Source organism: Salinivibrio sp. VGrn1 (assembly GCF_009377995.1).
Lineage (GTDB): Bacteria > Pseudomonadota > Gammaproteobacteria > Enterobacterales > Vibrionaceae > Salinivibrio > Salinivibrio siamensis.
In genome coordinates this window covers 1-57,671 of the sequence record NZ_SATA01000009.1, presented here as the reverse complement: position 1 = coordinate 57,671, position 57,671 = coordinate 1, and the positions used below count along the sequence as shown (strand labels likewise).

At 48.3% G+C, this 57,671-nt stretch carries 51 protein-coding genes and 1 rRNA gene (1 of these 52 running past the window's edge); 26 read left to right on the top strand and 26 right to left on the bottom strand.

The window, feature by feature from the left end; all coding sequences use genetic code 11:
* Positions 1-389 carry the end of an NADP(H)-dependent aldo-keto reductase gene (locus EHW56_RS12890; protein ID WP_152799912.1) on the top strand. The gene continues 646 nt to the left of window position 1, outside the view, so only the last 389 of its 1,035 coding nucleotides appear in the window; its start codon lies beyond the left edge, outside the window; its stop codon occupies positions 387-389.
* Between the two features lie 90 nt (positions 390-479).
* Here the strand turns inward: EHW56_RS12890 and EHW56_RS12885 are convergent, their stop codons facing one another.
* The 5 genes from EHW56_RS12885 to EHW56_RS12865 all read right to left on the bottom strand — a co-directional run bounded on the left by EHW56_RS12885 (position 480) and on the right by EHW56_RS12865 (position 5,992).
* Positions 480-710, bottom strand: coding sequence for a hypothetical protein (locus EHW56_RS12885; protein WP_077578297.1), 231 nt, complete (start codon positions 708-710; stop codon positions 480-482).
* Positions 711-1,123: 413 nt separating this feature from the next.
* The gene (locus EHW56_RS12880) at positions 1,124-2,056 is read right to left on the bottom strand and encodes a GNAT family N-acetyltransferase (protein ID WP_152799914.1); all 933 of its coding nucleotides are present in this window, start codon (positions 2,054-2,056) and stop codon (positions 1,124-1,126) included.
* Between the two features lie 110 nt (positions 2,057-2,166).
* Complete coding sequence (locus EHW56_RS12875; RefSeq protein WP_152799916.1) at positions 2,167-3,099, bottom strand: EAL domain-containing protein; 933 nt, start codon at positions 3,097-3,099, stop codon at positions 2,167-2,169.
* A 404-nt stretch (positions 3,100-3,503) separates the two neighbouring features.
* Positions 3,504-5,399: a methyl-accepting chemotaxis protein gene (locus tag EHW56_RS12870; RefSeq protein ID WP_152799918.1), complete on the bottom strand. Its 1,896-nt coding sequence runs from the start codon at positions 5,397-5,399 to the stop codon at positions 3,504-3,506.
* 32 nt (positions 5,400-5,431) lie between these two features.
* The gene (locus EHW56_RS12865) at positions 5,432-5,992 is read right to left on the bottom strand and encodes an outer membrane beta-barrel protein (protein WP_152799920.1); all 561 of its coding nucleotides are present in this window, start codon (positions 5,990-5,992) and stop codon (positions 5,432-5,434) included.
* A gap of 603 nt (positions 5,993-6,595) precedes the next feature.
* Here EHW56_RS12865 and EHW56_RS12860 point away from each other — a divergent pair.
* Complete coding sequence (locus EHW56_RS12860; RefSeq protein WP_152799922.1) at positions 6,596-7,567, top strand: nitroreductase; 972 nt, start codon at positions 6,596-6,598, stop codon at positions 7,565-7,567.
* 230 nt (positions 7,568-7,797) lie between these two features.
* On the opposite strand, the gene EHW56_RS12855 is transcribed toward EHW56_RS12860, so the two are convergent.
* The 5 genes from EHW56_RS12855 to EHW56_RS12835 form a co-directional block, all read right to left on the bottom strand.
* Complete coding sequence (locus tag EHW56_RS12855) at positions 7,798-9,894, bottom strand: methyl-accepting chemotaxis protein (protein ID WP_152799924.1); 2,097 nt, start codon at positions 9,892-9,894, stop codon at positions 7,798-7,800.
* Positions 9,887-10,531 (bottom strand): hypothetical protein, encoded by a 645-nt coding sequence (locus EHW56_RS12850; RefSeq protein ID WP_152799926.1) that lies wholly within the window; start codon positions 10,529-10,531, stop codon positions 9,887-9,889. The genes EHW56_RS12855 and EHW56_RS12850 overlap by 8 nt, the downstream gene beginning before the upstream one ends.
* A gap of 169 nt (positions 10,532-10,700) precedes the next feature.
* On the bottom strand, positions 10,701-12,218 hold the full coding sequence (locus tag EHW56_RS12845) for a helix-turn-helix transcriptional regulator (RefSeq protein WP_152799928.1): 1,518 nt from the start codon (positions 12,216-12,218) through the stop codon (positions 10,701-10,703).
* A gap of 222 nt (positions 12,219-12,440) precedes the next feature.
* On the bottom strand, positions 12,441-13,997 hold the full coding sequence (locus EHW56_RS12840; RefSeq protein ID WP_152799930.1) for an alpha-glucoside-specific PTS transporter subunit IIBC: 1,557 nt from the start codon (positions 13,995-13,997) through the stop codon (positions 12,441-12,443).
* Positions 13,998-14,048: 51 nt separating this feature from the next.
* On the bottom strand, positions 14,049-15,377 hold the full coding sequence (locus EHW56_RS12835; protein ID WP_227486550.1) for a 6-phospho-alpha-glucosidase: 1,329 nt from the start codon (positions 15,375-15,377) through the stop codon (positions 14,049-14,051).
* Positions 15,378-15,545: 168 nt separating this feature from the next.
* Here EHW56_RS12835 and EHW56_RS12830 point away from each other — a divergent pair, with 168 nt between their 5' ends.
* Both EHW56_RS12830 and EHW56_RS12825 read left to right on the top strand, forming a co-directional pair.
* A complete protein-coding gene (locus EHW56_RS12830; protein ID WP_046075084.1) occupies positions 15,546-16,265 on the top strand; it encodes a GntR family transcriptional regulator in 720 nt (239 codons plus the stop codon).
* 83 nt (positions 16,266-16,348) lie between these two features.
* The gene (locus tag EHW56_RS12825) at positions 16,349-16,780 is read left to right on the top strand and encodes a PACE efflux transporter (RefSeq protein WP_077639111.1); all 432 of its coding nucleotides are present in this window, start codon (positions 16,349-16,351) and stop codon (positions 16,778-16,780) included.
* 34 nt (positions 16,781-16,814) lie between these two features.
* Here EHW56_RS12825 and EHW56_RS12820 read toward each other — a convergent pair whose 3' ends face one another.
* The 5 genes from EHW56_RS12820 to xerD form a co-directional block, all read right to left on the bottom strand.
* A complete protein-coding gene (locus EHW56_RS12820) occupies positions 16,815-18,152 on the bottom strand; it encodes a sigma-54 dependent transcriptional regulator (RefSeq protein ID WP_046075082.1) in 1,338 nt (445 codons plus the stop codon).
* A 235-nt stretch (positions 18,153-18,387) separates the two neighbouring features.
* The gene (gene lysS, locus EHW56_RS12815) at positions 18,388-19,896 is read right to left on the bottom strand and encodes a lysine--tRNA ligase (RefSeq protein ID WP_046075081.1); all 1,509 of its coding nucleotides are present in this window, start codon (positions 19,894-19,896) and stop codon (positions 18,388-18,390) included.
* A gap of 26 nt (positions 19,897-19,922) precedes the next feature.
* Positions 19,923-21,021, bottom strand: a protein-coding gene (prfB, locus tag EHW56_RS12810; RefSeq protein WP_101494515.1) for a peptide chain release factor 2 whose coding sequence is annotated in 2 segments (ribosomal slippage) — positions 19,923-20,945 and positions 20,947-21,021 — 1,098 coding nt in all. Because the reading frame shifts where the segments join, the coding sequence is not laid out codon by codon here.
* 94 nt (positions 21,022-21,115) lie between these two features.
* Complete coding sequence (gene recJ, locus EHW56_RS12805) at positions 21,116-22,846, bottom strand: single-stranded-DNA-specific exonuclease RecJ (RefSeq protein WP_152799932.1); 1,731 nt, start codon at positions 22,844-22,846, stop codon at positions 21,116-21,118.
* A 21-nt stretch (positions 22,847-22,867) separates the two neighbouring features.
* A complete protein-coding gene (gene xerD, locus EHW56_RS12800) occupies positions 22,868-23,758 on the bottom strand; it encodes a site-specific tyrosine recombinase XerD (protein WP_077459008.1) in 891 nt (296 codons plus the stop codon).
* 149 nt (positions 23,759-23,907) lie between these two features.
* Between xerD and fldB the strand changes: the two genes are divergently transcribed.
* On the top strand, positions 23,908-24,426 hold the full coding sequence (gene fldB / locus EHW56_RS12795; protein WP_152799934.1) for a flavodoxin FldB: 519 nt from the start codon (positions 23,908-23,910) through the stop codon (positions 24,424-24,426).
* Positions 24,427-24,571: 145 nt separating this feature from the next.
* Here fldB and EHW56_RS12790 read toward each other — a convergent pair whose 3' ends face one another.
* The gene (locus tag EHW56_RS12790; RefSeq protein ID WP_152799936.1) at positions 24,572-26,008 is read right to left on the bottom strand and encodes an IS1182 family transposase; all 1,437 of its coding nucleotides are present in this window, start codon (positions 26,006-26,008) and stop codon (positions 24,572-24,574) included.
* 129 nt (positions 26,009-26,137) lie between these two features.
* A complete protein-coding gene (brnQ, locus tag EHW56_RS12785; RefSeq protein ID WP_172970046.1) occupies positions 26,138-27,445 on the bottom strand; it encodes a branched-chain amino acid transport system II carrier protein in 1,308 nt (435 codons plus the stop codon).
* 307 nt (positions 27,446-27,752) lie between these two features.
* On the opposite strand from brnQ, the gene EHW56_RS12780 reads away from it, so the two are divergent.
* The 3 genes from EHW56_RS12780 to EHW56_RS12770 all read left to right on the top strand — a co-directional run bounded on the left by EHW56_RS12780 (position 27,753) and on the right by EHW56_RS12770 (position 31,569).
* Positions 27,753-28,457 carry a tRNA1(Val) (adenine(37)-N6)-methyltransferase gene (locus EHW56_RS12780; protein ID WP_172970047.1) on the top strand — a complete coding sequence of 235 codons (705 nt, stop codon included), beginning with the start codon at positions 27,753-27,755 and terminating at the stop codon, positions 28,455-28,457.
* Between the two features lie 103 nt (positions 28,458-28,560).
* Positions 28,561-29,784 carry an ATP-dependent RNA helicase SrmB gene (gene srmB / locus EHW56_RS12775; RefSeq protein WP_172970048.1) on the top strand — a complete coding sequence of 408 codons (1,224 nt, stop codon included), beginning with the start codon at positions 28,561-28,563 and terminating at the stop codon, positions 29,782-29,784.
* A gap of 237 nt (positions 29,785-30,021) precedes the next feature.
* Positions 30,022-31,569 carry a sodium:alanine symporter family protein gene (locus EHW56_RS12770; RefSeq protein ID WP_077459005.1) on the top strand — a complete coding sequence of 516 codons (1,548 nt, stop codon included), beginning with the start codon at positions 30,022-30,024 and terminating at the stop codon, positions 31,567-31,569.
* Positions 31,570-31,643: 74 nt separating this feature from the next.
* Here EHW56_RS12770 and EHW56_RS12765 read toward each other — a convergent pair whose 3' ends face one another.
* Both EHW56_RS12765 and EHW56_RS12760 read right to left on the bottom strand, forming a co-directional pair.
* Complete coding sequence (locus tag EHW56_RS12765) at positions 31,644-32,342, bottom strand: oxidative stress defense protein (RefSeq protein WP_152799942.1); 699 nt, start codon at positions 32,340-32,342, stop codon at positions 31,644-31,646.
* Between the two features lie 96 nt (positions 32,343-32,438).
* Positions 32,439-33,329 carry a LysR family transcriptional regulator ArgP gene (locus EHW56_RS12760; RefSeq protein ID WP_152799944.1) on the bottom strand — a complete coding sequence of 297 codons (891 nt, stop codon included), beginning with the start codon at positions 33,327-33,329 and terminating at the stop codon, positions 32,439-32,441.
* Positions 33,330-33,486: 157 nt separating this feature from the next.
* On the opposite strand from EHW56_RS12760, the gene EHW56_RS12755 reads away from it, so the two are divergent.
* Complete coding sequence (locus EHW56_RS12755) at positions 33,487-34,077, top strand: LysE/ArgO family amino acid transporter (protein ID WP_046075195.1); 591 nt, start codon at positions 33,487-33,489, stop codon at positions 34,075-34,077.
* Between the two features lie 57 nt (positions 34,078-34,134).
* On the opposite strand, the gene mscS is transcribed toward EHW56_RS12755, so the two are convergent.
* The 5 genes from mscS to EHW56_RS12730 all read right to left on the bottom strand — a co-directional run bounded on the left by mscS (position 34,135) and on the right by EHW56_RS12730 (position 40,799).
* Positions 34,135-34,992: a small-conductance mechanosensitive channel MscS gene (gene mscS / locus EHW56_RS12750; protein ID WP_152799946.1), complete on the bottom strand. Its 858-nt coding sequence runs from the start codon at positions 34,990-34,992 to the stop codon at positions 34,135-34,137.
* Between the two features lie 173 nt (positions 34,993-35,165).
* Positions 35,166-36,242 carry a class II fructose-bisphosphate aldolase gene (gene fbaA / locus EHW56_RS12745; RefSeq protein ID WP_152796390.1) on the bottom strand — a complete coding sequence of 359 codons (1,077 nt, stop codon included), beginning with the start codon at positions 36,240-36,242 and terminating at the stop codon, positions 35,166-35,168.
* Positions 36,243-36,395: 153 nt separating this feature from the next.
* Positions 36,396-37,562 (bottom strand): phosphoglycerate kinase, encoded by a 1,167-nt coding sequence (locus EHW56_RS12740; protein ID WP_046075071.1) that lies wholly within the window; start codon positions 37,560-37,562, stop codon positions 36,396-36,398.
* Between the two features lie 72 nt (positions 37,563-37,634).
* Positions 37,635-38,639, bottom strand: a complete 1,005-nt coding sequence (epd, locus tag EHW56_RS12735) for an erythrose-4-phosphate dehydrogenase (RefSeq protein WP_077578346.1) — start codon at positions 38,637-38,639, stop codon at positions 37,635-37,637.
* A gap of 174 nt (positions 38,640-38,813) precedes the next feature.
* Positions 38,814-40,799, bottom strand: coding sequence for a ligand-gated channel protein (locus tag EHW56_RS12730; protein WP_152799948.1), 1,986 nt, complete (start codon positions 40,797-40,799; stop codon positions 38,814-38,816).
* A gap of 173 nt (positions 40,800-40,972) precedes the next feature.
* On the opposite strand from EHW56_RS12730, the gene EHW56_RS12725 reads away from it, so the two are divergent.
* From EHW56_RS12725 to ruvX, 7 genes are all read left to right on the top strand, one after another.
* Complete coding sequence (locus EHW56_RS12725; protein WP_152799950.1) at positions 40,973-41,899, top strand: LysR family transcriptional regulator; 927 nt, start codon at positions 40,973-40,975, stop codon at positions 41,897-41,899.
* Between the two features lie 171 nt (positions 41,900-42,070).
* Positions 42,071-43,225, top strand: a complete 1,155-nt coding sequence (gene metK / locus EHW56_RS12720) for a methionine adenosyltransferase (RefSeq protein ID WP_152799952.1) — start codon at positions 42,071-42,073, stop codon at positions 43,223-43,225.
* 71 nt (positions 43,226-43,296) lie between these two features.
* On the top strand, positions 43,297-43,839 hold the full coding sequence (locus EHW56_RS12715; protein WP_077578289.1) for a SprT family zinc-dependent metalloprotease: 543 nt from the start codon (positions 43,297-43,299) through the stop codon (positions 43,837-43,839).
* A 98-nt stretch (positions 43,840-43,937) separates the two neighbouring features.
* Positions 43,938-44,669: a 16S rRNA (uracil(1498)-N(3))-methyltransferase gene (rsmE, locus tag EHW56_RS15350; protein WP_046075067.1), complete on the top strand. Its 732-nt coding sequence runs from the start codon at positions 43,938-43,940 to the stop codon at positions 44,667-44,669.
* A gap of 18 nt (positions 44,670-44,687) precedes the next feature.
* Positions 44,688-45,632 carry a glutathione synthase gene (gshB, locus tag EHW56_RS15345; protein WP_046075066.1) on the top strand — a complete coding sequence of 315 codons (945 nt, stop codon included), beginning with the start codon at positions 44,688-44,690 and terminating at the stop codon, positions 45,630-45,632.
* 87 nt (positions 45,633-45,719) lie between these two features.
* On the top strand, positions 45,720-46,286 hold the full coding sequence (locus EHW56_RS12705; protein WP_046075065.1) for a YqgE/AlgH family protein: 567 nt from the start codon (positions 45,720-45,722) through the stop codon (positions 46,284-46,286).
* Complete coding sequence (gene ruvX / locus EHW56_RS12700; RefSeq protein WP_046075064.1) at positions 46,283-46,711, top strand: Holliday junction resolvase RuvX; 429 nt, start codon at positions 46,283-46,285, stop codon at positions 46,709-46,711. The genes EHW56_RS12705 and ruvX overlap by 4 nt, the downstream gene beginning before the upstream one ends.
* Here the strand turns inward: ruvX and EHW56_RS12695 are convergent.
* On the bottom strand, positions 46,696-47,724 hold the full coding sequence (locus EHW56_RS12695) for a type IV pilus twitching motility protein PilT (protein ID WP_152799954.1): 1,029 nt from the start codon (positions 47,722-47,724) through the stop codon (positions 46,696-46,698). The two genes, ruvX and EHW56_RS12695, sit on opposite strands and share 16 nt — an antisense overlap.
* 23 nt (positions 47,725-47,747) lie before the next feature.
* Between EHW56_RS12695 and EHW56_RS12690 the strand changes: the two genes are divergently transcribed.
* The 10 genes from EHW56_RS12690 (at position 47,748) to EHW56_RS12645 (ending at position 57,334) form a co-directional block, all read left to right on the top strand.
* Complete coding sequence (locus EHW56_RS12690; RefSeq protein ID WP_077578287.1) at positions 47,748-48,449, top strand: YggS family pyridoxal phosphate-dependent enzyme; 702 nt, start codon at positions 47,748-47,750, stop codon at positions 48,447-48,449.
* 53 nt (positions 48,450-48,502) lie between these two features.
* On the top strand, positions 48,503-49,321 hold the full coding sequence (gene proC / locus EHW56_RS12685; protein ID WP_046075061.1) for a pyrroline-5-carboxylate reductase: 819 nt from the start codon (positions 48,503-48,505) through the stop codon (positions 49,319-49,321).
* A 16-nt stretch (positions 49,322-49,337) separates the two neighbouring features.
* Positions 49,338-49,892, top strand: coding sequence for a YggT family protein (locus EHW56_RS12680; RefSeq protein WP_046075060.1), 555 nt, complete (start codon positions 49,338-49,340; stop codon positions 49,890-49,892).
* A gap of 154 nt (positions 49,893-50,046) precedes the next feature.
* Positions 50,047-50,487, top strand: a complete 441-nt coding sequence (locus EHW56_RS12675; RefSeq protein WP_152799956.1) for a DUF4426 domain-containing protein — start codon at positions 50,047-50,049, stop codon at positions 50,485-50,487.
* A 28-nt stretch (positions 50,488-50,515) separates the two neighbouring features.
* The gene (locus EHW56_RS12670) at positions 50,516-51,112 is read left to right on the top strand and encodes an XTP/dITP diphosphatase (protein ID WP_046075058.1); all 597 of its coding nucleotides are present in this window, start codon (positions 50,516-50,518) and stop codon (positions 51,110-51,112) included.
* A gap of 3 nt (positions 51,113-51,115) precedes the next feature.
* Positions 51,116-52,267 (top strand): radical SAM family heme chaperone HemW, encoded by a 1,152-nt coding sequence (gene hemW / locus EHW56_RS12665; protein WP_152799958.1) that lies wholly within the window; start codon positions 51,116-51,118, stop codon positions 52,265-52,267.
* A gap of 124 nt (positions 52,268-52,391) precedes the next feature.
* A complete protein-coding gene (locus tag EHW56_RS12660; protein ID WP_046075056.1) occupies positions 52,392-53,477 on the top strand; it encodes an AI-2E family transporter in 1,086 nt (361 codons plus the stop codon).
* Between the two features lie 110 nt (positions 53,478-53,587).
* On the top strand, positions 53,588-54,613 hold the full coding sequence (gene rsmC / locus EHW56_RS12655; RefSeq protein WP_152799960.1) for a 16S rRNA (guanine(1207)-N(2))-methyltransferase RsmC: 1,026 nt from the start codon (positions 53,588-53,590) through the stop codon (positions 54,611-54,613).
* Positions 54,614-54,827: 214 nt separating this feature from the next.
* Complete coding sequence (locus EHW56_RS12650) at positions 54,828-56,372, top strand: HAMP domain-containing protein (protein ID WP_172970049.1); 1,545 nt, start codon at positions 54,828-54,830, stop codon at positions 56,370-56,372.
* Positions 56,373-56,431: 59 nt separating this feature from the next.
* On the top strand, positions 56,432-57,334 hold the full coding sequence (locus tag EHW56_RS12645) for a LysR substrate-binding domain-containing protein (RefSeq protein WP_152799964.1): 903 nt from the start codon (positions 56,432-56,434) through the stop codon (positions 57,332-57,334).
* Between the two features lie 212 nt (positions 57,335-57,546).
* Here EHW56_RS12645 and rrf read toward each other — a convergent pair.
* Positions 57,547-57,662 (bottom strand): 5S ribosomal RNA (gene rrf, locus EHW56_RS12640).
* Positions 57,663-57,671 lie beyond the last annotated feature (9 nt).

Here is a 57,671-nt window from a genome sequence, read left to right as displayed (position 1 = left end):
GCCTGTCGGAAATCAGTCATCATGAAGGGGTCGAGTTGCTTGCGTACTCGCCGCTCGCGTTTGGCGCGTTGAGCGGAAAATATTTGCAAGGCGCACGCCCGAAAGGGGCCCGTTGTACACTGCACCAACGCTTCGCGCGCTACTTTACCGAGTCAGGGCAAAAGGCCACGCAAGAATACGTCGATCTTGCCCAACGCCATGGCCTCGATCCTGCAAAAATGGCACTCGCGTTTGTGAATAGTCGTCCTTTTGTCGCTTCTAACATCATCGGTGCCACGACGCTAAAACAGCTCGAGAGTAATCTCGATAGCTTGGATCTGACGCTGAGTGACGATGTGCTTGCCGGTATTGATGAGATTGCTAACCGCTATCCCAACCCCTGCCCTTAGATCGCAAACGGCAGCCAAGTTGGCTGCCGCGCAGTGTATTATTCGAGGATGGGGCGGCGTATCAACCGATACGCCGCTTCCTGGGGCCCATTATAACCACCGCCATCGTCGTCGCCATGTCACAAGATAACGTTTAGCCGCAAATTGTGTGCTAACGGGCAAAGCATCTTGTTTGTCAGGCGCAATACCAATATCACGTTGTAGGTGACGATTTAACGCCACATCTGTGTAGCGGTAACGGTGTGTGCTCGCGCGACGCTGACGAATCATATCCAAACGCACCAGCGCTTGGGCTAAGGGTAATAAAGATAGTTGAGTCATGATGGCTCTCCTTTTCGGTTACAGGAGGCCACAGGCATAAAGCGAAGTGGGACTGCAAACTGGCCGCGTTATACCTGCGACCAGTTACAGTTGGACGCAGAGTCAGATGCGTGAGCGGGTATCCTGAGCCAAGTGGTTGGCACAGTGACGCGCAGAGGCAACGATGACATCGAGTTTTTTCATCGGAAAATCAGTCATGGCATTAACCTCCTTGAGCATGTGAATCTGCGTGAATGGAGCTAATAGTATTCAATAACTTATAATTAATATCAATAAGTTATATAAATATTGTTCAAATAAAGCGCAACACTCTGTCTAGCAATAAAGACATGGGGGATTGTGCTGTTAAATCTCTCACGGTTTGATAGTCCGTAGATATTTGTACCACGGCTGGCGAGATGTATGAAAAACCTTTAAACCAGGTTGCTTTGCGAGTAATGATTTAACGTCCTAAAATGCGAAAACCCAGCTTGGCAATAGAAATACTTGAGTCCATCACCATAGGCTCCCACATATACATCCCTGAATCCTTGACACTTCAGTGCAGTCATAACAAAACGCAGAAAAATCGTGCCAACGCCTTGACCTTGATATTGAGGGGCAACTGCAAACGGTTCTAGATACACACTATTATCGGCATGATTTTGCCATCCAGTGCACGCGGCAATCACTGTGTTTGGATAAAGTGGATCGACTAAACAGAAATCTAAATCCTGGCGATAATTAGGTGCGTTTTCCGTTATTTTGTAACTTGATAATAAATCATAATGCGAGCGATCCTGAAACGCCGAAGCGACACATTCCATCCGGCTTTCATACAAGTTGGGGTCGACGAGGGTTCTAAGTCGATAATGACTGGTAGCCAAAGACTGCGTATATTGATTTAAGTCACCGACAAGCAAATACTCCTGTCCGGTATCCTTATCGAAGCCATACTCTTTAAGCAACATTATTAGCATGTTATCTTCTTGATCCGCCCAACATGTCATCTTTTTACGTCCATCTTCTAGGCAATAATTTGTCTCCATTGCCCATTCCAGCATTTGCTTCAATAAAGCAGATCGATACTCTGAAGATGTAAAGAAAAAGCTGTTGAAATCGGCAGCCTCAGAGAGAGTCACACCGACCAGCTTGCCATCATCATCTCGCCACAACGACACATGGTCTTCCCAGTCAGTAATCCCTCTTTTTTCGAACAATGGTTTGACCAAATATCGTGCATATTCAAACCTGCTCGGATGCCAACAGGCATCTACCGTTCTCTTTTTGAACAGCGAATCAAAAAATCGTTCCACTTCCTTAAAAGCATCACTATTATATTCACAAACGTTGAGTGGACTGGTCATGTTTATTTCTTTATCACCTCATATTTATAAAAATTTTCATAATCACGTAACAAAAACATAGCCCTTATAATTAAAACGTCACACTATGATTGTGAATATATAAACTACATTTATATACTTTCTGCCTTTAACCACCAATTAGGGGACTGTGGTCGATACATATAATACCCTTGTACATAGGGGATCGTTATTTCTTTCAATTTACTCACTGTCATCTCATCTTCTACCCCTTCTGCAACGATCCGTACTCCCTCTTTTCTACCATAGCCACATAGGTAGGTTAAAAAATCCATACAGGGTTGCGAGACAATGGACTCACTCACTAGCTTTTTATCTAGTTTGACCTGATAAAGAGGAAGATTAAATAAACTCGTGATTGCACTCATTCCTGCCCCAAAATCATCAATAGAAAGTTTAAATCCAAATCGATTAAGCTGTTCGAGCACTGCATTGACTTTCATCCCCCCGTCTAATGGATAAGACTCAGTGACCTCCAATACGATGCGTTCTGGGGGTAAGTGGTACATTTTGACAATATTGAGAATATCTTCGACGACATTAGGATAAGTGAGTTGTTGAACTGAGATATTAATGTTAATCATTGGTCGAGTCTCAAACAACTTATCGTAATCAGTGAGGAATTGGCAGGCTTGACTGAGCACCTCTAGACCGAGTGCATGGATATGACCCAAATGTTCAGCAATAGGGATAAACTCATCAGGAGATATTGGCCCCATGATAGGATGCGTCCACCTGGCGAGGGCTTCAAAACTAAATATTTCTCCGCTTTTTACCTCAAAGATCGGCTGTAAAGCTATATGGATACCGCATTCCTTAATTGCGTTTATGAGCGAGTCTGTGATCTCAAAATGCCGTTGTTCTCCGCTACATAACCGTTTATCAATGGTCATATCAAAACCAATCATATTTTTTAAAGACTGTTCATAACTCGCCTTTTTCACTTTTAGCCCAACTTGTCGACAACAAGGGATGCATTGAGGCTTATAGGCCTCCTTGGAAATACCACTATAAGCCTCCAGCATATTTCTCCCCTAAAAAAAAATTATAAATAGCTAGAATAATAATCTCGCTACCAGTTTTCGAAAAAATAACCCGCAACAATAGCCTAGTATGCACATGGATGAGAGCTAAAGTAGAGCTTCAACAAGGCCGCTTCCATATCAAAGCTTTTACTTCGGCACCCATGAATAAAGCCTCGCATATCCTGACGTATCGGCTTATATTTTGGGCTATCTAACATACGTTTATAGTAAACAAGCAACAAACGCTTCCGCTCTGGTAAAGGAACATACTTGTCTACGCTGTCAATATGGGAGTAAAGCCTTATTAAGCTATTCACAACAAGTTCAAAAAACAGCCGCTCTTTTGCGTCATTTATGGCGTCTGACATACAGTGATTGCTACCCATCAACACCAAAACCTCGATTTATACTCTGAATCGTTTAACCGTTTCATGCAGGCGTAAGTTCAGACGACCAATTTTCTCGGCTTCTTCTGTGACCACATCACTGCCTTTGTTAATCGAAGCAACAATACTCTTAATCCTATTCATATTTTCACTGATATCCGCAGACACCGCTGATTGCTCTTCTGCGGCTGTGGAGATTTGCGTACTGGCATCGTCGGTTTCTTTTGCGTACTCCGCCATCGTTCTCAAACTTGTCGCAACCTGCTCTTGACCGGAAGCCGTATCGACACACATTTCTTTTGTGCGATTAATCGCTGCAGACATTTGTTCGCTACTATCTAATAATGCAGAAAGCACCTTATCGATTTCCTTGGTACTGTCCATTGTCCGACTCGCTAGCGTCCTCACTTCATCCGCGACGACCGCGAAGCCTCGTCCCTGCTCACCGGCACGCGCCGCTTCTATTGCCGCATTAAGCGCTAACAAATTGGTTTGCTCAGCAATTTCTCCAATTACTTTTAATGCATCATTAATATTGTCACTGCTGGCGTTCATATCCCTCACCAGGGCAACAGAGGCTTCCATGTCTTCTAGTAGGCGCTCATTGAGCGACTGCGCTTTTCTCACGACTTCTTCTGATTGCGCACCAAGATTTGCAGCTTCTACAGTGATCTGTGAAGCTTTGACGGCGCTTTGCGCAACCGAGTGAGCGGTACTGTTCATCTCTTCGATGGCTGTTGCAACTTGCTCAGTTTCAACCGAGTGCTGACCAATACTCTCAGCGTTTTCTTCGGTGAGCGATTGTAACCGCTCGACATTATCAGCCAGTCCTAAAGAAACCTCGACAATATCAGCAACGGCACGATGGACTTTATCAATAAATGCATCAATACCTCGACCAATGTCACCCAAGTCATCATTGCGCTCAAGGTTAAGACGTTTAGTGAGATCGGCTTCACCACTGGAAAGATCCTCTGCCAACACACGAAGAGAGGTGATAGGACGGTACAGCTTATTGATCAACAGATAGAAAGCAGCAATCGCTGCCAGGATGCCCGCAAACACCATGAATATGGTAGTGGTGCGAGTTTTATAAATCGGTGCAAATATTTTTTCGTCTTCTAGAGCGACGCCTAAAAACCACGTTGTATCTGCAATCTCTAGCGGCAGCGAGAAAAACACTTTTTCAACTCCCCCGTAGGTATACTCTTGATACCTGGGTTGAGTACTATTGATGACAGCCTTGGCCACGCTGGAAAAGCCCGCCAGTGACGCAGCTTGCTCGCCATTAGAAATATTTGGACTTGAAGAGGCAAGAACCGTGGAGTGCCTATCCATAATCACCGCCACTGCACCATCCATGTCTTTGAACTTGTCAACAATCCTATTCATTTTTGATAAGTCAAAGTCAATGGAAAGCACATCATTTCCAATTTGAGTAGCCATCGACATCCATACTCTTTCGGCGCCTTTGTAAGCTTGCGTTGTCGCAACGCCATTTGTCGCTAAAGCCGCTTTATACCACTCTCTATTTCGTGCATCGCCTTTATATATATGCCCTGGCCAGTCATCACCCTGTTGATTCCAATATGCTTGGCCATTTCCAGAAGTGAACACCACACTGTCCGAGTTCGTAGAGGCAGCAATATGCTTGACTAGCGCTATTTTATTATCTGGAAAAGGGTTACTTTTGTAGTATTCTGAAAGATTTAATAAGACACTTTCTTTTTCATCAAAATAAGATGAAATGGTTACGGCATTCGCCTCTACATATTCCCTAACGGTTGTCTCTTTATCTTGTTTAAACGCTTCGTAGACATTGAGGTACGTCAAAAGACTGACCACACCCAATGATAAAGATACCAGCATCAACACTCCCATAAGGAGCGATTGTCTAAACCCTAGCTTCTTCATTCCCCTCTCCCACAAAACTGACTATTTAGCCATTAGAAGTTATACAAAAAACCAATAGAAAACAGGTAGTTATCATAAATTTCTTGTCTAGAGCCTACTATATATACGTCATCATCCGAAGACTCATAACCGAGACGAGAAATCATATGAATATTTTCGCTTAGCGGTCGCGTAACAATTCCGCCAAGCTCATATCCCCATTCGTGTCCAAAATCTTTTGGATCATCATTATCATCTATATCGAACTCATAATGCTTATAAGTGAGTCCCCCATATAACCCTGCCTGGATAAAATCATAATTACGCATTATTTTTAAACCGAGGGAATAGCCTGTTTTATCGATACCGTTTAATGGTAGATGGCTTTTATGCTCTATAGCATCATAGCTCCACCCGGCATAGACAGATGCTCCATCTAACAGTTGATAGTAATAGGTAAACTGAGCGCCATTCGCACGTCCATCTATTATTTCTCCACTGTCATAAAGAGAGTGTCTGTACTCAACTGATATTGAATTATTCGTGTTAGAGTAAGCAGAAAATGAAGTGAGCAAGGCCAGCAGTAATAATGAGTAAAAAGCGGAGGTGTTCATTATGAAAACCAAGTAAGTAGAACATACTCAGAGACTACCGCTCGGCACTATATGGGTAAATAGTACTCTGGTACGAAATGTTTAAAAACCAATATGAACATCACAACCTATTAAAAACAGCGCTTTCATTAAAAAATGGTAGTCGAGATTGAACGAAAAACGATGCCGATATCTGGGTAAGATTAACGTCATTCCGAGATGATTGAACAGGAACAGATTAACTGAGAAGTGGTCCAATTGACAAAAATAATTTTATTCCGAATATAGTCAACAACCAGAAAGTATAAAGTACCGATAGTAGTTAGCAGAAGGCCAGTTCACTACTTGCATGTAAGCCAATATTCTTTCATAAACCGTGTAAGTTAAAGAAATATTCTCTTGACTTTATAGCTATACAAGCCAAGATTAAATTTTGACTGTAATTCTATATCATGTACGAGAGCGACTACGAGTAGGACTCAGCTTTTGTAATATTCACCATACCTACGTTTTGTGTGCAGATAACAGCAATTTGGTCGGTAACAGATACATATGACGGTTTAGGATAGCCAGGTATATTTACCAATCATTCCGTTGCATCTTTCTAGAGTAAGAGAGGAGATCATGATGAATTCAGATAAAGCGCTTATCACCGAGCAACAGATAAAGTTATTGTTAAGCTATGCGGTACTTGCTCCTTCGAGTCACAATACTCAGCCATGGCGATTTGAGATAACCGATGGCACAGTTTTCATGTTTGCCGACGAGACACGCGCACTTGCAATAAGCGATCCGAACAGTAGAGAACTATATATAAGCTGCGGTTGTGCTTTGATGAATTTGCGTGCAGCGGCTGCTCACGAAGGATTTAGTATTTCTATCAATGTAGAACCTGCCTCTGGTGACGACGCGCTGCTAGCTGTGATTTCATTTAATAAACAACATTCTTCATCTTTGAAAGACGCAGAACTATTTAAGTCGATTGAGTCTCGTCGAACCTATCGCAAAAACTTTGCATCAAAAGATATTCCGAATGAGATATTAGATTCATTGCGTATGACTGCGTCGAAGGAAGATACTTGGCTCGAATTCATAACACTGGAAGAGAGTCGTCGGATAGTAGCCGAACTGATTTCAGAGGGGGACTCTATTCAGTGGTCAAACCCCAACTGGCGAAAAGAACTGGCCTCATGGATACTACCTCGTCACCAAGGGGGCGGTCTTACCATGCATCCTTTCTTAGTGCCCGTCGCTCGAGCTATTGTGCGCACTTTAGATATGGGTATGGGAATTGCGGCAAAAAATAAGCAACTAACTGCAAAATCTCCCGCCCTTGCTGTCCTTGGTACGGCTAATGACAATGTCACGGATTGGCTGAAAACTGGCCAATCGCTGGAAAAGGTTTTGCTGTCTGCACACTCAAAGGGACTACAAGCAGCTTACTTCAATCAACCTATTCAGGTTGCATCGTTACGCCCCAAACTTCAAAGTCTATTGAAAAAAACTGGGGTTCCGCAAGTTGTAATCAGCTTAGGATTTCCGAAAGATCAAATTGGCGCGTCACCACGCCGCCGCCTTGATGAGGTCATTAAATGAGAGTTAAGCCGCTCTCTGTCTAGAAACACTAAATAAGCAAGAACGCCGCTTTATTTTTAATACCGCTGATTTCCTTCGATCTCAAACAGGAGCAAGTAAATCCCGTTGCCTGTCAAACTAGCAGGATAGCCAAAAATCATATTCACCCACACTAATAAACCGATAAAATGCAACCTATATGTAACTGAAACCTTTATATAGCATATAATCTTTGTTCATTAACCGAAAAATCAAACGGAAAAGCGTTGAGTTTGATCGTTCAAGCTTTGAGCCGATCGCGCCACTTCTTGACTCGCTGCTGATAGTTCTTGCGCACTTTCAGACGTCTCTGAGGAAGTAACGCTGATATGTACGATGCGATTACTAATATCCTCACTGACCTGCCTCTGCTGCTCGGCACTTGTCGCTATTTGTGTCATCATCCCATCAATTTTCTCTACTGCATCGTTAATTACTTGAAAAGTACTTGCTGTTTGTTCAGATAAGAGATTAGCATCTTTGGCTTGTTCTACACTCTTTTGCATATTTTCAGTTGATTCCCGAGCCGCACCTTTTACAGACAGGATAACTCGCTGAATATCTGCTGTGGATTGTTTTGTTTTGTCAGCTAACTGTCTAACCTCATCAGCTACAACCGCAAAGCCTTTTCCACTACTTCCCGCTCTTGCTGCTTCGATTGCTGCATTGAGAGCCAGTAAATTAGTTTGATCAGCGATCGTATGTATAAACTCTAATACTTCATCTATGTGTTGAATTTCATTTAAAAGTCTAGTCATATGATCAGAAGTTAGCGATAATTCATTCATCAACTTACTATTTGAATCAACACTCATCTCGAGCAGCGATTTACCATCAACACTTTTCTTATAAGCTTCTTTGGCTATCAGTGAAACTGACTCAGTTTTCATCGCAACGTCAGCAATCGTATTCGACATTTCACTCGTCGACGCTACTATTACTTCAATATCTTCTTTCTGACTAATCACTGAAGATGTAGTTTGCTCAGAAGCGACTGATGATTGCTCAGCCGTCGAGGCCAACTCTTGGCTCGATGCCAGAATGCTTCCTATAAAATCTTTAAGGTTTTCCGTCATGACATACAGAGACGAATATATACTACCTGTAGAAGGTGAGTGTTGGAACTTAGAGGTAAGATCGCCTCTTGAAATCCGATAAGCCAAATCCATCATCTCTTTTGGCTCCCCACCAAGCGGCCTTATAATTAACTTAGTAACGAGGAAAGAAATGACAACTGTGACAACCAACGTTAGGGTAAAACCAACAGTTAACCAAGATACTAATTCGTCAATAGCAGTAAAGGCTTCAACAACATCAATTTCTGCTATCACTGCCCAATTCATATCATAAAAATCAAAGGGCGAATACGATGAAAGAACCGCATTACCATTGTAGTCAATTATTTCTTTCGTTCCAGTTTCTCCACTCAACGCTGCTTTAACAGCGCTTGTTTGTACACCATTTTTCTCAACGCTTCCTCCAAAAGAGGCAGAAACAGAGTGCTCTTTAGGATCTAAGAAAGAATCAGATCGCATTCTAAAGTCATCACCTACTAGATAGGTTTCACCGGTTTCTCCCATTCCTTCTCGTTGATTCATCATTGAATTAATCGAATCAAGTGACAATTGCAGTGCAACAAAGAAAACCGGCTTCCCTTTTCCACTCAAAACAGGTATAGCCATAAATGCAGCAGGTTCATTCGATGAAGGAGCGTATGGCTCGAAGTCAATGACGCCAAAATTCAGAGTTTGTGATATTTTTGCAATTAATTTACCTAAGTTTGATTCTGCGTACTTTCCATATAGCATATTGGTTTTATAATCTAACTCTTTAGCAACAGTATAAAAAACCTCACCATCTAGACTAATTAAAAAAATGTCATGGTATCCATATTCATCAAGGAAATTTTTATAATAAGAGGATTGTTCACTCCCAGATGGAACTAAAGATTCATTTAGGGGGCATTCAGTAACTAACGTCCAGCTAACCCCATGAGACACAAAAATCGATTCAGTATCGACTAAATAAGTCCCCCCCCTTCTTTTTACCATTAACGGCTCATCTGAATTCACTATCTCTGCCGAAAAAGAGGAATCTTCATCACCTATTATCTTATTGTCCTCTCTCACTAGATAGCTAACAAAACCCTGCTCTCCACCACCATTAATGGATGTGAATTCATTTATTTTTTCTAAGGGCAATTGAATTGCAACACACCCTACAACCTCTCCCCTAAAGCCTGACACTTTACGTAAAAAGAAAGCTGCGTACTCTTTTGTGGCAGGATAATAATCTAGATCACTAAACACATTTGATTTTACTTTTTTTTGCTCTTATAAATGCTTTATGCAAGGATGTATTCATCATATCTGAACTCATTAAGTCCAAGCCTAACTCATTACCTTGTAAAGCAGAGAAAGTCACTTTTCCACTGGGAGAAATTAGATAAACGTTGTGCCAGTCAAATAGATCTTTAAACTCATTTATTGATGATGAATATTTCTCACGATTATTTTTCCAAGATTCACCCTTTGAAAATTTTCCTTTTTCCACCCCATTGCTAAATGCTTTCAGAGCTTTTGACGTCTCATCCATCCTAGAAAAAAGAGTGACTTCCTTATCGACATTTTCAAGGAAAAACTCTATATCCCTTGACTTCAACCTGCTAAACCTATCTAATTTAATAGTCGCACTCTGATAAAAAACACTTAGAGTCTTAGAAAGAAGACGAGTATCAGCCTCTCTCTCAATAAAATAGTTCTCAACCTCTTTTTCCTTTATAGATCGACTTACATTGAGCTGATTATAAGCTGAGTCTTCAAGTGCCGATTTGGATATTGAAATAGAAATTAACGATATTAAAACGAGTGGCAGGACACCGATAACGACTAGTAATCCTCTGATAAAACTGCTAAATTTAAATCGACAGAGCCACTCATTGAACATACATCCACCTTGCTGCAATCATCCTATTAGTATTATAATTTTAAATACTACATTTCATTTACACTATGACTAGATCCTTACACTAATAGATTAGCTTAAGATGGCATATTCTAATATGGTACTCTGGTACGAATTGGAAGAAAAAAAACCAATTCAATTTATAAAAAAATCATAACAAGTCATAGCGTCCCTTAACACCGAGTTTTTTATATATATTGTTCGCATGAGACTTAACCGTATTGATTGATATATTTAGTGCGCTAGCAAGATCTTTGTAAGTGTAACCCAGTTTAAGAAGCTCCACGATTTCTCTTTCTTTTTTTGATAAAGCATGACAGCTTGCCCCCTCACTTTGTAAATGTCTGGCTGGTATATTTCGCTTCAAACGGACAAAAAGGATAGGAGGCTTGAAGTGACAAGGCCTATTTTTTAAGTAATTTCTAATTTGCTCTTGATAAAAGCACTTAACAAAAGACGCCTTTACCATACACGGTAACCTGACACGCTCATCGCGACATCTCGCTAACTCATACAACGAGTAGAAATCAGGGGTGTTCCAAGCTTCTGATACCTGGTTATACTCGTAAACCGAGATGAGTTTTCTCTCAAACGCAACAAAGCTCTTAAAGGAGAACCGCTCTCTTGATACCTCGATTAGCATATTGCAGTACAAAGAGTATATCTGATAAAAACAGTTATCAGCAGATGATAAATAATCACGCTTAAAGCGAGTTATATATTTATCTATGGTGTGTAAACCTTTCCCTGCCCAAATTGAAGAAATGATAATAGCTACCGTTGTCATGTACTGCATTTTATGCGTTCGGTAAGGCAATAGTGAATATAAGTCATATCGGCCTAATGCGGTCTCATAACGATCACTCATGGCAGCACTCAGTATATTGAGAAAATAGCCATAATATAGGCTAATCCAACGCTTTTTTCTTTGGCATAAAGGAAGGAGACTTTTAAGCAGATATTGGCAATCGTCAAATCGGCCTAAAAGAAATAATTCTTGGGCAGTTGATGTGAGTAAGTCAACTGCTTCTTCGTCATCAATGTCAATTTTATCAAGCTGATACTTCTCAAAAAACAAATCAGCACTGAGTGTTTCACCGTACTCTAGCCGACGCACGATATGATACAAGACTATTTCACCATAGCTACTGGAGTCTGGGTTATGATTACCGAAAAAAACGTTATAACATAGCTTAGCTTGTTCAAACTTCCCAAACACAAGATATATTTTAATCGCTTTGACGAGCACTCTCTTTTCTAAATTGAAACCTTGCCGCATCAGCCTGCTCACTAAGAACAGTGGCGTTTCAATTAAGTTAAGATCAATCATCACCTGTAAGATCACACTCACGTAATGATTCACATTACTCTCATGCTTCAGTAAGGTTTCATATAATCGATTTACTCCTTCTTTAGGTAACACACTTAAAAACCTGAAGACTCTATCATCATTATCGATGATCGATAGAATTGTTTGCCAGTCAAGATCCGATAGTTCTCTCCCTAAATAACAGTACTCATGTCCATTTTCTCTAATGATATCCTTTTCATTAGATAATTTTTCTTTGACAACATCCCTATAAGGGAAAGCGCAACGATCTAAAACGTCGTAAGTAATAACCCTACTCAACTTAAAGGCTAGTAACAGCTCTTCTTCAATTTCAGACATTACATACTCTCAATGATTATTCGATGGTCACACTGAGTATCGCCTTAAATTGGGCAACAACTTACTCAGACTCACACGACTTTTCGTAGCCAACGAACATTACCATTAGTAACACTTTAATCAATAGTACCTAAGTACTATTAACTTCTGGCTTATATTAACCTCAATGCATAAGAGCGGTACCCAGTACCGCTCTTCATTCCTTGTCTTGAGGCGCAAAACCTACGCTCGTGTCAATTGCGTCATTTCTTCGCGAACCTGCGGTACGGTTAAGCCGACAATAATTTGAAAACTATCACCATTACGCACCATGTTTACTGCACCATGCTCCTGGAAATATTGCGTTTCCGCTACTTTTTCAGGCTCATGTACCTTGATACGTAACCGCGTGGCACAATTGGTGAGCAGGGCTATGTTATCTTTACCACCTAACCCTTCAATAAACGCGCTCGCTTGTCCGCCGTCAATCACACCGCTCGATGAATCACCCTGTTGCGCGCCCTTATAGTCGGCTTTGGTATAAAGCTTCGCCTCTGCGCTGCCTCGACCAGGGGTGGGAATATCAAACTTCAAAATCAACGCGCGGAATACCACAAAGTAGATGGCGGTAAAACTCAGACCGATAAGCACTTGTGCTATATATGTGGTGCCATGCAAGCTGCCTAGTGGTAGCCAATTTTGAAAAATAAAGTCGATAAGTCCGGTTTGAAAGTTACCTGAGACACCAAACCAATAGGCAATGGTTGCCATGGTAGCTGCCAGTACCGCGTGGAGTGCAAACAATGCCGGCGCGATGAACAGGAAGGTAAACTCAATCGGCTCAGTGATCCCAGTAAGAATGGCCGTCAATGCCGCACCGAGTACTAAACCGAGCACCATCTTCTTGTTTTCTGGTTTTGCAGTTGCGTAAAGGGCCATGGCAATCCCCGTACAGCCAAAGACTTTACCCATCCCAGTCAACATCAAGCCACCTTGTGGGAATTGCTCAGTTAAAGGCGCAGGGTTGCTGGCAAAGTTTTGGATATTTTGAATCCAATGCGCCACCGTGCCGCCATCCACCGCTACAGGTCCATAGAATACGGGACCGTAGACAAAGTGATGCAGCCCCGTTGGGATCATAATTCGCTCAAGGAAAGTGAACATCCATACCCCGAACGATCCAGCACCGACTAAAAAGGTTTGTAGATTATTAATGCCGTGCTGAATACTTGGCCAAGTAAAACAGGTGATAATCGCCATGAGTACCATGATGGGGAAACTCACAATAACCACCAAAGGTGTGCCACCAAATACCGCCGCCCAGTTTGGCAGTTTTTTGTCGAAGAAGCGGTTGTGAACCCAAACGGAGAGGCTAGCAATTACGATGGCGCCCAATAGGTTAGTATCCAAAGTAAGTATACCGCCCACATCAGTAAGCCCACGCTCACCCTCCACATAGTTCACCCCAAGCTCAGGTCCCCAGAACTGTAAAATGCCACCAATCACATAATTAAAGGTGATGTATGACACCAGTGTGGCAAGCACTGCGCGCCCAGATGCAGATTTTGCTAGTGCTATCGGTAACCCTACCGCAAACACCAAGGCCATATTTTTAAACACCGCCAACGAGGCTTGGAGAAGGATCGTTGACACTTTTACCCATGCACTGCCTTCCACTGCCCAAGGAAATAGATCTTGGTTGAGCAGCATCACCGATAAGCCTAATAACATACCGGCTGCAGGAAAGAGGAGCACAGGGACAAACATTGCTGCGCCAAAGCGCTGGATCATATCTTTCATGATGATCGCTCCCAGATGTTGGCCCCAGATGGTCTCTGGGGCATCGTATTATTAATGAAATTGAGGTAGATAGTCGCCGTTCACACGTAAGAGCTCATCGACGATTTGCTGCGCTTTTGGCACATCCACAACGGTGCGATTAAGCGTGAGCGCGTTGACCAGTGTTTGTCGATCCCCGCTAAACCATGCATCCACGACCAGCTTTTCGTAGCCGAGTTGGCCTTCGATCAGTGCTTTTTGGAATGTAGGGATGGTTCCGACCGCAAAGCGTTTCGGGCCGTCATTGGTTAACGCGGCCGGAACTTCAACCATGGCATCATTCTGAATATTTGGGATCGCGCCATCATTCGGTACGATAACCAGATAGGTCTCACCACGGTTATAGGCCAAGGAGGCCGCTACACGCACCATATAGCGTCCATGGATATCTGCATGAAGATGCTCATTCGCGGTAGTGCCCGCGGCAATGATGCGCTCATTCAGGCTAAACACTCGCTTTTCTCGACCATTGATCACTTGGCGCGCACGCGTATTAGCAATATCTTCTTTTTCCACCATTTTTTCTGGATATAAGTAGTATTGCAGGTAAGTATTGGGTAAATACTGCGGATTGTCTTTTAGCATGGTTTGCATGTTCTTGAACGTTGCTTGCCATGAAGGGTCATCAGCAATTTCTGGATCAACGGCACTGATCCCCTCTTCCAAAATGATGCGTTTAATCTCATCGGTCAGGTCGACACCTTCTCGGTTTCGTACCTTGGTAAACCATCCAAAGTGATTCAGCCCAAAGTATTCCGGCACCAAGTCCCAGATTTCGCAGCCGAGTAATTGCGCATAACTCACCATAATGGCAGCGGGCATGTCGCAGATGTTTAGAATGCGGTTGTCATGAGGAAACTCTCGCTGTAAGGCTTCAGCGACAATGGCTGCAGGATTGGTATAGTTTAAAATCCAAGCATCCGGAGCAAAGTGACGGATGTCATTCACGAGAGTGATCATGTCACCAATCGAGCGTAGTCCATACGCCATGCCGCCCGCGCCGCACGTTTCTTGTCCCACACAACCGTAAAACAATGGGATCTGCTCATCACGCTCACGCATCGGTAACCCACCCGTGCGGATCTGAATAAAGAAGAAATCGGCATCTGAAAATGCGGTTTCTTTATCCGTGGTATAAACGAACTCCTCGACCTCAGGATAGGCCTCGCGCAGTAAGATTTCTGTTGCTTTGGCGTTTGAAGCTTGTCTTTGTTCATCAATGTCGTAGAAGGTGATTTTGCTTAGCGGAAATGCTTCTTTTTCAGCAATCAAGCTATTGATCATCCCCAATGTATAGGTGCTTCCACCCCCGACGATAGTGAGCTTTTGTGGTTTCATCATCGTGTCTCCTCTTAATATGTATCTTTAATGTATTACATAAGTAATACTTTAAGAATACACAAAAGAGCATTTATTGATCTAAAGCACAATGAAAATCTATTTATGTACTTCAAATGTATTATCGATCACAGTTTGTTATGATGGGGAATGCAGCCAAAAGGAGCCGACATGTTGAAACCTCGCTACATGCAAATAGCCGATTTACTCACTGAGCAGATTAAAGATGGCACCCTGACACCAGGCGCGATGATGCCGACTGAGGCCACGCTACAGGCTACCTATGACGTCAGCCGCGTCACGATACGTAAGGCGATGAAGGTGTTGGTTGATAATGATCTCCTCTACCGTGTCCGAGGTAGCGGCAGTTATGTAAAAGCACCTAAAGCACAGCACAACGCCTTTCAACTGATGGGCTTTATCGAAGAAGTCTCAGCGCAAGGCAAAACACCCAGCTCAAAAGTGATCGCATTTGAAACGTCACCTTGCAGCCACACCATTGCCAGCAAGTTAAACGTGGAGGAAGGGACGTTGATTTATGAAATACAACGTCTTCGTTTGATTGATGGCGAGCCAGAAATCCTTGAGTGCACGTACCTGCCAGTGGCCATGTTTACCGATCTCAGTATCGAAGTGATGCAAACATCAAAGTACGACTATATCGAGCGACATAAGGGGATGCAGATCGCGAAAAGTCGCCAATGTGTCTGGCCAGATAGCACGTCAACCTCACTCGCCGCCCTCCTCAACACCCGTGAAAATTCACCCATATTGCGGGTCGAATCAGTCAGCGAGCTTGTCGACGGGACACCGTTTGAATATACAGTGAACTACTTTCGCTTATACCAGTACAGCTTTGAATTCATCGCTCACCGCCAAACACCACCATGATCCATTTCCTAGAGACGTCTCGGTTGCGTTGTTGAGTATGAGGTGTAGTCTGACCGGGTTACCTTACTTCGACGGAATATCTGATGAGAACAAAAGCAGATAGATGGCGCCATGCTATCGGTTTTGAATTAACGGGCTTGATCTTAGTGGTGTTAGGGCTCAATTGGATCCTTGGCGCAGGCATCGGTCATCTTGGGATCATGGGGGCGATTTTTTCTGTGCTTGCCACCCTTTGGAATTATGTCTACAACATTGGCTTTGATAAAGCGATGCTGGCTTGGCGGGGCTCAGTGCTCAAAACCTTACCGCTGCGTCTGCTGCATGCGGTGATCTTTGAAGCCGGTCTGCTGGTCGCAACCATCCCCTTTATCATGTGGTGGCTGTCGATGAGCTTTTGGCAAGCACTCAGTATGGATATTGGGCTCGTGGTATTTTATCTGGTATATGCGTTTGTTTATAACTGGCTGTACGACTATCTGTTTCCGATCCCAAATACGCAATCCCAGCAGGGCTGAGTCTGCCAGCCCTGAGCGTCACTCGTACAAAGATTTACTGACGGAAGGTACGCGGCGAGGGGATCAAGTTGTGTTTGTTCAATAGCCGATACATGGTCGCACGTGACACACCGAGCTCTTTGGCCGCGGCCGATACTTGTCCCTTATTTTCTTCAAGGACGGCGATCAGCGCGTCTCGTTCAGACTCTTCACGGATTTTACGTAAGCTTTGTTTATAATCCCCCTGACGGGGCAGATCTAAGTGCTCCGCTTCAATCACCAGATGATCGGCCAACAATACTGCCCGTTTCACCTGATTAATGAGCTCGCGCACATTACCTGGCCACGAGTAACTGCTTAACACACGCTTGGCCTCATCGGAAAAGGTCCTCGCCTGTGTGTTGTATTGACGTGCAAACTTAAGCAAAAAATATTCTGCCAAATCAGGCACATCTGGCTGACGGTCTTTTAATGAAGGCATATTAATGCGCAGTACGTTTAACCGGTAATACAGATCCTCACGAAAAAGCCCCTCAGCCACGCGTTTTTCCAAATCCATGTGGGTCGAGGCAATCACACGCACATCCAGGTCATGCTCATATTTATCATGACTGATATCCAAGGTGCCCTCTTGCAATAAGTGCAATAAGTGCCCTTGTAGATGCAGCGGCAGATCACCAATTTCATCAAAAAAGAGAGTACCTTTATGGCATTGACGAATTTTGCCATGCGAGTGCTCGTCTCCCAATAACGCCTGCTGCATTTGTTCATCCGCAAGCGCTGAGCATTTAATCGACTCAAATCGCGCCTTCGCACGGGTTGATGCATGATGAACCGCTTGCGCTACCAACTCCTTACCTGTGCCGCTCTCACCGGCTATCAATACAGACACGTCGGTTGGCGCAACACGCCTGACCTGGTCACGCAACTTTTTCATCGCGGGGCTGGCGCCTTCCAAACCCATATCGCTATGATCGCCAAGTTGCGGCCATACTTGTCGCTCAAGGCGCAACATGCCCAATTGGTGACCAATGGTACTCATCAATTGCGAGTTCGGGACAGGCGAGGTGAAGTAATCAATACAAAAGCTGACAATAAACTGACAGATCGCTTCGTTATTAAGTTGGTTTTCTCTTACTAAGGCTAACCAGCGCACCTGTTTGTTGCGATTAACCAGTGACGCCACCCCATTGAGGCTGAAGTCATCATGACTTAAATCGACAATACCTATACAGGGGCCGATATCTTGTAGCAATGACTGCGCGGCTCGCAAATCATAACAGCGATGACAATGCCAACCAGCTTGCTCAAGGGTCGCTAACCAAGGCTCATATGTCCCGCCAACAACGACGAGTGAGCTCAAGGTTTTGTCATTCCCCGAATCGAATCCCATAACACCTGCCTTACATCCAGTCTGTCTTTTTTGCCAGCGAATCAAGCCCCTATTATAAAGAAGGGCAAGTTCTAATCTGTCTCAATAAAGAGACATACGATGGGTTGTAATACGGATAATTGTAGCCAAATATCTGAAAAAGCCAGATAAAATATCGCAGGTTTATGAAAAGACAATGACGCAAGGCGCAAAAAAAGCGGCTCAATGAGCCGCTTGTTCTGTGGTCTGTCCAGTGTTAACTGCCTTGCTGTGGGCGCATGGCTGGGAACAAAATCACATCGCGAATCGTATGCGTGTTGGTGAATAACATCACCAATCGGTCAATACCAATTCCTTGTCCCGCCGTCGGTGGCAAACCATGCTCGAGTGCGTTGATATAATCCGCATCGTAGTACATAGCCTCATCATCACCGGCATCTTTGGCATCGACCTGAGCTTTGAAACGTTCATCTTGGTCTTCTGCGTCGTTAAGCTCCGAGAAGCCATTTGCCACTTCACGCCCACCGACGAAGAATTCAAAACGGTCGGTCACAAACGGGTTATCATCATTGCGACGCGCCAGCGGTGAAATATCGGCCGGATATTCGGTGATAAAGGTTGGCTGAATCAACTGTGGTTCAGCCGTCTCACCAAAGATCTCTTCCAGCAACTGCCCAGTCGTCCAGAATGACTCAACACTGATCTTGAGTGATTTCGCTATCGAGGCAAGGTGGTCACGATCTTGTACCGTCTCATACGTCAGCGCCTGAATATCAGCATGATCAGGGTTATATTGCTTGATAGCATCGAGCATGGTCATTCGCGGATAAGGCCCCGCGAAATTAATTTCATGCTCACCATAAGGCAACACAGACTGCCCCATCACGTCCAGCGCGACGCGAGAGAGCATGTCTTCCGTAAGATCCATCAGATCATTGTAATCGGCATACGCCATATAGAATTCCATCATCGTGAATTCTGGATTATGACGCGGTGAGAGCCCTTCATTACGGAAGTTACGGTTCACTTCAAACACACGCTCAAAGCCGCCGACAACCAAACGCTTTAAGTAAAGCTCTGGCGCCACACGTAAGTACATGTCGATATCAAGCGCATTATGGTGGGTGGTAAACGGACGCGCGGTCGCACCGCCTGGGATGACGTGCATCATCGGCGTTTCCACTTCCATAAAGTGTTTTTCCACCATGTAATTACGGATGGCGGTGACCACATTAGAGCGTACCTGGAAGGCGTGACGCGACTCTTCGTTGACAATCAGATCGACATAACGCTGACGATAGCGCAGCTCTTGGTCGGCCAGCCCATGAAATTTTTCCGGTAGCGGACGTAGGGCTTTCGTCAGCAGCTGGTAGCGCTCCATGTTGACATACAGATCGCCTTTTCCAGATTTATGTAGCGCACCGTGCACACCAATGATGTCACCGATATCTAAACCTTGGTACTCGGCTTTCAACGCCTTTTGCACGTCTTTTGACGCATAGGCTTGAATACGGCCCGAAACATCTTGCACCACCATAAATGGGCCACGTTTAGCCATGATGCGGCCCGCGATGGTCACTTTATGGTCAAGTGTTTCAAGTTCCGCTTTTTCTTTCTCGCCAAATTCAGCTTGCAAGTCAGCCGCTAGATGCTCACGACGGAAATCATTAGGATGGCCGTTTGCCTTGCAGTTTTCACGAATGTGAGTGAGCTTGGCGCGACGCTCGGCAATCAGCTTATTTTCATCTGGTAACTGGTCAGTCATAGAAAACCCTTTACATTAATTCGTCATTACAGGCCAGATTTGAGGCTGGCTTCAATAAATTTGTCCAAGTCGCCGTCGAGAACGGCCTGCGTGTTGCGGTTTTCAATACCGGTACGCAAGTCTTTGATGCGCGAATCATCTAATACGTAGGAGCGGATCTGACTGCCCCAACCGATATCTGATTTGGCGTCTTCGTTGGCTTGTTTTTCCGCGTTTTGCTTTTGTAGTTCAAGCTCAAACAACTTCGCACGCAGCTGTTTCATCGCTTGATCTTTGTTTTTATGCTGTGAGCGATCGTTTTGGCACTGCACCACGGTGTTGGTCGGCACGTGGGTGATCCGAACCGCTGACTCGGTGGTGTTAACGTGCTGCCCACCCGCGCCAGAGGCACGGTACACATCAATCCGCAAATCTGATGGATTAATATCGATATCAATGTTGTCATCGATTTCCGGATACACAAACGCCGAGGCAAACGAGGTATGGCGACGGCCCCCCGAGTCGAAAGGCGATTTACGCACAAGACGATGAACGCCCGTTTCAGTACGTAACCAGCCGTAGGCGTATTCACCGGTGATGCGTACTGTGGCAGACTTTAATCCAGCCACATCCCCTTCAGAGACTTCAATCACATCGGCTTTAAAGCCTTTCGCATCCGCCCAGCGCAAGTACATGCGGAGCATCATGTTGGTCCAATCTTGCGCTTCGGTACCGCCTGACCCAGCTTGCAGGTCAATATAGCAATCAGACGCATCGTGCTCACCAGAAAACATGCGGCGGAATTCTAGCTTGGTTAGCTTGGCTTCAAGCTCCACCAGCTCCGGTTCCACTTCGTCGAAGGTTTCTTGATCGTCTTCTTCGACCGCAAGCATCAACAATTCGTTGACGTCTTCGCCGCCTTGAGTCAGTTGATCAATGGTTTCCACCACCGCTTCTAGTGAGGCGCGCTCTTTCCCTAGCGCTTGCGCACGTTGCGGCTCATTCCACACGTCCGGTTGTTCTAACTCGGCATTAACTTCTTCTAGACGCTCTTTCTTGGCATCATAGTCAAAGATACCCCCGAAGGACATCGGTACGTTCGGCGATATCGGCGAGGCGATTTTTGATTGGATTAATCTCAAACATGGTCAAGCATCTTCATTGTTAGCGGAAATTTAACCGCCGAATTTTAGCGAATTGTCGCGCCAATAAACAGGGCGTGATGGAAAAAGCCGCACATTTAAGCGGCTTCAAGGTGAGAGATGATCAACTGAGCGCTACGGTTTCCGCGAAACTCATTTATATCGAGGCGGTAAACGAGCCGTAGCGTCTTGGTGCTGGGATCCGGCCAGCGACGCAAATCAACATTAAAGGCAATGGCGTCAATCATGGTGCCACCGCCCTCGGGCTCGACCATCAATTTTAAGTGTTTTCCGCCCACCAGTTTTTGCTGCAGCACCTTAAAAATGCCATCGAACTGCGGCTCTGGGAAGCCTTGCCCCCAAGGGCCGCCTGCTTGAATGATTTCTGCTGTCTCTAACCCCAGTTCGTGACTTTGTAAGGGACCATCACTTAACAAGACACCTTTTAAGTCGTCCTCACTGATCTGCTCACGTACTTGGCTATCAAACTGCTTGGCGAACGTATCAAACTGTGCTTCGTCGATGGTCAATCCGGCCGCCATGGCATGGCCGCCAAACTTTTTAATTAATCCAGGGTTTAAGGTATCAATCCGATCCAATGTATCGCGCATATGCAAACCAGGAATCGAACGCGCTGAGCCTTTTATCAGTCCATCACCACCATCGGCAAACGCAATCACAGGGCGGTGAAATTGATCTTTTAAGCGCGAGGCGAGGATCCCTATCACTCCCTGGTGCCAATCTCGCTGAAAAAGTGCCAGCCCCACCGGCAACTCACGCTCAGACTGCTCGGCAATCAAGCGCTCACACCAAGCCACGGCTTCTTGCTTCATTCCTTGCTCAATGTCTTTGCGGGTTTGATTGAGCGCATCCAACTCAGACGCCATGCGTCTGGCAGCATGAATGTTGTCGCATAGCAACAACTCAACCCCAAATGCCATGTCATCCAAACGCCCCGCGGCATTGATCCTCGGCCCCAATGCAAACCCGAAATCACTAGCGACAAGCGTGGCCATGTTGCGATTGGCAACCTCGATCAACGCTTGGATCCCTGGGCGGCAACGTCCGGCGCGGATCCGCTGTAAGCCCTGGTGAACCAGGATACGGTTGTTACTGTCCAAGGCCACCACATCGGCGACCGTGCCCAGCGCCACCAAATCCAGCAAGTCGGCTAAGTTAGGGACGGTCAGTCCCTGCTGCTCAAACCACCCTTGGTGACGTAAATGCGCGCGCAGCGCCAGCATCAAATAAAAAGCAACCCCGACACCGGCAAGTGCCTTCGACGGAAAACCACAGTCATCAAGGTTAGGATTCACCATGGCATCGGCATTGGGCAATGTTTCTCCTGGGAGGTGGTGGTCAGTCACCACCACTTGCATGCCTAACGCTTTGGCGCGCGCCACACCCGTCAGCGATGACACCCCGTTGTCCACGGTCATGATAAGCTCTGCTCCCCGCTCAGCGGCTTGATCGACCACCTCTGGGCTTAAGCCGTACCCATCGTCAAAGCGGTTTGGCACCAAGTAATCGACGCGGGTGGCGCCCATCATGCGTAAGGCTTTGACGGAGAGTGCTGACGATGTCGCGCCATCGGCGTCGAAGTCACCCACAATCAAGATCGATTGATGAGCCTTTAGCGCCTCAGCCAGCAAGCTCACTGCGGTGTCGATCCCCGTTAACGCTTGATATTGATGCAATCCAGCCACACTTCGATTGAGCTCGCTGTCTGCTTGTAAGCCGCGGTTGGCGTATAAACGCTGCAGTAACGGCGGAATCGCATCGCTGAATGCCGGCGTAACCGACGGCGTACGTCTTTTTATTTCTATCATGAAGTTGTCACCAGTTCTCGATTAGCCGCGTGGGTGATGAGTTTGATGCAGCTGTTTTAAACGTTCAGTCGCCACATGGGTATAGATTTGGGTCGTCGATAGGTCACTGTGTCCGAGTAACATCTGCACCACGCGTAAATCGGCCCCATGATTGAGCAAGTGGGTCGCAAACGCATGACGTAAAACATGGGGCGAGAGATCCTCTGTCTCAATCCCCGCCAGTTGCGCATAGTACTTGATGCGATGCCAAAAGGTTTGCCGTGTCATTTGACGGGCGCGTTTGCTTGGGAAAAACACATCGGTACTGGTTTCACCCAGCAATACCGGGCGACTATACGCCAAATAGTGCTCCAGCCAATCCACGGCCGACTCTCCCATCGGGACCAAGCGTTCTTTGTCACCTTTACCGGACACCCGCACCACACCTTGGCGCAAGCTCACATTCTCCATCGTCAGCCCGATAAGCTCTGTCACACGCAAACCCGTCGCATATAACAGCTCCAACATGGCTTTATCTCTAAGCTCAAGGGGGTCGTCGGTATTCGGTGCCATTAATAGTGCATCGATTTGCTCTTCCGTCAGATCTTTCGGCAGCCGCTTGGGCTGCTTCGGACTGATTAGGGTGGCACTGGGATCGTCGGGACGCAACTTCTGTCGATACAAGTATTGGAATAGGCGACGTAACGCCGACACCATACGGCTGCGAGTGCTAGACTGGTAGCCCTGCTCATGTAGCCAGTATTGGTAATCTTGTAAGTCTTGCTTGCTCACCGCCACCAACGCGCGGGTGTCGAGCCAATGGCACAGCTTCAATAAATCTGTGCGATACGAATTCAACGTGTTTTCGGAAAGCCCACGCTCCATCCACATTGCATCCAAAAACTGCTCGATGCGTTCAATGTTATTCGTCACCTTCAACCCACTTGGTTATTAATCGAAAAAACCCGCCCATCATCTGGGTAACGGTCAGCGGCTATTATACAAAATGTCACCGTCAGTTGCTGGATCATATTGCCGGTGAGCAGGTAAACTGCGCCCATTACACACAAACGAGTCGCGCTATGAAAATCGGTCTTTTTTATGGTTCTACCACCTGCTATACCGAAATGGCCGCGGAGAAAATCCGTGACTTTATCGGTGATGATTTGGTCGAGCTACATAATGTCAAAGAAACACCGCTAGCCAAAATGGCAGATTACGACTTGCTGCTACTTGGGATCTCAACGTGGGATTTTGGTGAGCTACAAGAAGATTGGGAAGCGGTTTGGCAAGACATTGATAGTCTCCAACTAAACGGCAAAGTCATAGCCCTGTTTGGCTTGGGCGACCAAGAAGGATACGCCGAATGGTATTTGGATGCCATGGGCATGCTCCACCAGCAACTACAAGGCTGTGGCGCACAGTTTATTGGTTACTGGTCCACCGAAGGTTATCGTTTTGACGCGTCAAAGGCCGTGACCGTGGATGGCAAACACTTTGTCGGTCTCGCGCTCGATGAAGACTCAGAATACGAACTCAGTGACGAGCGGATTCAAAACTGGTGCGAGCAAGTGCTACTCGAGTATCAAGCCTTACTTTGAGCCTATCCCGGCTCGCGCTTGCCAATTAATGAGACAAAAAAACCGCGCCTCTCAGCGCGGTTTTTCAGATTGCTGACGAACCCCGCCTTTTTAGGCGGGGTTCTTTTTTACAAGCGGCCGTAGGCCGCGATCGCGATATTTTTTGTTAGAGAGTGGTCGCTACCGACCAACGCCCAAATTGGCGGATAGAAGCCAGTATTTGCCTTATACCCGCCATGTTAAAGCCACATTTTCTTAGATAGCTCACCACTAACGCTATCTTCTTGATGTTTTGAGCAGCCGCCGCCAGCCAGCATTGCATTTGCACATTTGCAAGCCCTCGGAAGCGTGCGTAGCGATGTCCATGATGCTGCTTAGCGTCGGCGAAGCTTCGCTCCACAGTCTCACTTCGTCGCTTGTATATCTTTTTGCCATAACGAGACAGTCGCATTTCATTGGCACGCTCTACGGCATCAGTGTAAAGATGACGCGTGATGACCTTTTGCATAGTCTTACTTTGCGTACAGTCGTTTCTAACCGGACAGAACGCACACTGCTTTGGGTCTGAGTGATAAGTACGATAGCCGGCTCTTGTGGTTGTTTTATAGATAAGCGTTTGCCCTTTGGGGCAGCGATATGTGTCGGTTTTCTTATCGTATGTGAAGTGTTTTTTCTTGAACGTATTCTTCGTTCGAGAAGGGCGACGATAGCCGAATACGCCAAGAATGCTGCGACGCTCTAAGGATTCGGCAACCGGTGCCGTGAAGTAGCCAGCATCGATGCCCACGGCGATAGGATTGAGGTTAAATTGCGCGAGTGTGTGGTCAAGGCGACGGATATACGGTTGTGAGTCGTTGACATTCCCTGGGGTTGTATACGTATCAACGATGATACCGTGCTTGCCATCAACGGTCCTATGGTCAAGATAGAAGAAGCCTTGGGGCTTATTATCTCTGGTCATAAAACCACTTTCAGGGTCAGTCGTACTCACTTTTGTGTTTTTGACGTCCGTCTTTAATGGCGCGTCCTTGAACGGCTTTTTTCCTTCTGCTTTGCGGTCACTGACGATGTCTTCATCCAACATCTCTAGGTAAGCGCCGGCGCTCACCGGGCGCAGTTTATTCACATGCTTATTTTTGTTCGCACTGGCTTTAAGGTGCGTGCTGTCGGTATACAACTCTTGCCCTGCGACTAAGCCCTTCTCCATGGCTTGAACCACAACATGGTTGAATATGCGTTCGAAGACATCCGTGCCATTAAAGCGACGAATACGATTTTGGCTCAGCGTAGACGCATGGATGACCTTCTCTGTCAGCGACATACGCAAGAACCAACGATAAGCAACGTTGACTTCAATTTCCTTAACAAGCTGACGCTCGCTTTTGATGCCGAAGATATAGCCAAGCAGGATAATTTTAAATAAGCGAACGGGGTCAATCGGTGGGCGGCCATTGTCTTTGCAATAAAGGTGGGCGACTTCATCTCGAATAAACTCGAAGTCGATGGCACGGTCGATTTTACGAACAAGATGGTCTTTGGGAACAAGTTGTTCCATCGTCACCATTTCAAGTTCATATTGGTGTGGAGAAGGTTCTTGAAGCATACCGGAGCATCCCTATTGCGACACTCCTATTAGATCAAAGGTCTAGCTCGAAAGCTAGACCTTTGTCAGCAGTCTGAAAAACCGCGCCTCTCAGCGCGGTTTTTGTTCGCTATCATGCAGCGGTCGATATCACGATGCGTCTGCTAACGCATTCGCCCGTGATCCAACAAACTTTGCCACGCCCATAGCCACCAATGTAGGTAGCAGCCAGGCCATACCGACATCGAATAGCGGTAGGAAGCTAAAGCCGCTCATGTCAGCGCCCATGACTTTTGCCGCATCGAGCAAGCTAAAGAGCAATGCCACGCCCAACACAAGGCGATAACCCACAGCCGGATTTGGCAACCAGCGACGAATAAACGTCAAACCAATAAGCGCAATCGCGACAGGATAAAGGGCAAACAGCACAGGGACAGAAATCGCAATCAGCTGCTTGAGACCCACATTGGCCACCACCGCACAGACAGTAGCCACGACGACCACCCAACGACGGTACGTCCATGATGTGAGCGAACTAAAGTAATCAGCACACGCACTCACCAACCCAATCACGGTCGTCAAACACGCTAAACCGATAATCGCCGCCAGGATCATTTGCCCAACCGGGCCAAACAGTGCATCCACGTAGGCGGCCATGATTTCGCCACCATTTTGCGTTCCCTGCGCCACCGCACTAGCCGTTGAGCCCAAGTAGAACAGCGACACGTACACAAACGCCAGTCCAGCGGCGGCAATAATACCGGCACAAATCAGGTACATGCAGGTCGCTTTGTTGTCTTCGATACCTTTTTTACGGATCACATCGACAATCAACATGCCGAACATTAACGCCGCAAAGGTATCCATGGTGTTGTAACCTTCCAAAAAGCCAGTCGTCAGTGCGTTTTCAACATAGTTACCTTGCGCGGCCACCACTTCGCCTTGTGGGTTAACAATCACCGCGATAGCCAAAATCGCGAGCGCCGCGAAAAGCAAAGGTGTCAAGAATTTACCGATGGTATCAATCAGCTTGCCTTGAGAAAGAGAGAAAAACATCGCGACGGCAAAAAAGACCACAGAGAAAGCGCCCAGTTCTAGCTGCCCAGGAGCTGATAAAAAAGGTTTAAATCCAATCTCATAGGCGACAAGTCCGGCACGAGGCGCAGCAAAGGCGGGGCCAATAATGATAAAAATCAGCACGGCCATTAGTGTGGCAACACCTGTGGGTAAGTCACGCGTTAGGCCCTTCCAGCCTCCGCCTGCCACCGCAACCGCAATGATACCGATTAAAGGAAGACCGACGGCAGTGATCAAAAATCCGATCATTGCAGCCGTAAAGTGATCACCGGCCAACATGCCAGCTTGTGGGGGAAAGATTATATTTCCTGCGCCTAAGAAAAAGGCAAAGGTCATAAAACCTAACGCTAAAATATCTACTAATTTTAAACGCTTAGTCACGATGTATACCTACAGCTTAAGAGGGTGTTTGCAATCAATAATGTTTCACCCATCTGAAACGCTCAATTATAATATTTTGTTTCAGACGATGGGCAGAACGCAGAATAATGAAGAAGTTCATAGCCACAGTAAAGGCATTGACAAAAAACCTTGTGATCTTCTGCGTTAGCAATAACAATCAGCTCAATAAACTAGCTATTATGTTATCTGTGGTATTTTTTAACAAACAAACTCGATAACATCATGGTTACACAAAAGCAAAAAATGCTACCCCTTGATGCCGCTAAGTTGTCAGAGTGCAGGACAAATGAGCCAGTTTCGCTTTAAACAATTTGTTATCGACCACGGTGACTGTGGCATGAAAGTCAGTACGGATGGTGTACTACTGGGCGCGTGGTCTCAGCCTGGGACGGCGAGTAATAGCTTGGATATCGGAACGGGAACCGGTTTATTGGCATTGATGTTGGCACAACGTTTTCCATCCTTGTCGCTGACCGCGGTTGAGTATGATACGGCCGCGTTTCGCTGCGCCGAGCTAAATGTAAAACACTCATGCTTTGCTCGGCAAATCCAAGTACACCACGCTGATATCAACGCTTTTGAGCGCACGGAACAATGGCAACACATTGTTTGTAATCCCCCATACTTTACCAGTGGCGCCCCGTCCAGCAATCAACAGCGCGCGGTCGCTAGGCATGCAAATACCCTGAGCCATCCCGCACTTATCGCGTGCTTGCAAGGGTTACTTACCCCGACGGGGTGTGCCGATCTTATTTTGCCCAGCAAAGAGGCAGACGCGTTTATTCATTCTGCTCAGGGACAAGGCCTGTTCTTACGCCGGCAGCTATCCGTGCGCCCGACGCCGGATAAATCGCCTTCGCGCTTATTATTCACACTCTCGCCAACGACGGACGTAGTCAGATCTGATACGATCGCGGTGCGCGAGAGAGATGGCGCTTATACGCAGGCATTCGCGGATCTGACACGCGCGTTTTACCTCAAACTCTCGTAATCCAAACCGAGCAGCGTCTCGCTATCATTGGCCTTGGGCGCGCTGCCCATTTACACTATTTGCGTCTATAATACCGCGCTTAACTATCCTTGGAGAATTACCTGTGCGAAGCTTTGCCGAACTCGAGCTGGATCCAGAACTGCTCAGTGCACTTGACGATATGGGCTATCAGCGCCCTACGCTGATCCAATCTGAGGTTATCCCCCACGGTATGGATGGACGTGACATCCTTGCCTCCGCCCCAACGGGAACCGGCAAAACGGCGGCTTTTTTGCTGCCCATGTTGCAGCACTTACTCGACTTCCCGCGGCAAAAGCCCGGGCCAGGACGCGTACTGGTTCTCACCCCCACGCGTGAATTAGCCATTCAGGTGGCTGATGAAGCGCGCGCATTAGCGAAAAATACCAGTCTTAAGATCTTCACCATCACCGGGGGCATTTCATACCAAGAGCACGCCGAGCAGTTGGGTAAAACACAGGATATTGTGGTGGCAACGCCTGGCCGTTTGATGGAGTACATTGAAGCCGAACGGTTCGATTGTCGCGCCGTTGAATGCCTGATCTTAGATGAGGCAGACCGGATGCTGGATATGGGGTTTGCGAATGCCGTCAATCGACTCTCTGATGAGTGCCAGCGCCGCCGTCAGACCATGCTCTTCTCCGCCACATTAGAAGGCCGCGGGGTAGCAGGCTTTACCGATAATTTGTTGGACAACCCTGAGTTGGTTGATGTCACACCACCACGCCGCGAGCGTAAAAAAATCATCCAGTGGTACCATCGCTGCGATGATCTTGACCATAAACGCGCCTTATTAAAGGCGATTGTCAGCGAACAGGCTGAACGAGCGATTGTGTTTATTAAAACACGTGAGCGCTTGGCGGAGCTTCGTGATTATATGCAGTCACAACAACTGGATTGCGCCTGGATCCAAGGTGAAATGCAACAAGCGAAGCGTAACAATGCGATCAACCGGTTTAGTGAAGGAAAAGTCAGTGTACTGCTGGCCACTGATGTTGCGGCACGCGGCATTGATGTCCCAGATATCACCCATGTGATCAACTATGATCTCCCACGCACGGCTGACGTCTATTTACACCGTATTGGTCGCACGGCTCGTGCGGGCAAAAAAGGCTCTGCCATTTCACTGGTCGAAGCCCATGATCAACCAATGATGGATAGGATCATGCGCTATATGGATGAAGAGATTAAAGAGCGAACCATTGCTAGCTTGAAGCCAAAACATAAAAAAGCAGAGCATAAGAAGAAAAAAAAGAAGCAAAGCGTTAAAAACTCGAGCAAAGTCAAAAAGCCCAAAAAACGCAAATAGAACTAGACATCTATCAGCCTCACTGACTGGCTGATATATAAGGAATTACTCAAGGAGGCCCGAAAAGGCCTCCTTTTTTTCGCTATCGACGTCCATTTTGTTGAGCACAAAACGATCAGATTCACACATCGCGCAATGCAATGACACAAAATATTAACAATTGCGCTGCAAATCAGTTTAAGATGCTAATCGCGATAACAACAAAACATGATGCAAACACAGTAGAAGGAACTCACTATGCAATCGTTTGTCGATTTCTTAAATAGCATCATATGGAGCCCGGTTCTGATTTACACCTGTTTGGGTGCGGGACTGTTCTATTCCATACTGACGCGCTTTGTTCAAATCCGTCACTTCACCGAAATGTGGCGACTCCTCTTTTCAGGGAAAAGCTCAACCAAAGGGATTTCTTCTTTCCAAGCCTTAGCAGTCTCACTCTCCGGCCGTGTCGGTACGGGTAATATTGCCGGCGTCGCCGCCGCTATCGGGTTTGGTGGCCCAGGCGCGGTCTTCTGGATGTGGGTCGTTGCTTTTCTCGGGGCGGCAACCGCCTATACCGAGTCAACATTGGCACAGATTTATAAAGAAGAAGACAATGGTGAGTTCCGTGGTGGCCCAGCTTACTACATCGAAAAAGCGATGGGACAAAAATGGTATGCCATCCTCTTCGCTCTCGCGACCTTACTCGCCTGTGGTGTCATGCTACCTGGCGTGCAATCTAACGCCATCGGTAATGCCGTTGAAACCGCATTTGGCTCTGGCGCCATGGTTGATACCGCCATGTTTGGTGCGCTTGAAGTCTCGAAAGTGATTACCGGTGCCTTTATCTCTATCGTGCTCGGATTCATCATTTTCGGTGGTGTTAAACGTATTGCCCACTTTACGCAGATCGTCGTGCCTTTCATGGCGCTGGCGTACATCATTATTGCGTTTGTCATCATCCTATTGAACATCAGTGAAATTCCCGCCGTGGTTTCTATGATCATCGGCGATGCCTTCACACCGATGGCAGGTGCGGGTGCAGCCATTGGTTGGGGGGTTAAACGTGGTGTTTACTCCAACGAAGCGGGTCAAGGTACAGGTCCACACGCGGCGGCGGCTGCCAACGTGGATCACCCGGCTCAGCAAGGCCTAGTTCAATCCTTCTCGGTTTACATCGATACCTTGCTAGTTTGCTCGGCAACCGCGTTTATGATCATCATCACCGGTGCTTACAACGTCCATGGTCCAGGTGAAGCCTATATCGTGCAAAACTTGGCGTCTTCGGTCGCGGCAAACAGCCCTGAGTTTACTCAGCTGGCGATTGAAGCGGCGATGCCTGGCTTAGGTAAACCCTTTATCGCCTTTGCACTCTTCTTCTTCGCCTTTACCACCATTTTGGCCTACTACTACATTGCCGAAACCAACATTGCTTACCTGCGTCGCACTATCAAGGTGCCAGGTATGATGTTTGCGCTGAAAGTGGTGCTGATGTCCGCCGTGTTCTACGGCTGTGTGCGGAGTGCGAACTTGGCATGGGCGTTTGGCGATGCCGGTGTGGGTTTGATGGCATGGTTAAACATTGTTGGCATCATCATCATCTTCTTTATGTCTAAGCCAGCCCTTAAGGCGCTGAAAGATTATGAAGAGCAACAGGCCAGAGGGGTAGAAACCTACACCTTTGATCCGGTTAAGCTTGGCATCAAAAATGCCGATTACTGGGAACAACGTCTGGCGCGCCGTAATGGCAAGCAAGAAAGTGAAACCACCGATGCCGATGGCAAACCTATCAATCCAACGGCATAAGATTCAAACAGCGAATCAATGGTAAAAAAGGGCGCATCAGCGCCCTTTTTTGATCGTGTTAGCCAACGACGCTCCTAGTCATCAAGGCGGAAAATAATATCGACTTGATCACGCACCTGCATGGTTGCATCTTGGTAGCTCGCCGCGACATCCGCGCTGCCGCTGCGCAGTTCGGCATTCATCATCACAGGACGTGGGTTGCTGGATCGATAGCGAATTTGCCAGACGCCATCAACACGCATATCCAGGCTTTTCGCGAGCGCCTCGGCTTTCTCTTTGGCGTCTTGTACCGCCGCCTCACGGGCCTTGTCTTTCAAGGTGGCCTGCTCACTGCTGGTGAGCTGTACATGGCGAATACGGTTGATCCCCTCGCCTAAGGCACCATCTAGCACCGCATTCAATTTATCGAGCTGATTGAGTGTCACAGTAACGTGGCGTTCCGCACGGTAGCCAATCAGCTCAGGCGCTTTGTCTTTGGCGTGTTGATAACGCGGTGACAGCTGAATATGCGCACTCTCGATTTGTTCGCGCTTTACCCCTTGTGCCGACAGCCGATTGATAAACGCCGTGACCGCTTTGTCGGATGCGGCTTTCGCAGCTTTCGCCGTTTTACGCTCAGTGACCACGCCCACTTCAATGCTCGCCATGTCTGGCGCAGCGGTCACTTCCCCGACACCGGTAATGTCCAAGTGAGGAAAATCAATATTGGCCATCGCGGCGGGTGCCATCACTAAGGCCCCCGTCAGCCATACCATTGCTTTCAATTTTTGCATAATCTCTCCTTTGAGAAGGCAAGCGATAGATAGTGAGTAACGCTAAGTCAGACGCGAAAAAACACCAAAAGCTCCCCTGCCAACGTCAATTTTGTGTCAATATTGAACCAGTGCTTGTTTCGCCGCTTGCTGACAAGCGTGGGTAATCGCCGCTAACACACCACTTTCCATCGCCCAAAAATGCCAGTACAAATGCCGTGACTCCACTTTCCCCGGCATCACATCCACCAAGCGCCCGTCCGCTAACTGCGCTGACACCATAATCCGTGGGATCAAACAATACGCCATACTTTGCGATGCCATGGCCACAAATGCCTCCGAAGAGCGGACAATATGTCGGCGCCACCCCGCTGCGGGCATGGCATAATGAGCCGCTAGAAAATCCGCATGCATATCGTCATGTGCATCAAAAATCACTGCCGGCGCCGCCATTAACGCCTCTCTATCAATCCCATCAGAAAAGTATCGCTGAGCAAACGCTGGGGTAGCCACACAACTGTAGTCCATGGTACCCAAGTAACGACAATCACAGCCATGCATCGGCGTGGAGTCAGTGCTGATCGCCGCAATCGCTTCACCGCTGCGCATTTTATTGAGCGTACGGCTTTCATCTTCAACCAATAAATTAAAGTCAATCGCTTGATGGGCGGTCAGTGGCGCGAGGGCCGAAAGTAGCCAAGTCGCTAAACTATCCGCGTTGGTGGCAATGGAGACCGGCAAGACTGACCCATCAATACCTGGTGCCAGCTCAGGCAAGGTTTCTTGCTCCAACAGTTGCACGCGTCGATAAAGACCCAGTAGACGCTGACCGATCGGCGTTGGCCGCGGAGGTTGCTCACGCACCATTACAGGCTGGGCGATTTGCCGCTCTAACTGCTTTATACGTTGAGAGACCGCAGATTGAGTAATGAACAGGGCCGCCGCCGCGCGTTCAAAACTTCCCCAAGAGATCACCGCATCTAACGCTTCTACTCCTCGATAATCCATCCTTGCGCCTCATTAGTTAAATTAATTAACCATAAATATAATTAAGTTCCTTTAATAGGCAATCCTGCTTAAAGTGAGGGTTATACCAGTAAAAAGAAGGAAGAACAGGGTGAGCAGCTTTCTCGTCGCACTTCAGGGCTTAGGATTAAGCCTAACCATGATTATTCCCATTGGCGCTCAGAATGCCTATGTGATTAACCAAGGTATCAGCCGTGAACACCATATGACCACAGCATCGATCTGCTTTATTTGCGATATTATTTTGATTTCAAGTGGTATTTTTGGCGGAGGGGCATTGTTAGCAAGCTACCCACTTCTGCTCAACACCATTACGCTCGCGGGGATCGCTTTTCTGAGTGTGTATGCATGGCAGTTTATCCAAAGCGCACGTCAGCACAGCCAAGACGTGTCAATGGCGACACCCACCATGAGTCGAGGCCGCCGCGCGGTGATCATTGGTGCCTTGGCGGTGACCTTACTCAATCCGCATGTGTATCTCGATACCGTGGTAGTGTTAGGGGCAATTGGTGGCCAATTTGCGTTCGATGAACGCGTTGCCTTTACTGTCGGCGCCCTAATGGGATCGTGCCTTTGGTTTTACGGTTTATCAGCAGGGGCCGCGCGCTTGTCGCCGTGGCTCTCCACGCCCTCTATCCGGCGACTGCTCGACCTACTCATGGCGAGTATGATGTTATTCGTGGCCGGTAAGCTCGCACTTGGCCTGTACGCACGTTTACTGGCGGGTTAAAAAAACAGGGATGCGGCCACGCTGCCGCATCCATAATGACGGTCGCCCGCCGTGAGGTTACGCTTGGCCCTCGCCGCGCTCGAAATGAACACTCATTTGCGGGAACGGAATTTCAATACCATTTTCGTCCAGTGCTTCTTTGATGGTTGGCAACAGCTCAAAGTAAACACTCCAGTAGTCTTCTGTTTTCACCCAAGGGCGCACCACAAAATTGACCGATGAGTCGGCTAACGTCATCACCGCCACATTGGGCTCAGGGTCTTTCAGAATCAAGGGGTGTTGAGTGACGATGTTGGTTAACACCGCTTTGGTTTTCTTCAAATCCGCGCTGTACGCTACGCCAATAGTCAAGTCAATGCGGCGTGTCGCGTGCTTGGAATAGTTAGTGATTGGACTACTGATCACGGACCCATTAGGAACCACCACCATTTTGTTGTCAGGGGTCGTGAGCACCGTAGAGAACACTTGAATGGACTCAACAGAGCCAGCGACTCCGGCCAATTCGACGTAATCGCCCGATTTGAACGGACGGAACATCACAATCAACACCCCGGCGGCAAAGTTTGCCAACGAGCCTTGCAAGGCAAGACCCACGGCTAAACCTGCGGCACCTAAGATGGCAATCACAGACGCCGTTTGCACACCCACGCGGCTTAATGCTGCAATTAAAACAATGACAAACAGTAAGTAACGCACCAAACCATGGATAAACTCCACCACCGCGTTATCCATGTTGCGCTTGCGCATGACACCCGCCATGGAGTTAGCTAAACCTTTAACTACAAGGTTACCAATCACCAAGATCAGTAGCGCGGAAATAATGTTCACCCCGTACTGCGTCAACAGATCTTGATTATCCATCAGCCAAGTCTGGGCCCATTTAGCGCCCTCTACCACTGTGTTTTCCTCACTCATTCAATTTCCCTTTTCAAGTTGGGATAAACGGTAACCCTATGTTAACAGCCTTTTACTGGTCGCTGTCTATCTCAATTACGCAAAATGTCTACCCAATGAGACGTGTCGCTATCACGCAGATATAAAAAAACCCGCCAAGCGGCGGGCTTTTACATTCAACACTGTTGTGACGTTTACAGGACGTCAACTGCGTTGAGGTCTTTGAAAGCTTGCTCCAAGCGCGCAACCATCGACTCTTGACCTTTACGTAGCCAAACGCGTGGGTCATAGAATTTTTTGTTTGGCTGATCATCACCTTTCGGGTTACCGATTTGGCTTTGCAGGTAGCCTTCGTTGTCTTGGTAATACTGACGAATACCATCCCATGTAGCCCACTGGGTATCGGTATCGATGTTCATTTTGATCACACCGTAACCAATGGATTCTTGAATTTGCTCTTCTGAAGAACCCGAACCACCATGGAACACGAAGTTCAGACCATTGGTCGGCAGACCAAATTTCTCTGAACAGTAAGCCTGTGATTCACGAAGAATTTCTGGCTTAAGTACCACGTTACCTGGCTTATAAACACCGTGAACGTTACCGAATGAAGCGGCAATGGTAAAACGAGGGCTTACAGCAGACAGTTTTTCGTACGCGTAAGCCACTTCTTCTGGTTTGGTGTAAAGGTCAGCCGTATCAACATCGCTGTTGTCCACGCCGTCTTCTTCACCACCAGTGATACCCAGTTCGATTTCTAGCGTCATGCCCATTTTGTCCATGCGCGCTAGGTATTCGGCACAGATTTCCATGTTCTCTTCTAGAGACTCTTCAGACAGGTCAATCATGTGAGAAGAGAAAAGCGGTTTACCGTGCTCTTTGAAGAAGGCTTCGCCAGCGTCAAGTAGACCATCAATCCAAGGCAGTAGTTTTTTCGCAGCGTGGTCAGTGTGCATGATCACCGGCACACCGTAGACTTCAGCCATGGCGTGAACGTACTTCGCACCAGCAACAGCGCCTTTAATTTGCGCTTCTTGGCCTTCTAGTTTCAGACCTTTGCCCGGGAAGAAACCCGCACCACCGTTAGAGAACTGAATAACCACTGGCGCTTTTACTTTCGCCGCGGCTTCCATCACTGCGTTGATTGAGTCAGTGTTAACCACGTTGACTGCAGGCAATGCAAACTTGTTCTCTTTGGCAACTTCAAATACTTTCTGAACGTCATCGCCAAAGATAACGCCAGGTTTTACAAAATCAAAAACTTTAGACATGGCTCTTGTCCTATTAACTCGGGTTGTCTTTGCTGAACTGAGTAAAGATGCCTGAAGCACCCTTATCAATCTGGTGCAATCGTTTACGACTCGGCCTATTGTAGTCAAACGAAAGCAAAAACGGGAGATGTCACTCCCGTTTTATTATCTGGTTTATGCGTCTTTGGCGCGTGCTTCCAGCATTTCTACCGCTGGAAGAGGCTTGCCTTCAACAAACTCTAGGAACGCGCCGCCACCGGTTGAGATGTAAGACACGTCAGCTTGGATGCCGAACTTGTCAATCGCCGCGAGGGTATCGCCGCCACCTGCAACAGAGAAGCCTTCAGACTCCGCGATCGCTTTTGAAATACCCGCGGTGCCTGCTTCGAAGTTCTTAAACTCAAACACGCCAACAGGGCCATTCCAAAGAATGGTTTTGGCATTTTTCAAAATGTCTGCCAATGCCTGGGTTGATTCAGGACCAAGGTCGAAAATCATGTCGTCGTCTTGTACATCTTCAACGCGCTTGATCTCTGCTTCCGCGTTTTCATCAAACGCTTTCGCACACGCAACGTCGGTCGCGACAGGAATATGGCACTCTTCCATTAAAGATTTCGCCGTATCCACTAAGTCCGCCTCATACAGCGACTTACCGACATTGTGGCCGTCAGCTGCGATAAAGGTGTTCGCAATACCACCGCCCACAACCAGCTGGTCAGCAACGGTTGACAGTGATTTCAGCACCGTCAGTTTGGTAGACACTTTTGACCCACCCACAATGGCAACCATTGGGCGAGCAGGGTTGTCCATCGCTTTGCCTAACGCATCCAGCTCGTTGGCCAGCAGTGGACCGGCGCAAGCTACAGGCGCATGCGTGCCCACACCATGGGTTGACGCTTGCGCACGGTGCGCGGTGCCGAATGCATCCATCACGAAGATATCACAAAGCGCTGCATACTTTTTAGAGAGCGCTTCGTCGTTCTTCTTTTCGCCTTTATTAAAGCGCACGTTCTCAAGCACCACCAGCTCACCGGCATTAAGCTCAAGACCGTCTAGATAGTCTTTAGCGAGGCTGACCTTACAATCCAGCGCATCATCAAGGTAGTTGACTACCGGCTGCAGTGAATACTGATCTTCAGGCTGACCTTCTTCAGGACGACCTAGGTGAGAGGTCACCATGACTTTTGCACCGGCTTCTAAGCAGTGCTTAATCGTAGGCAGTGATGCCAAAATACGTGCGTCAGAGGTCACTTTCCCGTCTTTTACAGGCACGTTCAGATCAGCACGGATAAACACACGCTTTCCGGCAAGATCTAAGTCGGTCATCTTAATTACAGACATATGGTCCTCGCTATAAGGTTGCAAATTGAAACTGATTTAATCAGGGCAACACCCCACCCACGCTTGCGTCTATTACGCCATGGCAAGTGTGGTATCTAACATTCGGTTGGCAAAACCCCACTCGTTATCGCACCAAACCAGCGTTTTAATCAGCTGGTGATCACTGACTCGTGTTTGCGATCCATCAACAATGGCGCTGTGTGAGTCGTGGTTAAAGTCGATCGATACCAAGGGCGCTTCGGTATAATCCAGTATACCGTCTAATGTACATCGAGATGCCGTCTGCAGAGCTTGATTTACGTCATTAACTTTCACTTTAGTACGTACAGTGACACTTAAATCCATCGCTGTCACGTTTATCGTCGGTACACGCACCGAGATCGCTTCAAATTTGTCAGAAAATTTCGGAAAAATCCTACCAATACCAACATGGAGTTTGGTATCCACCGGGATGATCGATTGGCTTGCGGTGCGCGTACGGCGCAGATCAGAGTGATACGCATCAATCACCTGCTGGTCATTCATTGAAGAGTGAATGGTAGTGATAGTGCCGGACTCAATCCCAAAGTGTTCGTCCAAGGCTTTGATCACTGGGACGATACAATTGGTGGTGCATGAGCCATTAGAGACAATACGATCATCCGCGGTTAACGCATCATGGTTGACCCCGTAAATAACGGTACGGTCAACATCTTGGCTGGCGGGATGTGAAAACAAGACTTTTTTAGCACCTGCAGCAATATGAGCCTCACCGTCTTCTCGTGTGCCAAACTTGCCCGTGCAGTCCAAGACAATATCAACATCAAGGTCACGCCAAGGTAAAAGCTGAAGTTCCGGTAAGTGAAGCAGGCGAATGCTGTCGGTGGCGACAAACAAATGTTCTTGGTTATAGGAAACCGGCCAGCCGAACCGACCATGGCTTGAGTCATATTGCAGCAGATGCGCCATCGCCTCGGGCTCTGCGAGCTCATTAATCGCGACCACTTGAATGCGATCGTGCTTGCCACTTTCATACAGGGCCCGCAATACACTGCGCCCTATACGACCAAATCCATTAATTGCGACTCTTAATGCCATGTCCATCGGTGCTCGTTTAACGATGCCCCATAGTGTATCTCAAGCACGTAAAAGACGCACGTGTTGTGTGAGCCTTCTCACGCGCCTTCGGGGATGAAGTACCGTGAAAAACGCCCGTCTGGCTATCATCCAAATACCAAGACGGGCGCGGCAGTGTTATCGCTGTATCAGCACTTAAAAGTGGATATTCATTCCCAACCAGTAACGACGCTCATCCGTGATATAACCATAATCGTCGTACTCAAGCGTGTTATCGAACAAGTTATAAATAGCACCTTGAAGCTCAATCGATTCGGTCAGTTGGTAGTTCGCCCCTGTATCCATCATGGTATACCCAGGCTCAATATTGCTGCGAGAAGAGGGACCTTTCACAGGATCCATTTCTTTGCCACGATAGGTCGCGCTGATCCAAGGGTTCAGCCTTTCCGTGGCTTGCCAATTGACTTCGCCATACGCGAGCTGCTGGGGAATTTGATTTAAAGGCTGGCCTTTATACGCCCCCGTCTTCTGCTCCGAATCGGTGTAAGTATAGCTGGCACTCACATCGAGTGTCTCCGTGACCGGCACGAATAGGCTCGCTTCAATCCCTCGAGTGACCGCTTCATCAACGTTAATCCGAATCGTGGACGGTTTAGTTTTTGTTTTTTCCTCTTCCTTGTCGTAATAGACAGTAGGTGGACAGGTTGACGCGGGACAAGTGACACGGGTTATCTTATCTTTAAAATCATTATGGAATACGGTTAGCGAACCACTGACCCCCGTATCGCCTTGGTAGTTGATACTGACTTCTGAGTTAACAGAGGTCTCGGGCTCCAGATCAGGATTACCATAGATATTCCCGCCTCGGCTAACTTGTGCCCAATTCGGGGCAATTTCGCGCAGTTGTGGCGAGCGGAACCCCGTCGCGACCCCACCCTTTACTGTCCAGCTATCGGTGAGCTGATAAACACCATACAGGCGTGGACTAGCGTGATAATCATAGTTTTCATCATGATCGACACGTAAGCCGAGGGTCAGACTAAATGGCTCAATCACACGCCACTCATCTTCGACAAATAAAGCCGCTTGTGTATTGTCAATCTCAGTTTGGCTCGACGCTTTATTAGAGGTAAAGTCCTCCAACTTCGCTTTGTTCACCGAGCCACCGACCGTCAAAGTGTGTGTTTCAAAATCACGAATGAGACGGGTTTTAAACTCGGTGTTCTTAATCGTCATTTCGCGACTTTTATTGCGGCTTTGCTCGTACTGTAAGTGTGAATCTGACCAGCCCCACGTCCAATGCCCTTCATGCCCAAGGGCGATTGATTGCCGCCGATATTCATTGTTACTGTTTTCACATTGGTTGCCTCGACACTGGCTATCATCCGTGGGAACGGTTTTGCCTATGTGGCCATTTCGCTCTTGCGAACTCGCGCCCAAGTCCAAGGTCCACTGTTGAAAATCGCTGGCACCGTAAGTCAACGAGGTAGAAAGACTACGTAAAGATTTGTCCTCGTAACCGAAAGTAATCTCGTCTTCTTGGCGTTGAACGTTTTGGCCTGATACCGTCATCCCTAGCTTATCGCTTAACGCGCCAGACAAGTAAAAATTGGCGCTTTGTTCATCGCCTGATGCGCGTTTTTCTTGTAATAACGTGCTCAACTGCACGTTGCCATGCCATTCATGTTGTTCACGACGAGTAATAATATTAATCACCCCACCGATGGCATCAGAGCCATACAAGGTCGACATCGGCCCCCGAATCACTTCAATACGCTCAATCGCTTGTAGCGGAGGTAACCAACCTTGCTCAATGCCAGGCCCGTCACTGTTCGGGCGTGTTTCGCGACTGGTGGTACGTTTTCCATCCACCAGCATCAGGGTATATTTTGAGCCCATTCCGCGAATACTGATATCCGTGGTGTCACCGCCTCCGGTCACAACCACGCCAGGAATACGCTTTAATGCATCCGTAACATCGCGATAATAACGATCTTCAAGTTGGTCACGGCTAATCACGCTAATACTTGCTGGTGCCTTTGCGGTGGCTTGTTCAAACCCTGACGCTGTGATCACCATAGTTTCGGTATTTTGATCACCCGCTTCTGCCGCATGAATAGCACTCACAGGCATACCGGCTAATACCATCCCGAGAACAACGGGACGAAGACAACTGGACATAATCAACTCCATTTTGTGATAATGATTATTATTTGTTAGTTGATAATTATTCACGTTTGAGTTCGGACGCATAGGGACAAAACAGGAACACCTCGTTCCAGTAATAGAACGAGGCAGTGAGCTTCATGCCGAACCATTGATATGAATCTTCACCGAAGTGAAAAAGGACCGTTATGCAGGATTTTTCTTCGATCCGTTCGTTTGCGGCTTTGTGTCATCATCAAAGCCTTACCGCTGCCGCTAAGGCATTGGGCCAACCTAAGTCAACGGTGAGTCGTCGCTTGGCTCAACTGGAAGCCGACCTAGGCCAGCCTTTAACGCAAAGACAAGGTAATAGACTGGTCTTAACCAAAGCGGGAGAGATTTTTTCTCACTACTGCCAACAAATGCTCGATTTAGCAGAGGAAAGTGAAGAAGCGATCCAGGGGTTAAATAATCATCTTCAAGGGGCGATAGAAGTGATTTGCCACCCCGGAATGATGCGCGGTTGGGCGGCTCCATTGATCAGTCGTTTTCTCGCTGAGCATCCCAAAGTATCCATCACATTAACAAGCGAAGTCAGTGCACAACGTATTCAGTCGGCCGATCTTATCATCTGGGCAGGAGACATCATGTTACCGGTCAATTGCCGCTCATATCAGCTTGGCCATTGGCAATATGGTATTTACGCGGCACCAGGCTATGTCAGCCAATATGGCCCGTTTACGCATCCTAGCCTGCTCGATGAACACCCTTGGCTAGATGTCTTTGCCCTACGTCGACAAGGATTAACGCTTTATGACCACGACAGTACCTACCACTTAAGCGCCATGCCTAGCCGCTTTAATTGCGATATGATAGCCATTCAATTGGATGCTATCGCCGATGGGCAGGGCGTTGGATTGCTACCGATCTGGAGCGCCACAGGTTATCAACACCATCATCCTGATAGAATTATGCGCTGCTTGCCTAACTGGGCCTCAGCACCTATTCCGTTGCGTCTTAACTGCAGCGCTGGCCGTCTTCCTCTGCGTGTCGAATCACTGGTGCACTGGCTGCAAGAGGCGATTCCCTCATCATGGGGGTCAGTGAAGCCACAGCCAGTATCCCACGCGGTGTAAGCGCATCTCAGCCAATTTTGCTATACCTTAAGACACCCATATGCATCAACTGACTTGCGTTTATCACAATTACGAATAAAATAGACGTCTAGAAGTTAAAACATCTGAGATGATCGGCGAAACGATTCGCTACGTATCGTCGGTATTCTTGATAATCAATGAGAGTGTCACATGGCTAAGCACCTGTTTACCTCAGAGTCCGTCTCTGAAGGCCATCCTGATAAAATCGCCGATCAGATTTCTGATGCGGTCTTGGATGCCATTCTTGAGCAAGATCCCAAAGCACGCGTTGCCTGCGAAACCTATGTAAAGACCGGTATGGTCATGGTAGGCGGGGAAGTGACGACCTCGGCATGGGTCGATATCGAAGAGCTCACCCGTCAAACCGTGCGCGATATTGGTTACGTGCACTCGGACATGGGCTTTGATGCCAACTCTTGCGCCGTATTGAATACCATTGGTAAACAATCCCCAGACATTAACCAAGGGGTTGATCGCGCCGACCCGAAAGATCAGGGCGCTGGCGACCAAGGGATCATGTTTGGCTTTGCCACCAACGAAACCAATGTGCTGATGCCTGCCCCCATCACCTATTCACACCGTTTGGTCGAGCGTCAGGCGCAAGTACGTAAAAACGGCACGTTAGACTGGTTACGCCCAGATGCGAAAAGCCAGGTCACCTTTGCGTATGACAACGGTAAAATTGCGGGTATTGATGCCGTCGTGCTCTCAACACAGCATTGCGACAGTATTTCAACCGACGATCTGCGCGAAGCGGTGATGGAAGAAATCATCAAGCCAGTATTGCCGGCACAATGGCTGACCAAAGACACCAAGTATTTCATTAACCCAACGGGCCGTTTTGTGATTGGCGGACCGATGGGCGATTGTGGTTTAACAGGCCGTAAAATCATTGTCGACACCTATGGCGGTGCAGCCCGTCACGGTGGCGGAGCTTTCTCGGGTAAAGACCCCTCAAAAGTGGATCGCTCTGCCGCGTATGCCGCGCGTTACGTGGCCAAAAACATTGTCGCCGCAGGTCTTGCTGACCGTTGTGAAATCCAGTTGTCTTACGCGATTGGCGTTGCGGAACCCACTTCTATCATGGTGGAGACCTTCGGTACCGAAAAAGTGGCCCCAGAAGTGATCACTAAAGCGGTTCGTGAACACTTCGACTTACGCCCGTATGGTTTGCAGGAAATGCTGGATTTATTACAACCCATCTATAAGCAAACGGCTGCATATGGCCACTTTGGTCGCGACATCTTCCCCTGGGAGAAAACCGACAAAGCAGCGCTATTGCGCGACTTTGCCAAGCTCGGGTAATCTCCACGTACTCATTGCTTGTAAGGGAAGCTTCGGCTTCCCTTTTTGATCGCCACTAGGATCGCCACACTATGTCTTCTGCTTCTGACGCATTCGCCTTTGACAAGACCGCTTGGTCACCTGATGCATTACAGCAAGCGGCTAACACGCGTGTTTACCAGTGTATTGATGCGGCTAATCGTCAATTAGGTACCCAGCTACACTATCCTGCGATTGGCTTCACACTACGGGGTCAATCCGCTGGCACCGCGCACCCCACGCAATGGCGTGTTAGGTTTAACCCGATCCTTTTACAGCAAGCACCAGAGACCTTTTTCGACGAAGTGATCCCTCATGAGGTCTGTCATTTGGTTACCTTTGCGCTATACGGTCGGGTAAAACCACATGGTCCTGAGTGGCGTTCGCTAATGAACCAGGTATTTAATGCCCCTGCCAATACCACCCACCAGCTTGATATCAGTGCCGTGCAAGGCAAAACCTTCGCGTACCAGTGTGAGTGTGGCCCTGTTGCCTTATCCATTCGCCGCCACAATAAAATACAGCGCGGACAAGCCACCTATCGCTGCAACCGCTGTCAACAGCCACTAGTGAGAAACCTTGACGCCTTAGAATAATTTGTTTTTTCACCACTCGACCCCATATTAGTGACAAAGCCTATCGCCCCCGTAGCCATGTTACACTGAAGGCGAGATGACCATGGAAAACGAGCACAATGCGAATTCCTCGAATTTATCACCCAACGCCCTTGCCATCGCAAGGCGATGTGACACTGAGTGGCGAAGCTGCCAACCATCTCGGTCGCGTCCTACGTATGCAACCTGAACAACCGATTTTGCTCTTTGATGGCAGTGGTGCGCAGTTTCCCGCTATGCTGACGGAAGTCAGTAAAAAGCAGGTTGTCGCGACCATTACCGCTTGCGAATCACACAGTGTCGAGTCACCGCTTGACTTTGAACTCGGCCAAGTGATTTCACGTGGTGAGAAAATGGAGTTTACCATTCAAAAATCGGTCGAATTAGGCGTGAATACCATCACTCCCCTTTTATCGGCTCGATGCGGAGTGAAACTCAATGCTGAGCGACTCGAGAAAAAACGCCAACAATGGCAAAAAATCGCGATTGGCGCCTGTGAGCAAAGCGGCCGTAATGTGGTGCCCACCATTAACCCGGTGATCAATCTAGACACATGGTGCCAGCAGGCGTTTGATGGCTTAAAACTGAACCTTCATCCGCGTGCCCCCTACTCTATCAATACGCTACCCGACGCCCCCGACAAGCTACGCTTGCTCATTGGCCCAGAGGGCGGATTGTCTGATGACGAGATTGCAATGACACGCGAACACGGCTTTGAAGAGATCCTACTCGGCCCACGCGTGTTGCGAACAGAAACCGCGGCGCTCACCGCCATCACGGCCCTTCAAGTCCGTTTTGGCGATTTGGGTTAACCGGCAAACAGGAGAAACATGATGAAAATAGGTGTTGTGATGGACCCCATCGAGGCCATCAGTGTGAAAAAAGACTCCACGTTTGCCATGATGCTGGCAGCACAAAAACGCGGCTGGGAAGTGCATTATATCTTGATGGAAGATATGTCAATGCAGCAAGGTGAACCATACGCTCGCACCCACAGTGTGACTGTGATGGATAACCCTGACCATTGGTACCAAATCGACCAAACCCAAACCCTCGCATTGCGAGAATTTGATGCCATATTGATGCGCAAAGATCCGCCGTTTGATACGGAATACATCTACGCAACCTACATGTTAGAGCGGGCTGAGGAAGCGGGTGTATTGATTGTTAACAAGCCGCAAAGTTTGCGTGACTGCAATGAAAAGCTTTATACCGCGTGGTTCCCAGAGCATACGCCGACCACTTTGGTGACCCGTCGTGCCGACGAAATTAAAGCATTCCAAGCCGAACACGGCGATGTGATTTTAAAACCACTCGATGGCATGGGCGGCGCGTCTATCTTTCGAGTCAAACAAGGCGATCCGAACCTGTCGGTGATTATTGAAACCCTGACCGAGCATGGCCAACGTTTTTGCATGGCACAAACTTTCGTCCCTGACATCAGCAACGGTGACAAGCGCATCTTAATTGTTGATGGGGAACCGGTTCCCTACTGTTTAGCCCGTATCCCGGCCGACGGTGAAACGCGCGGTAACTTGGCTGCTGGCGGCCGTGGCGAAGCGCGTCCTTTATCAGAGACTGATTGGACAATCGCACGCGCGATCGCTCCGACATTGAAAGAGAAAGGGCTGATATTCGTAGGGCTCGACGTGATTGGCGACAAGCTAACAGAAATCAACGTCACCAGTCCGACCTGTATTCGCGAGATTGACGCCGCGTATGACATTTCAATTGGTGACATCTTGATGGAGGCGATCGCCAGACGCTGCGCCTAATTTGAGGAGGCGCAGCGCCTCCTTCATTATCTAAAACATCAATCTTCGCGCATACTCAAGGTACGCGCACCAACAGGAGACGGCGATATGGATCTGAAAAATCATTTTTTAATCGCGATGCCCAGTATGGCTGATAGCCGTTTTCAGCATGGTGTCATTTATGTCTGTGAGCATAGCCATGATGGGGCAATGGGACTGATGATTAACCACCCCATTAATTTGTCTGTCGGCAAAATGCTGGATCAAATTGACGTCGAGCGCCAGCTCCCCCTTTCAAGCACCACAGAGAGCTTGTCTCAACCTGTGTTGTTTGGTGGTCCTGTCTCCGAAGACAGAGGCTTTGTGCTGCATCCTGCAACCTGTGAGTATGGCACCAGTATTCCCCTGTCTGATCAGCTATCGGTCACGACCTCAAAAGATATTCTCTCGATTCTCGGCACCGAGCAACAGCCAGAGCAATTTCTGGTCGCGCTGGGCTATGCAGGCTGGGAGCCGGGACAGCTCGAGCAGGAACTGGCCGACAATAGCTGGCTAACACTGGAAGCCGATCCCAAGGTCATTTTTGATACCCCCGTTCACCAACGTTGGCAAAAAGCGCTCGATCAGCTCGGCATTGACGCCGCAAACCTCTCTTCACAAGTAGGACATGCATGAACGCACAAACCATTATTGGATTTGATTACGGCGTCAAAAGCATTGGCGTTGCCATCGGCCAGTCGCTAACTGGCACCGCTCGCCCTTTGTGTGCCTTAAAAGCCCGAGACGGGATCCCAAATTGGGATGACATTGAAGCCATACTCAAAGACTGGCAACCCGATTATCTGGTGGTAGGCTTACCGCTTGATTTACACGGTCAACCTTTAGAGACCATCACGCCAAGGGCAAAGAAGTTTGCCAACCGCCTGCATGGACGTTTCGGCTACCCGGTTGAGCTGCACGATGAACGCCTATCTACCCGTGAAGCGCGTGCGGATCTGTTTTCCCGCGGCGGGTATAAGGCGCTAGGAAAAGGCGCCGTCGACGCCCAATCTGCGGTGGTGATTATCGAAAGCTGGTTTGAGCGTCAATACACAGATTGAGTGGACGTTATCGCCTCCTGCGGCGCAATCACGCCTTGGTTCTCTAGCTGTGCCATCGCTTGCGCCATGGTCTGCATGCCATGCGCGGTGCCGGTTTGCATCATGGAGGTGATTTGCGCCACTCTATCCTCTCGGATCAAGTTACAAATCGCTGACGTCACCGTCATGATTTCATAAGCGGCAACACGCTGACCTTGGACACTTTTGACAAGCTGCTGAGAGATAACCGCCCGCAGTGAAGCAGACAGCATTGAACGTACCAAGGGTTTATCACTGCCCGGAAAAACGTCAATGATACGATCCACACTTTTAGCAGCGCTGACGGTATGCAAGGTCGCAAACACCAAATGCCCGGTTTCTGCCGCGGTTAATGCCAAGCTGATGGTTTCTAAATCACGTAGCTCACCCACCAATATCACATCTGGGTCTTCACGCAGCGCGGAGCGCAATGCCTGCTGAAAAGACTGAGTGTCACGCTTGACCTCTCGCTGGTTGACCAAACTTTGCTCGGACGGGTGGATAAACTCAATCGGATCTTCGATTGTCACAATATGCTTTTGCTGGTGGTGATTTATCTGCGCGATCATGGCCGCCAATGTGGTCGATTTCCCCGAGCCTGTCGGCCCAGTCACCAACACCAATCCTTGGTGTAACAAAGCCAGCTCACTGAAAAGTGGCGGCGCGGATAAATCCTCTAACCTTGGGATAGCCGTTGGCACCACACGAAAAACCGCCGCACAGCCATGTTGCTGATGGAACGCATTAACACGAAAACGCGCCACCGAGGCCAGCTCAAAGGAAAAGTCGATTTCCCATGCATTGTCAAAACTATGCTGCTGCTCAGGGCTCATCACCGCCAGTACCAATTGCCGTACAGCTTGGTGGCTAAGCGGTGGCAGACTAAGCTTGCGCATATCGCCATCTACCCGCACCATAGGCGACACCCCCGCAGAAAGATGTAGATCTGACGCGCGATGCTTTACACTAAACGCAAGTAGCTCATTAATATCCATTCATTTTCCTTGCAGAATCAGGTATGTGTCATATTAAGAACAATATTCAACAGGTCAGGGAACAGATAGACCACGCAAGCCAAAAATGCGGTCGACTCGCGGACTCAGTGCAATTAATTGCAGTCAGCAAAACCAAGCCTATCGAGGCGATCGCAGATGCCATCGCCGCGGGACAACAGGCGTTTGGGGAAAACTACGTGCAAGAAGGGGTAGAAAAAATTGACTACTTTGCCCAGCATCACCCCGAAGCACGCATTGAATGGCACTTTATTGGCCCCATTCAGTCCAACAAAACACGGTTGATTGCAGAGCACTTTGACTGGGTGCATTCTGTCGATCGGTTGAAGATTGCTAAACGCCTGAGCGAGCAACGTCCGGCACATTTACCGCCGCTCAATGTCTTGGTACAAGTAAACACCAGTGGCGAGGCATCAAAGTCGGGGTTAACCGTGGATAACGCCATCGCCCTCATTGAAGATATCCGAGCCCTACCCGGCCTGAATATCAGAGGATTAATGTCTATTCCACAGCCTGAGACGGACTATCAGCGACAATGCGCCGCATTTGAACCTTTATCAAATGCGTTTCATGCCCTCCGTGAGCAGACAGAGAGTATCGATACCTTGTCGATGGGCATGAGTGGTGACATGGAAGCGGCGATTGCGTGTGGTAGCACCATGGTACGTGTCGGCACCGCGATTTTTGGCGCGCGAGACAGCCGCTAACGAAGCGGTCGTAATAAACCAATACAATGACGAGAACAACAGGAACGCTTTTCATGGAACATCGCTCCCTTACCTTTATTGGCGCCGGTAATATGGCGCGATCCATCATTGCTGGCCTTGTGAGTGCAGGCTACCCCACCTCTGCGATAACGGCCTCATCACCCAGCGCCCACCCTGGCGATGTGCTGAGTACGGATTATGGCATCCAAACCACCCGTGATAACTTGCATGCCTGCCAAGCGGCAGACGTCATTGTCTTGGCGGTCAAGCCACAATTAATGGCGCAGGTTTTAAGCGATTTATCGGCTGTCGATTGGTCTTCGAAACTGGTGATCTCGATAGCAGCCGGCATCAGTACTCATCGTCTGTGTGAGATGGCTGGTACCACACTCAACCTCATCCGTGTCATGCCGAATACACCGTCTCTTGTCGGCCAAGGAATGAGCGGACTCTATGCATCTAGCCAGGTAACGGAGGCGGATAAACACTACGCCACCGCATTGATGAAAGCCGTCGGCGAGGTCTGCTGTGTCGATGAGGAAGCAAAAATTAATGGTGTGATTGCGGCTGCAGGCAGCGCACCGGCATACTTCTTTCGCTTTATGGAAGCGATGCATCAAGAAGCTATCCGCCAAGGCTTTAGCGACGAGCAAGCCAGGCAGCTGGTTCAGCAAGCCGCAAAAGGGGCGGCAGAAATGGTGGTAAGTAATACGGACACAACCATTGGCCAATTGCGTGAGCAGGTAACCTCGAAAGGCGGCACAACCGCTGAAGCGTTACGTGTTTTCGACCAGCACCACATTGGCGATATAGTGGCACAGGCCATGCAGGCGGCAGTCAGCCGCGCCAAACAAATGGAACAAGAATTTTAATCACTAAGGCAACGATATGAATGCAATGACCTTTCTGATCAACACCGCGTTTGATCTTTACATCATGGTGGTGCTGCTACGCGTTTGGCTACAATGGGCGCGCGCAGACTTTTACAACCCCTTCTCTCAATTTATCGTCAAAGCGACCCAGCCTGTGGTGGGCCCGTTGCGTCGTATGATCCCGGCACTCGGTGGTTTGGATCTGGCAACGGTACTGTTTGCTTACCTGCTCATGGTGGCGAAATTTGTGGTACTGGATCTAGTCGCCGGCAACCCCTTTGCAATGAGTTCTGGCATGTTCCTCTTCTCTGCCATTGCCTTACTGAAAGCCGCGGGTAAGTTGCTGTTCTGGGTGCTGATCCTGCGTGCCATTTTGAGTTGGGTCAGCCAAGGCAACAATCCAGTAGAGTATGTTTTTCATCAACTTACTGAGCCGGTATGTGCGCCAGTACGCCGTATTATTCCACCCATCGGTGGGCTCGATCTCAGTATTCTGGTGATCTTTATCGCGCTCCAATTTATCAATATGCTTATCGGCGATTTTATTGGCCCGATTTGGTATGCCCTGTAAGCGAATCGCCACGCGATAAGTCTCCCTCGACTTATCGCCACGGGTTGCACCGCTTACGGAATCTCACGGGTGCCAACGATGTACGGCGGATCGTACTTAGGCACCCGTACGTATTGATAGCGAACCTCACTTCGCTTTATCACAAGGAATGATTATGCGTCAGATCGTAGCAGCGCTCAGCATGGTATTGAGTTTGCTTATCACACCGGCTTGGGCGGGGCAGTTTAAAGAAGTCGGTGAGTTGGAAGTGCATTACAACACGCTCTCGACCACTTTCTTGACACCCGAAATCGCCCAGCAGTACGACATTACTCGTAGTGGCTATCGAGGCTTGGTCAACATTGCCGTTCTCGATACCATGCAACTGGGAAAACCGGCGGTAGCCGCCGAGATCACCGGGCAAGTAAAAAACTTGGTCGGAAACAGTCGTGAACTGGACTTTACCGAGGTAAGAGAAGGGGACGCGATCTACTACATCGCCACCTTCGCAGCCGATGATGAAGAGACGTATCGCTTCCATATCGACCTTAACGCCGAAGGAAACCGCAATGCGTCTTTTGACTATAATTATACGTTTTACGTCGATGCCCCATAGTCGGGCCATAAACCAATAGGTAACTGTGATGAATAAAGTTGTGTTGGCAACGGGGAACGCAGGCAAAGTAAAAGAAATGGCGGGACTACTCGGCGAATTTGGTTTCGACGTCCTGCCGCAAAGTGACTTTGCCGTTGAAGAAGTTGATGAAACAGGCACCACCTTTATCGAAAATGCCATCATTAAGGCACGTCATGCGGCGAAAGTGACCGGCCTCCCCGCCATCGCCGACGACTCAGGCCTTGAAGTCGATGCCTTAAACGGCGCACCAGGCGTCTACTCTGCGCGCTATGCGGGGGAAACGGCCAGTGATACGGATAATGTCGCTAAACTGTTAGAAGCATTGCATGATACAGACAATGATGGACGCCAGGCTCGCTTCCATTGCGTATTGGTTTATATGCGTCATGCTAATGACCCAACACCACTAGTCTGCCACGGGGTGTGGGAAGGGCAAATCGCTCACGCACCGCAAGGGGAAAACGGCTTTGGTTACGATCCGGTCTTTTTACCTGCCGATCAGCAGTGTACCGCAGCAGAAATGCCCGCTTCCGAGAAAAAACAACGCTCTCACCGCGGACAAGCACTCAACGCCCTGTTCCAAGCCTTAAAAGCGTCGCAATAAGCCATGATCCCATTGAGTTTATATGTGCACATCCCTTGGTGTGTACAAAAATGCCCCTATTGCGATTTTAATTCGCATACCCAAAAGGGCGCGATCCCAGAAGAGGATTATATCGATGCGCTGCTTGACGATCTTGATACCGATCTTGCCGCCTACCCTTCAGTCATCACGCGCACACTGCACTCGATCTTTATTGGAGGCGGTACACCAAGCTTGATGTCGCCTTCACAGATAGCACGCCTATTGGATGGCATCAAAGCACGCCTTCCCGTCAGTAAGAGCATGGAAGTGACCATGGAAGCCAACCCTGGCACCGTGGAAGCCGATAAATTTATCGGTTATCGACAAGCAGGCGTTAACCGGATTTCTATCGGGGTGCAGAGCTTTTCTGCTGATAAGCTCGAACGCCTAGGGCGTATTCATGGCCCTGGCGAGGCAGAGCGTGCGGCCCACCTTGCTCATCAAGCTGGATTAAACAGTTTTAACCTCGATTTAATGCATGGTTTACCTGAGCAATCTGAGCAAGAAGCACTGGGTGACTTGGAAAAAGCCATCGCACTTAAGCCGCCACATCTGTCTTGGTATCAGTTGACCATCGAGCCCAACACCCAGTTTTACTCCAAACCACCGACCCTGCCAGAAGAAGATACCTTGTGGGACATTTTTGATCGCGGCCATCAGCTGCTTACCGACGCTGGCTACGTGCAATACGAGACATCTGCATACAGCTTACCCGATCATCAATGCGCTCATAACCTCAACTACTGGCGCTTTGGCGACTACTTGGGGATTGGTTGCGGCGCCCATGGCAAACTCACCTTACCGAATGGCGATCAGCCTCGCCTGCTTCGGACAGTTAAAGTGAAGCATCCACGCGGCTATCTTGATCCACAAAAGGCCTATCTCACCGATAGCCAGTGGGTGAAACAGACTGATCTCGCGTTTGAGTTCTTCATGAACCGGTTTCGCCTACTCGAGCCTTGTCCGAAAGCCGAGTTTGTTGCCCGCACGGGGTTGCCTCTCGACCACCTTAACCAGCCATTAGCTCAAGCGTATGACCAAGGTCTGCTCGTTGAGTCCGAGACACATTGGCAAGTGACCGCCAAAGGTAAACTCTTCCTCAACGATCTTTTGGCCATTTTTTTAGCTGACTAGTGCAACAAACTGTATGTTAAGGTGCCTATTGTTTAGGCGCCTTTACCTGCCCAGCGGCGGATTGGTCTTTTGACGGCAAGTAAAGCAAGCGCGATTCATTCAACCAGCCTAAGAGGGATACCCTGTGACTTCGTCATTTCGTGTCGAGCCGAAACATTGGACTTTAATCGCCGCGCTGATCATCGCAGCCTATGCGTGCTATTTACTTATCGAGCCCTATATTGGCGCAATTGTACTCGCGTTTATTGTCTCTTTGCTCTTTTTCCCTGTTCATAAACGTATTGAAGATCGCATTGGACAACGCCCAAACACGGCGTCGGTCATATCCTGTGTCTTAATCACCTTTATCATCATCATTCCGCTCACCGTGGTAGCAGGGGCCATTATCGAGCAAGGCGTGAGCTTTTTTACACGCAGTTACGAATGGCTCAACAACGGCGGCGCAAAACAGTTACTCAACAACCCGCAAATACAATCGTCGCTGCATTTTCTCAACCAGTGGCTGCCATTTGATTTAATTGACCCACAAGAAACCGTGAAAAAGCTGGCGGCTTGGATGTCTTCATTCAGTGGCCAAATGCTCGAATTTAGCTCCAAGGTATTAGGTGATGTGACCGACTTTTTTATCACCTTCATGCTGATGTTGTTTGTCCTGTTTTTCTTGCTCCGTGATCACGACAGCATTATCCATACGCTCCGCCACGTGATCCCCTTATCACGAAGCCAAGAAGATCAGTTACTGGATGAAGTAGAGAAGGTCGCCAAGTCTGCCGTGCTTGGGTCTTTTCTTACCGCCTTGGCGCAAGGGGCCGCCGGCGGGCTAGCGATGTGGGCCGTCGGGCTGCCAGCACTATTTTGGGGGACCATGATGGCGTTCGCCTCCTTTATCCCTGTGGTAGGCACTGCGCTTATCTGGCTGCCAACCGTGCTGTATTTGGTGGCCACGGGCGATTGGCAATGGGCTATCGCCTTACTGATATGGAGTGTTGTGGTGGTCGGCTCCATCGATAATCTACTCCGTCCCTTCCTCATGCAAGGTAACTCGGGGATGAATACCTTGCTTATCTTCTTCTCACTATTAGGAGGGCTTCATCTGTTCGGCTTGATGGGGCTTATCTATGGTCCGATTATCTTTTCGATTACCTTGGTACTCTTTCGGATGTACGAGATCGAATTTGAACGCTTTCTTGACCGACAAGATAACGCGTAGGGGGTTTGATATTGGCCTAGTGCGCGCTTTGTGGGAAAATCCTTGTCTTGGCGCGCCACCCTACCTTCAAACGCGGCCGATAAGTACTTATAACCGGAAAGAGAACCCTCATGACCCTCACGGCACCCAGCGAGATTGCTCAGCGTCACCTCACCTTGTTCGCCAATAAACATGTTCTATTGGCCGGGGAGCTCGAAGATGACTTTGCCCAGCAGCTACTGTCTCATGCCGCACGCGTGTCGGTATTTACGACCCATCATGGCTATGCCACACGAATGGCAAATACTGACATCCATGTACACGCAGGCGCAGAATATACGGATGATAGCGCCGTCGACGTGGTACTTTTCTACTGGCCTAAGTCAAAAGCGGAAGGCGATTTTCTTCTCGCGATGCTCACGCATCGTCTCGGCGCGAATGTCGACTGGATCGTAGTGGGTGAAAACCGCAGTGGCGTCAAAAGCATCGAAAAACGTTTTGCACCGTATGGCCAAGTCATTAAACAAGATTCAGCTCGCCGATGCAGCCTATACCATGGCCAGTGCACATCACCGGCGGCGTCATTTAGCCTGGCAGATTGGTTTCACGACTACCCTCTCCAAGTAGGCAGCCTATCACTCACTGTTCGTGCTTTACCCGGTGTGTTTAGTCACAAAAGCCTTGATGATGGCACGGCCTTATTACTCCAGCACCTGCCCGACATACAAGGCGATGTGATTGATGTCGGCTGTGGCGCGGGCGTTATCGGCACGGTACTACTGGCTACCCACCCAAGCTGTACGGTCACCTGTGTTGATGTGAGTCATTTAGCGGTCGCATCAACCCAAGCGACGCTCGCGGCCAATGGGCTCAGCGGCTCTGTTTTTGTCTCTGACATGTTAGGGGCCGTCAGTGGACAGCAGTTTGATGCCATTATAAGCAACCCACCTTTCCATGAAGGATTGGAGACATTTTACCATGCCACCGAATCCTTGCTGGAAAACGCACCTCGCTACCTGCGCCGTCACGGCCAATTAGCGATCGTCGCCAACAGCTTCTTACGTTATCCGCCGATTATTGAAAAAGGATTCGGTCAGTGCGATACCCTCGCGAAAACCCGTCGATTTGCCGTTTATCATGCGCGAAAAGCACGCTAGTTGCTGACAACACCATCAATCAGTCGAGTAACACACTTGTAAGGTTGGATACCTGACAGCAGGTCACAGTTTTGACTGATCGGACGTGTTAGCGTCTACTCTCTCGCGGCTGCCTTTTGGCAGCCGTTTGCGATTCAAGCCCGCGTGATCAGGGAGAGGTATTCACAGCGTGCAAATGGATATAGGTTATTCTACACGTCTTCAACGCCGATTTATGTGGTGGTTTTTTAGTCTTAGTATTATCCCTGTGGTGATTTTGACGGGATACTTTACTTGGAGTCAGTCGCAACTGCTGATCGATCAAGCCCATCAACAGCTCGAGAGCGAGCGCGATCGTTACTATGTCACCATCACATCATATTTTAATGACCAAGTGCGCGCGGTAACCAATCTTGCAGCCTCTGATCTAGCAACCAGCAGCGGTGGACGCTTTTATGGCTTTCCTCATGCATTCCAACAACTCGGTGATGATACGCGCCAATCGCAGCGTCGACTCATACCGATCCTTCAACAGTCTCCGAACCAATATGCTGGCGTAACAGCCCAAAAGTATCACCGCTTATATCGTCGCTTTCATCACCAATTTCAATCTTGGTTAGCAAGATACGCGTTCAACAATCTCGCGATGTTTGATTTAAACCAAAACCTCGTATACACAGTCAAAGCCCACCCCATGACACAGGACAACCCATCACTGAAAAATGCGATCAAGCAATTGATGAATATGCCTGCCCAGCAGCGCCCTAAATGGATGCGCACTGCCTTTGAGCCACATGGCTCACGCACCATGCAAGCTTGGTATCTGATCCCCATACTTAAAAGCGGCCATATGCAAAGCGTCCTTGCTATTAGCACCACAACCGATAACTTGTCTGCGACACTTCGCCAACGGCAGCAACCAGAGTCGGGGCTGTGGCTGATTAATCAAAATCATCAATCGTTACTCAACAGTTGGGTGCCTCACACTGATCAAGCTAGGCCCTCGATCTTGCCATCAAAGCACGCCATCGATGCCGCTTTCCATGGCCAACAAGGGGTCATGTCTCCAAGCCAATATACACTCATGCCTCAACTCACGGCGTATCGACCCGTCAATGTGGCGGGGGCGTCTTGGGCGTTGATCACTTGTACACCTCAAAAACGTGCCTATCAGCCTCTGCGCCACTTGTATGCGATCAGTGCGACACTCGTGATCGTCGTTATTGTTTTATTAGTCTGTGTTGGGCATTGGCTATCTCACCGCCTGACACTGCCTATCTTACAACTGACTTGGTGCGCCGAGCAGTTTGCCGCAGGTGAACTGGACTATCCGGTCACCCATCGCCAGCGAAAAGATGAAATTGGTCGCCTTGCAAGCGCACTCTCCCACTTGAAACACAGCTTGAGAGCGACGTATTTTTCTCCATCAAGCACGATTAACGATAAAGAGACACAAGCGCATCAGCCGGAGAGTATTCATCGTCGCTTAGTGGATGCGATGAACTTGGCTCTGGCCGCTTGGGGTGGGGATAAAATCGGGCTAGCAGAAAAAAGTGGCTTATGGCGTGTTTACCAGGATAAAGGTAGCTTTCAAACAAGAACCTTGGATAAGTACCTGCACGTAGAAACCGTCCCCAAAACACCACGTTGGCGAAATGTAGTGCGCACGCTCGAGTTTGTTCTCAAGCATACGAGTGAGCAATCACCACACTATCAGGCATTAAAACAGGCACAATTAGATATCCAGCACTGGGTCAGCCAAGACAAAGGCCAGCGTTAAGATTGTCATCACACAGGCACCGCCTTATAGTGTTTGAAACTCTTTATCATTAGGTTTCGATGACGCTTTCTCTTCCTCAACTGCGGGTGTTTTTAACCATCGTGCAAGAGGGCACCATCACCGCCGCCGCCAAGAAACTGTTTCTCAGTAAACCGGCGGTCAGTATGGCACTCGCCGAGTTAGAAAGTCAGCTCGGTTACCCCTTGTTTGATCGACGCGGCAATCGACTTCACCTCAATGACCAAGGGATAGCGCTTATCCCTAAAGCAGATGAACTACTCACCCGCAGCGACGAAATCAGTGCCACACTAAAAGACGATAGCCAACTGATTGGTTGGTTGCGACTAGGTGGAAGCGATACGGTGGGTAACCAGCTTTTACCTACACTGATTAGTGATTTTCGTCATGCGACATGTCATCAACAACAAACATTAGTGATTGCCAACAGCCAAGAAATCATCGCTCGCCTTCAACACTTCGAGCTGGATATTGGGTTGATAGAGGGTGAAATACTGCATCCCGATTTACTGCAAACGCCATGGTTAAGCGATCAGATGGCGGTGGTTTGTCACCCTAATCACCCACTTGTGAGTCACGCACCGTTAAGTGTGGGCGATCTCGACAATCAAACTTGGCTGATCCGCGAATCTGGCTCGGGCACCCGTGAGCACTTTCTCTCACGCCTTGCTCCTCGCTTCGAGCGCTGGCACCTTTCTTTCGAGCTCAATACCACAGAAGCGATTTTAAATGCTGCAAGTGCCGGGTTAGGCTTGGCGTACCTGTCTAAGCTCTCCGCTCAACACGCCATTGCCGATGGTCGAGTGGTTGCCCTCGAACTCCCTTTGCTATTATCCCGGCGCTATTGGCTTGTGCGTCATAAAGATAAATATCAATCAGGCCTACTCACCCGCTTCTGGGATTTCTGCTTACACTGGCAACCTCAATCCCATTCTTCTACTTAACCAGCAATCACCACGCGACAGATACAAAAAAGCCCCGACCGTGAGGTCAGGGCTTGGTGTTTCTGCTAATTAAAGTCTTACATGTAGCTGCTTTAATTAAGTTATCTTGTTTGATGCTATGAGGATTTTGAAGCGAGACGCACAGTGTATGCCAATACATGAGCATCGCAGATATCAAAAGCATCGAGCTATCAACAAGATAAGCAATGAAAGCCTGGCGATGTCCTACTCTCACATGGGGAGACCCCACACTACCATCGGCGCTGCTTCGTTTCACTACTGAGTTCGGCATGGAGTCAGGTGGGTCCAAAGCGCTATGGTCGCCAAGCAAAATTTT

What these genes read in the sequence shown, in the direction of transcription:
- EHW56_RS12860 (WP_152799922.1), top strand. Translation starts at nt 6,596, where the DNA reads ATGATGAATTCAGATAAAGCGCTTATCACCGAGCAACAGATAAAGTTA.
- EHW56_RS12695 (WP_152799954.1), bottom strand. Translation starts at nt 47,724, where the DNA reads ATGGATATTAATGAGCTACTTGCGTTTAGTGTAAAGCATCGCGCGTCA.
- EHW56_RS12780 (WP_172970047.1), top strand. Translation starts at nt 27,753, where the DNA reads ATGAGCCAGTTTCGCTTTAAACAATTTGTTATCGACCACGGTGACTGT.
- EHW56_RS12870 (WP_152799918.1), bottom strand. Translation starts at nt 5,399, where the DNA reads ATGAAGAAGCTAGGGTTTAGACAATCGCTCCTTATGGGAGTGTTGATG.
- EHW56_RS12705 (WP_046075065.1), top strand. Translation starts at nt 45,720, where the DNA reads ATGGATCTGAAAAATCATTTTTTAATCGCGATGCCCAGTATGGCTGAT.
- EHW56_RS12715 (WP_077578289.1), top strand. Translation starts at nt 43,297, where the DNA reads ATGTCTTCTGCTTCTGACGCATTCGCCTTTGACAAGACCGCTTGGTCA.
- rsmE (WP_046075067.1), top strand. Translation starts at nt 43,938, where the DNA reads ATGCGAATTCCTCGAATTTATCACCCAACGCCCTTGCCATCGCAAGGC.
- mscS (WP_152799946.1), bottom strand. Translation starts at nt 34,992, where the DNA reads ATGAGTGAGGAAAACACAGTGGTAGAGGGCGCTAAATGGGCCCAGACT.
- EHW56_RS12820 (WP_046075082.1), bottom strand. Translation starts at nt 18,152, where the DNA reads ATGGGATTCGATTCGGGGAATGACAAAACCTTGAGCTCACTCGTCGTT.
- EHW56_RS12845 (WP_152799928.1), bottom strand. Translation starts at nt 12,218, where the DNA reads ATGTCTGAAATTGAAGAAGAGCTGTTACTAGCCTTTAAGTTGAGTAGG.
- fldB (WP_152799934.1), top strand. Translation starts at nt 23,908, where the DNA reads ATGAAAATCGGTCTTTTTTATGGTTCTACCACCTGCTATACCGAAATG.
- EHW56_RS12760 (WP_152799944.1), bottom strand. Translation starts at nt 33,329, where the DNA reads ATGGATTATCGAGGAGTAGAAGCGTTAGATGCGGTGATCTCTTGGGGA.
- EHW56_RS12840 (WP_152799930.1), bottom strand. Translation starts at nt 13,997, where the DNA reads ATGAAAGATATGATCCAGCGCTTTGGCGCAGCAATGTTTGTCCCTGTG.
- EHW56_RS12850 (WP_152799926.1), bottom strand. Translation starts at nt 10,531, where the DNA reads ATGTTCAATGAGTGGCTCTGTCGATTTAAATTTAGCAGTTTTATCAGA.
- EHW56_RS12650 (WP_172970049.1), top strand. Translation starts at nt 54,828, where the DNA reads ATGTGGTGGTTTTTTAGTCTTAGTATTATCCCTGTGGTGATTTTGACG.
- EHW56_RS12875 (WP_152799916.1), bottom strand. Translation starts at nt 3,099, where the DNA reads ATGCTGGAGGCTTATAGTGGTATTTCCAAGGAGGCCTATAAGCCTCAA.
- EHW56_RS12885 (WP_077578297.1), bottom strand. Translation starts at nt 710, where the DNA reads ATGACTCAACTATCTTTATTACCCTTAGCCCAAGCGCTGGTGCGTTTG.
- metK (WP_152799952.1), top strand. Translation starts at nt 42,071, where the DNA reads ATGGCTAAGCACCTGTTTACCTCAGAGTCCGTCTCTGAAGGCCATCCT.
- EHW56_RS12790 (WP_152799936.1), bottom strand. Translation starts at nt 26,008, where the DNA reads ATGCTTCAAGAACCTTCTCCACACCAATATGAACTTGAAATGGTGACG.
- EHW56_RS12680 (WP_046075060.1), top strand. Translation starts at nt 49,338, where the DNA reads ATGAATGCAATGACCTTTCTGATCAACACCGCGTTTGATCTTTACATC.
- EHW56_RS12670 (WP_046075058.1), top strand. Translation starts at nt 50,516, where the DNA reads ATGAATAAAGTTGTGTTGGCAACGGGGAACGCAGGCAAAGTAAAAGAA.
- EHW56_RS12830 (WP_046075084.1), top strand. Translation starts at nt 15,546, where the DNA reads ATGTTGAAACCTCGCTACATGCAAATAGCCGATTTACTCACTGAGCAG.
- epd (WP_077578346.1), bottom strand. Translation starts at nt 38,639, where the DNA reads ATGGCATTAAGAGTCGCAATTAATGGATTTGGTCGTATAGGGCGCAGT.
- EHW56_RS12835 (WP_227486550.1), bottom strand. Translation starts at nt 15,377, where the DNA reads ATGATGAAACCACAAAAGCTCACTATCGTCGGGGGTGGAAGCACCTAT.
- EHW56_RS12675 (WP_152799956.1), top strand. Translation starts at nt 50,047, where the DNA reads ATGCGTCAGATCGTAGCAGCGCTCAGCATGGTATTGAGTTTGCTTATC.
- recJ (WP_152799932.1), bottom strand. Translation starts at nt 22,846, where the DNA reads ATGATAGAAATAAAAAGACGTACGCCGTCGGTTACGCCGGCATTCAGC.
- EHW56_RS12740 (WP_046075071.1), bottom strand. Translation starts at nt 37,562, where the DNA reads ATGTCTGTAATTAAGATGACCGACTTAGATCTTGCCGGAAAGCGTGTG.
- EHW56_RS12730 (WP_152799948.1), bottom strand. Translation starts at nt 40,799, where the DNA reads ATGTCCAGTTGTCTTCGTCCCGTTGTTCTCGGGATGGTATTAGCCGGT.
- EHW56_RS12725 (WP_152799950.1), top strand. Translation starts at nt 40,973, where the DNA reads ATGCAGGATTTTTCTTCGATCCGTTCGTTTGCGGCTTTGTGTCATCAT.
- rsmC (WP_152799960.1), top strand. Translation starts at nt 53,588, where the DNA reads ATGACCCTCACGGCACCCAGCGAGATTGCTCAGCGTCACCTCACCTTG.
- lysS (WP_046075081.1), bottom strand. Translation starts at nt 19,896, where the DNA reads ATGACTGACCAGTTACCAGATGAAAATAAGCTGATTGCCGAGCGTCGC.
- EHW56_RS12865 (WP_152799920.1), bottom strand. Translation starts at nt 5,992, where the DNA reads ATGAACACCTCCGCTTTTTACTCATTATTACTGCTGGCCTTGCTCACT.
- EHW56_RS12770 (WP_077459005.1), top strand. Translation starts at nt 30,022, where the DNA reads ATGCAATCGTTTGTCGATTTCTTAAATAGCATCATATGGAGCCCGGTT.
- EHW56_RS12880 (WP_152799914.1), bottom strand. Translation starts at nt 2,056, where the DNA reads ATGACCAGTCCACTCAACGTTTGTGAATATAATAGTGATGCTTTTAAG.
- EHW56_RS12825 (WP_077639111.1), top strand. Translation starts at nt 16,349, where the DNA reads ATGAGAACAAAAGCAGATAGATGGCGCCATGCTATCGGTTTTGAATTA.
- EHW56_RS12755 (WP_046075195.1), top strand. Translation starts at nt 33,487, where the DNA reads ATGATTATTCCCATTGGCGCTCAGAATGCCTATGTGATTAACCAAGGT.
- ruvX (WP_046075064.1), top strand. Translation starts at nt 46,283, where the DNA reads ATGAACGCACAAACCATTATTGGATTTGATTACGGCGTCAAAAGCATT.
- gshB (WP_046075066.1), top strand. Translation starts at nt 44,688, where the DNA reads ATGATGAAAATAGGTGTTGTGATGGACCCCATCGAGGCCATCAGTGTG.
- EHW56_RS12645 (WP_152799964.1), top strand. Translation starts at nt 56,432, where the DNA reads ATGACGCTTTCTCTTCCTCAACTGCGGGTGTTTTTAACCATCGTGCAA.
- hemW (WP_152799958.1), top strand. Translation starts at nt 51,116, where the DNA reads ATGATCCCATTGAGTTTATATGTGCACATCCCTTGGTGTGTACAAAAA.
- EHW56_RS12690 (WP_077578287.1), top strand. Translation starts at nt 47,748, where the DNA reads ATGTGTCATATTAAGAACAATATTCAACAGGTCAGGGAACAGATAGAC.
- fbaA (WP_152796390.1), bottom strand. Translation starts at nt 36,242, where the DNA reads ATGTCTAAAGTTTTTGATTTTGTAAAACCTGGCGTTATCTTTGGCGAT.
- proC (WP_046075061.1), top strand. Translation starts at nt 48,503, where the DNA reads ATGGAACATCGCTCCCTTACCTTTATTGGCGCCGGTAATATGGCGCGA.
- EHW56_RS12765 (WP_152799942.1), bottom strand. Translation starts at nt 32,342, where the DNA reads ATGCAAAAATTGAAAGCAATGGTATGGCTGACGGGGGCCTTAGTGATG.